The 41,835-nt window shown below is 63.1% G+C and carries 42 protein-coding genes, 1 tRNA gene and 1 pseudogene; 32 read left to right on the top strand and 12 right to left on the bottom strand.

All coding sequences use genetic code 11. The features are described 5' to 3' along the window. The 5 genes and pseudogenes from Q8O35_RS02055 to Q8O35_RS02075 all read right to left on the bottom strand — a co-directional run. Positions 1–353, bottom strand: a pseudogene (locus tag Q8O35_RS02055) (hypothetical protein); the annotation flags it as partial. Between the two features lie 42 nt (positions 354–395). Beyond that, complete coding sequence (locus Q8O35_RS02060) at positions 396–1,574, bottom strand: pyridoxal phosphate-dependent aminotransferase (protein WP_305570054.1); 1,179 nt, start codon at positions 1,572–1,574, stop codon at positions 396–398. 79 nt (positions 1,575–1,653) lie between these two features. Then, complete coding sequence (gene trpS / locus Q8O35_RS02065) at positions 1,654–2,664, bottom strand: tryptophan--tRNA ligase (RefSeq protein WP_305570056.1); 1,011 nt, start codon at positions 2,662–2,664, stop codon at positions 1,654–1,656. Between the two features lie 25 nt (positions 2,665–2,689). After that, positions 2,690–3,361: a site-2 protease family protein gene (locus Q8O35_RS02070; RefSeq protein ID WP_305570058.1), complete on the bottom strand. Its 672-nt coding sequence runs from the start codon at positions 3,359–3,361 to the stop codon at positions 2,690–2,692. 117 nt (positions 3,362–3,478) lie between these two features. Next, positions 3,479–3,554: transfer RNA gene (locus tag Q8O35_RS02075), tRNA-Asn, on the bottom strand. 313 nt (positions 3,555–3,867) lie between these two features. Between Q8O35_RS02075 and lysS the strand changes: the two genes are divergently transcribed. From lysS to Q8O35_RS02130, 11 genes are all read left to right on the top strand, one after another. Further along, a complete protein-coding gene (lysS, locus tag Q8O35_RS02080) occupies positions 3,868–5,496 on the top strand; it encodes a lysine--tRNA ligase (protein ID WP_371133081.1) in 1,629 nt (542 codons plus the stop codon). Beyond that, entirely contained in the window at positions 5,493–6,722 is a 1,230-nt protein-coding gene (locus Q8O35_RS02085) for a lipoprotein-releasing ABC transporter permease subunit (protein WP_305570060.1), read from the top strand. The genes lysS and Q8O35_RS02085 overlap by 4 nt, the downstream gene beginning before the upstream one ends. Continuing rightward, positions 6,715–7,401, top strand: a complete 687-nt coding sequence (locus Q8O35_RS02090) for an ABC transporter ATP-binding protein (RefSeq protein ID WP_305570062.1) — start codon at positions 6,715–6,717, stop codon at positions 7,399–7,401. Before Q8O35_RS02085 ends, Q8O35_RS02090 begins: the two co-directional genes overlap by 8 nt. Further along, a complete protein-coding gene (gene bamA / locus Q8O35_RS02095; RefSeq protein ID WP_305570065.1) occupies positions 7,388–10,126 on the top strand; it encodes an outer membrane protein assembly factor BamA in 2,739 nt (912 codons plus the stop codon). Before Q8O35_RS02090 ends, bamA begins: the two co-directional genes overlap by 14 nt. An 81-nt stretch (positions 10,127–10,207) precedes the next feature. Further along, positions 10,208–10,735: an OmpH family outer membrane protein gene (locus tag Q8O35_RS02100; protein ID WP_305570067.1), complete on the top strand. Its 528-nt coding sequence runs from the start codon at positions 10,208–10,210 to the stop codon at positions 10,733–10,735. A gap of 14 nt (positions 10,736–10,749) precedes the next feature. Beyond that, complete coding sequence (lpxD, locus tag Q8O35_RS02105) at positions 10,750–11,775, top strand: UDP-3-O-(3-hydroxymyristoyl)glucosamine N-acyltransferase (RefSeq protein WP_305570070.1); 1,026 nt, start codon at positions 10,750–10,752, stop codon at positions 11,773–11,775. After that, positions 11,768–12,226, top strand: coding sequence for a 3-hydroxyacyl-ACP dehydratase FabZ (gene fabZ, locus Q8O35_RS02110; RefSeq protein ID WP_305570072.1), 459 nt, complete (start codon positions 11,768–11,770; stop codon positions 12,224–12,226). The genes lpxD and fabZ overlap by 8 nt, the downstream gene beginning before the upstream one ends. Further along, on the top strand, positions 12,226–13,035 hold the full coding sequence (gene lpxA / locus Q8O35_RS02115) for an acyl-ACP--UDP-N-acetylglucosamine O-acyltransferase (RefSeq protein WP_305570074.1): 810 nt from the start codon (positions 12,226–12,228) through the stop codon (positions 13,033–13,035). The genes fabZ and lpxA overlap by 1 nt, the downstream gene beginning before the upstream one ends. A 26-nt stretch (positions 13,036–13,061) precedes the next feature. Then, positions 13,062–13,904, top strand: a complete 843-nt coding sequence (locus tag Q8O35_RS02120) for an LpxI family protein (protein WP_305570076.1) — start codon at positions 13,062–13,064, stop codon at positions 13,902–13,904. A gap of 309 nt (positions 13,905–14,213) precedes the next feature. Continuing rightward, on the top strand, positions 14,214–17,462 hold the full coding sequence (locus Q8O35_RS02125; RefSeq protein WP_305570078.1) for an AsmA family protein: 3,249 nt from the start codon (positions 14,214–14,216) through the stop codon (positions 17,460–17,462). Positions 17,463–17,495: 33 nt separating this feature from the next. Continuing rightward, positions 17,496–18,899, top strand: a complete 1,404-nt coding sequence (locus Q8O35_RS02130; RefSeq protein WP_305570080.1) for a YhjD/YihY/BrkB family envelope integrity protein — start codon at positions 17,496–17,498, stop codon at positions 18,897–18,899. Positions 18,900–18,905: 6 nt separating this feature from the next. Here Q8O35_RS02130 and Q8O35_RS02135 read toward each other — a convergent pair whose 3' ends face one another. Then, a complete protein-coding gene (locus tag Q8O35_RS02135) occupies positions 18,906–19,124 on the bottom strand; it encodes a hypothetical protein (protein ID WP_305570082.1) in 219 nt (72 codons plus the stop codon). Between the two features lie 98 nt (positions 19,125–19,222). On the opposite strand from Q8O35_RS02135, the gene Q8O35_RS02140 reads away from it, so the two are divergent. Then, positions 19,223–19,684, top strand: a complete 462-nt coding sequence (locus tag Q8O35_RS02140) for a Fur family transcriptional regulator (RefSeq protein WP_305570084.1) — start codon at positions 19,223–19,225, stop codon at positions 19,682–19,684. A 16-nt stretch (positions 19,685–19,700) separates the two neighbouring features. Here Q8O35_RS02140 and Q8O35_RS02145 read toward each other — a convergent pair whose 3' ends face one another. Genes Q8O35_RS02145 through nth form a run of 3 tightly spaced genes read right to left on the bottom strand, consistent with a single transcriptional unit; the run spans position 19,701 to position 22,146 of the window. Continuing rightward, positions 19,701–20,348 (bottom strand): YdcF family protein, encoded by a 648-nt coding sequence (locus Q8O35_RS02145; RefSeq protein WP_305570086.1) that lies wholly within the window; start codon positions 20,346–20,348, stop codon positions 19,701–19,703. Further along, positions 20,345–21,493: a tRNA guanosine(34) transglycosylase Tgt gene (gene tgt / locus Q8O35_RS02150; protein ID WP_305570088.1), complete on the bottom strand. Its 1,149-nt coding sequence runs from the start codon at positions 21,491–21,493 to the stop codon at positions 20,345–20,347. The genes Q8O35_RS02145 and tgt overlap by 4 nt, the downstream gene beginning before the upstream one ends. Beyond that, entirely contained in the window at positions 21,490–22,146 is a 657-nt protein-coding gene (gene nth, locus Q8O35_RS02155) for an endonuclease III (RefSeq protein ID WP_305570090.1), read from the bottom strand. Before nth ends, tgt begins: the two co-directional genes overlap by 4 nt. Positions 22,147–22,376: 230 nt before the next feature. Between nth and Q8O35_RS02160 the strand changes: the two genes are divergently transcribed. The 14 genes from Q8O35_RS02160 (at position 22,377) to pal (ending at position 33,436) form a co-directional block, all read left to right on the top strand. Then, positions 22,377–22,661 (top strand): hypothetical protein, encoded by a 285-nt coding sequence (locus tag Q8O35_RS02160; protein ID WP_305570092.1) that lies wholly within the window; start codon positions 22,377–22,379, stop codon positions 22,659–22,661. A gap of 7 nt (positions 22,662–22,668) precedes the next feature. Next, positions 22,669–22,989 carry a divalent-cation tolerance protein CutA gene (gene cutA, locus Q8O35_RS02165; RefSeq protein WP_305570094.1) on the top strand — a complete coding sequence of 107 codons (321 nt, stop codon included), beginning with the start codon at positions 22,669–22,671 and terminating at the stop codon, positions 22,987–22,989. 49 nt (positions 22,990–23,038) lie between these two features. Beyond that, positions 23,039–23,974, top strand: a complete 936-nt coding sequence (locus tag Q8O35_RS02170) for a carbohydrate kinase family protein (protein WP_305570096.1) — start codon at positions 23,039–23,041, stop codon at positions 23,972–23,974. Positions 23,975–24,030: 56 nt separating this feature from the next. Further along, positions 24,031–25,122 (top strand): phosphotransferase family protein, encoded by a 1,092-nt coding sequence (locus Q8O35_RS02175; RefSeq protein ID WP_305570098.1) that lies wholly within the window; start codon positions 24,031–24,033, stop codon positions 25,120–25,122. Between the two features lie 2 nt (positions 25,123–25,124). Next, positions 25,125–25,778, top strand: a complete 654-nt coding sequence (locus Q8O35_RS02180; RefSeq protein WP_305570100.1) for an adenylyl-sulfate kinase — start codon at positions 25,125–25,127, stop codon at positions 25,776–25,778. Further along, positions 25,775–26,416 (top strand): isoprenylcysteine carboxylmethyltransferase family protein, encoded by a 642-nt coding sequence (locus tag Q8O35_RS02185; protein ID WP_305570102.1) that lies wholly within the window; start codon positions 25,775–25,777, stop codon positions 26,414–26,416. The genes Q8O35_RS02180 and Q8O35_RS02185 overlap by 4 nt, the downstream gene beginning before the upstream one ends. A 151-nt stretch (positions 26,417–26,567) precedes the next feature. Continuing rightward, complete coding sequence (gene miaB, locus Q8O35_RS02190) at positions 26,568–28,001, top strand: tRNA (N6-isopentenyl adenosine(37)-C2)-methylthiotransferase MiaB (protein WP_305570104.1); 1,434 nt, start codon at positions 26,568–26,570, stop codon at positions 27,999–28,001. After that, positions 27,995–28,501 (top strand): bifunctional nuclease family protein, encoded by a 507-nt coding sequence (locus Q8O35_RS02195; RefSeq protein WP_305570106.1) that lies wholly within the window; start codon positions 27,995–27,997, stop codon positions 28,499–28,501. The genes miaB and Q8O35_RS02195 overlap by 7 nt, the downstream gene beginning before the upstream one ends. Positions 28,502–28,507: 6 nt before the next feature. Continuing rightward, positions 28,508–29,164: a histidinol phosphate phosphatase domain-containing protein gene (locus tag Q8O35_RS02200; protein ID WP_305570108.1), complete on the top strand. Its 657-nt coding sequence runs from the start codon at positions 28,508–28,510 to the stop codon at positions 29,162–29,164. A gap of 121 nt (positions 29,165–29,285) precedes the next feature. Further along, on the top strand, positions 29,286–29,990 hold the full coding sequence (locus Q8O35_RS02205) for a MotA/TolQ/ExbB proton channel family protein (RefSeq protein WP_305570110.1): 705 nt from the start codon (positions 29,286–29,288) through the stop codon (positions 29,988–29,990). A 12-nt stretch (positions 29,991–30,002) separates the two neighbouring features. After that, positions 30,003–30,473, top strand: a complete 471-nt coding sequence (gene tolR, locus Q8O35_RS02210; protein ID WP_305570112.1) for a protein TolR — start codon at positions 30,003–30,005, stop codon at positions 30,471–30,473. A 63-nt stretch (positions 30,474–30,536) separates the two neighbouring features. Further along, the gene (locus Q8O35_RS02215) at positions 30,537–31,421 is read left to right on the top strand and encodes a cell envelope integrity protein TolA (RefSeq protein ID WP_305570114.1); all 885 of its coding nucleotides are present in this window, start codon (positions 30,537–30,539) and stop codon (positions 31,419–31,421) included. 23 nt (positions 31,422–31,444) lie between these two features. After that, positions 31,445–32,749, top strand: coding sequence for a protein tolB (locus Q8O35_RS02220; protein ID WP_305570116.1), 1,305 nt, complete (start codon positions 31,445–31,447; stop codon positions 32,747–32,749). Between the two features lie 135 nt (positions 32,750–32,884). Next, the gene (gene pal / locus Q8O35_RS02225; RefSeq protein ID WP_305570118.1) at positions 32,885–33,436 is read left to right on the top strand and encodes a peptidoglycan-associated lipoprotein Pal; all 552 of its coding nucleotides are present in this window, start codon (positions 32,885–32,887) and stop codon (positions 33,434–33,436) included. A gap of 188 nt (positions 33,437–33,624) precedes the next feature. Here the strand turns inward: pal and Q8O35_RS02230 are convergent, their stop codons facing one another. Genes Q8O35_RS02230 through Q8O35_RS02240 form a run of 3 tightly spaced genes read right to left on the bottom strand, consistent with a single transcriptional unit; the run spans position 33,625 to position 35,161 of the window. Beyond that, positions 33,625–34,116 carry a phosphatidylglycerophosphatase A gene (locus Q8O35_RS02230; protein ID WP_305570120.1) on the bottom strand — a complete coding sequence of 164 codons (492 nt, stop codon included), beginning with the start codon at positions 34,114–34,116 and terminating at the stop codon, positions 33,625–33,627. After that, a complete protein-coding gene (locus Q8O35_RS02235) occupies positions 34,113–34,550 on the bottom strand; it encodes a response regulator transcription factor (RefSeq protein WP_305570122.1) in 438 nt (145 codons plus the stop codon). Before Q8O35_RS02235 ends, Q8O35_RS02230 begins: the two co-directional genes overlap by 4 nt. A gap of 5 nt (positions 34,551–34,555) precedes the next feature. Beyond that, positions 34,556–35,161 (bottom strand): D-sedoheptulose 7-phosphate isomerase, encoded by a 606-nt coding sequence (locus Q8O35_RS02240; RefSeq protein WP_305570124.1) that lies wholly within the window; start codon positions 35,159–35,161, stop codon positions 34,556–34,558. Between the two features lie 227 nt (positions 35,162–35,388). Between Q8O35_RS02240 and Q8O35_RS02245 the strand changes: the two genes are divergently transcribed. The 6 genes from Q8O35_RS02245 to Q8O35_RS02270 all read left to right on the top strand — a co-directional run bounded on the left by Q8O35_RS02245 (position 35,389) and on the right by Q8O35_RS02270 (position 41,558). After that, positions 35,389–36,573, top strand: coding sequence for an ABC transporter substrate-binding protein (locus Q8O35_RS02245; protein WP_305570126.1), 1,185 nt, complete (start codon positions 35,389–35,391; stop codon positions 36,571–36,573). A 150-nt stretch (positions 36,574–36,723) separates the two neighbouring features. Then, complete coding sequence (locus tag Q8O35_RS02250; protein ID WP_305570128.1) at positions 36,724–37,650, top strand: branched-chain amino acid ABC transporter permease; 927 nt, start codon at positions 36,724–36,726, stop codon at positions 37,648–37,650. A 13-nt stretch (positions 37,651–37,663) separates the two neighbouring features. Then, complete coding sequence (locus tag Q8O35_RS02255; protein WP_305570130.1) at positions 37,664–38,677, top strand: branched-chain amino acid ABC transporter permease; 1,014 nt, start codon at positions 37,664–37,666, stop codon at positions 38,675–38,677. A 15-nt stretch (positions 38,678–38,692) separates the two neighbouring features. Next, positions 38,693–39,460 (top strand): ABC transporter ATP-binding protein, encoded by a 768-nt coding sequence (locus Q8O35_RS02260; protein WP_305570133.1) that lies wholly within the window; start codon positions 38,693–38,695, stop codon positions 39,458–39,460. Continuing rightward, positions 39,457–40,191 carry an ABC transporter ATP-binding protein gene (locus Q8O35_RS02265; RefSeq protein WP_305570135.1) on the top strand — a complete coding sequence of 245 codons (735 nt, stop codon included), beginning with the start codon at positions 39,457–39,459 and terminating at the stop codon, positions 40,189–40,191. The genes Q8O35_RS02260 and Q8O35_RS02265 overlap by 4 nt, the downstream gene beginning before the upstream one ends. Before the next feature lie 179 nt (positions 40,192–40,370). After that, a complete protein-coding gene (locus Q8O35_RS02270) occupies positions 40,371–41,558 on the top strand; it encodes a histidine kinase (protein WP_305570137.1) in 1,188 nt (395 codons plus the stop codon). Positions 41,559–41,835: the final 277 nt, after the last annotated feature.

Genomic DNA, 41,835 nt, shown 5'->3' on the forward strand with positions numbered 1-41,835 from the left:
TTGGGCTTGGCAAAGGGTCTGGCCTTGGGCGCAGGGTCGTAGTCCCAGCGCGTGGCGTTGTCTTCTTCCGGCGGGGCCGGGGGCTTTGGCGGGCCAAAGGCCGAGCCCGCAGAATAGGGGCTGCTCAAATCCTCCCGCGTCAGTCGGGGCTGGTTCGATTTGCTCAAAATATCTTTAGCCCTGGCTGATCTGATCTTGCCGGTCTGCTTCTTTCCCGTCTTGGCTTTTTTGGCCTTTTGCGCAGGCCTTTCGGTGGGCCTTTGCGTAGCGCCAGCGTTTTGGGCGCACGCATCCCCAAGGCTGGCGAAAGCCAGCAGCAGGGCGCACAGAGTAAGCAAAATCAACCGTTTCATGGCAGCACAGCGGTCAGGAGCCGCTCCTCACATGTGGCTCTTTTACGCCTGGGCCGCGTACTTCTCAAGCCTGCGCATGGCCTCGGCGATATTTTCCAGTGAATTTGCGTAGGAGAAGCGCAGAAAACCCTCGGCCCCCTGGCCGAAGTCGATGCCCGGCGTGACGCCAACATGGCATTTTTCAAGGATATCATAGGCCAGTTTCAGGGAGCTGCCGCCGAATTTTTCAGCCCAGTGGCGGGCGTTGGCCAGTACGTAGAAGGCTCCGGTGGGGTCGTTGGCCACGCCCAGGCCCAGCGCCTTCAAGCGCGGCAGAAGGAAGCGGCGGCGCTCGTCGTAGATTGCCTTCATGCGCGCCACGTCCGGGGCGGACTCCTTCAGGGCTGCGATGCCCGCGTGCTGGGCCACGGAGTTGGCGCTGATGAAGAAGTTCTGACAGAGCTTCTGCATGGGCCGGATGAATTCTTTGGGTGCGATGAGGTAGCCCAGCCGCCAGCCGGTCATGGCGTAGAGCTTGGAAAAGCCGTTGAGCACAAAGGCGCGGTCGGTGAACTCAAGCGCGCTGTGGTCTTTGCCCTCGTAAACCAGACCATGGTAAATCTCGTCGGAAACGATGTACGCCCCACGCCTGTCGGCCAGGCTGGCGATGGTGTCCATGCGCTCCGGCGAAAGCAGGGTTCCGGTGGGGTTGGCCGGGGAGTTGAGCAGGATGGCCTTGGTGCCTTCGGTCATGGCCGCCTCGATGGCCTCTGGCCGGTACTGGAAGCTGTCGGCCTCGGTGACTGGCACGCGCACGGGGCAGGCGCCGGCGAAGCGGATGAAGTTGTCGTAGCAGGCATAGCAAGGGTCGGAGAGGATCACCTGGTCCCCGGCCTCCAAAATGGTGGAGAAGAGCAGCAGCATGGCGGGCGAGGTCCCCTGGGTCACGATGACCTGGCCGGGGTCCACCTTTGCTCCGTAGCGGTCAAAGAGGTCCTCGCAGATGGCCTCGCGCAGGGACAGCAGGCCCAGGCTGTGGGTATAGTGCGTCTCGCCGTCGGCCAGGGCCTTCCTCGCGGCCTCCTTGATGCACTCCGGGGTGTCGAAGTCCGGCTCGCCGATCTCCAGGTGGATGACGTTGTGTCCGGCGGCTTCAAGCTTGTGCGCGGCCTCCAGAATGTCCATGACCAGGAAGGGGGTGATCTCGCTGGCGCGTTTGGAAACGCAGACGTTCTCGCTCATGTTCCTCTTCTCCTGTTTCAGAACGGAAAAAGGGCCGGAACCAGACCTTTGCGTCCGGCTCCGGCCCTGCTTGGCCTGGCTAGAAATCGAAGTTCAGGGCCTTGCGCACGGCTTCCATGGTTTCCTGGGCGCGCACTCGGGCGCGGGCGTTGCCCTGCTCCAGAATGTGCCACAGGCGGTCCGGGTCGGCCTCCAACTTGCTTCTGCGCTCGTGGATGGGCGTCAGGAAGGCCGTCATGGATTCATGGAGCACCTTCTTGCAGTCCACGCATCCCCAGGAGGCGCTCACGCAGCCCTCGCGGATCTCCGCGCATTTTTCTGGGGCGGTGAGAAGCTTGTGGTAAGGGTAGAGGTTGCACACGTCCGGGTCGCCTGCATCGCTCTTGCGCAGGCGGTTTTTGTCCGTGAGCATGCCCTTGAGCTTGGGCGCGAGGTTCTCCAGGGGTTCGCCCAGGGCGATGGAGTTGCCGTAGCTCTTGCTCATCTTGCGGCCGTCCAGGCCGGGCAGCTTGGCGTCTTCGGTCAGCAGAGCCTTGGGCTCTGGAAAGAAAGGCGCGTTTTCCGGGCAGTGCAGAAAGTTGAAGCGCCGCGCGATCTCTCGCGTCAGCTCCAGGTGCGGCAGCTGGTCCTGGCCCACGGGGACTGCGGTGGAGCGGTACAGGACGATGTCGGCGGCCATGAGCACCGGGTAGCCGAGAAAGCCGTAAGTGGCCAAATCCTTTTGCCCGGCCAGCTCCGCCGCCACGTCCTTGAAGGTGGGGTTGCGCTCAAGCCAGCCAACCGGGGTGAGCATGGAGAGCAGCAGGTGCAGCTCCGCATGCTCCTTCACCTTGGATTGCTGGAAGATGATGCACTTGTCCGGGTCAAGGCCTGCGGCTATCCAGTCGATGACCAGCCCAGGCACGAAGCCTTTGACTTTTTTGGGGTCGGCGTACTCGGTGGTCAGGGCGTGCCAATCGGCCACGAAGAACAGGCAGTCGTGCTGCTCCTGCAGTTCCAGCCAGTTGGCGAGCACGCCGAAGTGGTGGCCCAGATGAAGCGGCCCGGTGGGGCGCATGCCGGAGACGATGCATTCTTTTTTGGCGGTCATGGCGTATCTTTGTTTAAAAGGTGGATCAGAAAGGCGAGTTCATGCCGAAAATATCGGCCCCGGCTCTGACGACGGGGAACAGCAGGGTGCCGATGAGGCTGAAGCCGACGACGTTGCCCAGGAGCATGAGGCCGATGATGACCAGGATGCCGTAGCGGCCCATCTCCAGGTAGCGCCAGGCCAGATCCTCGGGCAGGAAGCGCGCCAGAATGTTGCTGCCGTCGAGGGGCGGAATGGGCAGCAGGTTGAAGGCGCCGATGAGCAGGCTCACGTACACGCCCGCCTGGGCCATGGACAAGAGCGGCACCAGCACGCGCACGCCCAGGCCGTCGGGGTCTGTCACTGGGATGCTGCCCAGGGCGTGGAACAGCGCGGCGCAAAGCGCGGCCACCAGGAGGTTGGCCCCTGGACCTGCAATGGCCACCAGCAGCATTCCCGTACGCTGATCCTTGAAATAGCGCGAGTCCACGGGCACGGGCTTGGCCCAGCCGATGTGCGGCGGCACGATCATGATGAGGAACCCGAAGGGATCAATATGCCGCACGGGATTCAGGGTGATGCGCCCTGCCAGCTTGGCCGTCGGGTCGCCCAGCCAGCTGGCAACAAGGCCGTGGGCAGCCTCGTGGCAGGTGATGGTGAGCAGCAGCGGCACGATGAGCACCGTCATTTCGCGCAGGTATTGGGCAATGTCGATCATGGGTATGGCGGCTAGCACGAAGCGCCAGCGCGGGCAAGGGGAAAGCATCCGGCGGCGGCGTGGGCGCCGGGCGCGAAAAAGCCCGGAGGGCTTTCGCCTTCCGGGCCTAATCTTGTCTGGCTCCCCGGCACGGACTTGAACCGCGAACCTAGTGATTAACAGTCACCCGCTCTGCCGATTGAGCTACCGGGGAAAAGCCGCTCTGTGCGGCGGAGGACTCATTACGCCGAACTAAAGCGCGAGGTCAAGAAGATTCTCGCGAAAAGTTTGCCTGCACCCCGTATTTGTCGCCAGGATCATGCCATATGATTATGCTATGAGCTCGAACCGGGCTTGTCGGCAGGGGCCGCCCCAGCCATGGGCATCATAAGCTTTGACTTCGTGTGCGGGCCGGAGTATCTCCCGCCCTTGACTGCCGGGGGCGTATGGCTTAGGCGTACGACGTACCCAGGCGAATGGTTTAAGACATTTTTTAGAGCCCGCACACCCCTAGGGAGAGACCCGTTTTGGCCGAAAACGAACATGACGGAGGCGCGAAGAAAATCCGCGTCGAGTCGCCGCACGCCGGGCGCTTCAAGCCCCTGGCTGAGGCATTAGCCGCACGGGACGAGTACAATGACGTCCTGCGAACCCGCATCGACAAGGCTTGCGCCCTGCTCGACGCTGATCTGCACTTGTACCCCAACACTTTCCGCAAAGACATCCACGTTGCGGATATTCTTAAATCTTACAGCGATCTGGACGAGACCGCCCTGGCCGAGGTCGGCAAGGTGTTCCGCCTGGCCGGACGCATGACCTCGGTGCGGTCCTTCGGCAAGGTAACCTTCGTGAAGCTGCAGGACTCAGGCGAGGCCATGCAGATCTTCGTCGCGCGCGACGACCTGGGCGCCGAATCCTACCAGATATTCAAAAAGTTCGACCTGGGCGACATCGTCGGCATTGAGGGCGGCCTGTTCCGCACCAAGACCGGCGAACTCACCATTCGGGCCGTCTCCGTCACCCTGGTGACCAAGTCCATGCGCCCCCTGCCGGAGAAATACCACGGCCTGAAGGACATGGAGACGCGCTACCGCCAGCGCTACGTGGATCTTATCGTCACGCCCAAGACCAGCGAGATCTTCCGCAAGCGCACCATGATCGTGCGCGGCATCCGCAATTACCTCGACTCCAAGGGCTTCCTTGAGGTCGAGACGCCCATGATGCAGCCCATTCCTGGCGGCGCCACGGCGCGCCCGTTTGAAACGCACCACAATGCGCTGGATATGAAGCTCTACATGCGCATAGCGCCGGAGCTGTATCTGAAGCGCCTGCTGGTGGGCGGGTTCGAGAAGGTCTACGAGATCAACCGCAACTTCCGCAACGAAGGCATCAGCACCCGGCACAACCCGGAGTTTACGATGCTTGAGTTCTACTGGGCCTACGCCAACTTCTACGACCTCATGGACCTGACCGAGGACATGATCTCAAGCGTGGCCCAGGAGGTGTGCGGCACTACCATCGTGCCTTACCAGGGCAACGACATTGATCTGACTCCTGGCAAGTGGACGCGCATGAGCTTCCACGACTCCATCGAGAAGATCGGCGGCGTCGGCCCGGAGGACTACAACGACTATGACCGCTGCGCTGCGCTGGTGCGCAGGCACGGCGAGAAGGTCGTCAAGGGCGAGAAGCTCGGCAAGCTTCAGGCAAAGCTCTTCGACACCCTGGTGGAGCCCAAGCTCATCCAGCCGCACTTCATCTATCATTATCCCACAGACATCTCGCCCTTGTCGCGCCGCAACGACGACAACCCGGACATCACTGACCGTTTCGAGCTGTTCATGGTGGGCCGCGAGTTGGCCAACGCCTTTTCCGAGCTCAACGATCCCGTGGACCAGCGCGGCCGCTTCGACGACCAAGTGAAGGAAAAAGCCGCTGGCGACGACGAGGCGCACTTCATGGACGAGGACTACGTGCGCGCCCTGGAGTACGGCATGCCCCCGGCAGCCGGCCAGGGCATCGGCATCGACCGCCTTGTCATGCTTTTGACCGACTCGGCCTCCATCCGCGAAGTCATTCTGTTCCCGCTGCTGCGGCCTGAAATCAACCAGGGCGGCGGCTCATCCGGCACCGGCCCGGCAATCGAGCCCGCATGAACTTTGAATTTCTCATCGCCCTGCGCTACATCTTCGCGTTGCGCAAGCAGTCGTTCATCGCCGTGATTTCGCTTTTCGCGGTGTGCGGCGTGGCCATCGGCGTGGCCTCGCTCATCGTGGTCATCGGGGTCATGAACGGCTTCACCAAGGACCTTCGCGACAAGATCTTGGGCGTCAACGCCCACGTCATCATAAGCGCGTTCTCCGGCGGCATCCGCGAGCACCAGGCCATGGCCGAGATCTGTCGGCAGGTGCCCGGCGTCACGGGCGTCACGCCCTTTGTCTATTCCGAGGTGATGCTCTCCGCCAGCGGCGGAGTGAAGGGCGTGGTGCTGCGCGGCATCGAGACCAGCACGGCTGACCAGGTCCTGAGCCTCACCAAGGACATGGTGAGCGGAAGCGTCAAGGATTTGGAGGACAAGGACGGCCTGCCCGGAGTCGTCATCGGCGCGGAGATGGCCAAGCGCCTGGGGCTTGGCCTTGGGGCCACCGTGAATCTGCTTTCTCCAACGGGCACGCAGAGTTCCATCGGTTTTACGCCCAAGGTGCGGGTGTTCCGCGTGGCGGGTATTTTCCGCACCGGCATGTACGAATATGACGCCACTTTGGGCTATGTGACCGTTGACGCCGCGCGCAACCTGCTGGGGTTCAAGGATAACCTTGTCTCCGGCCTGGAAGTGCGCCTGGCCGACGTGTACAAGGCGGGCGAAGTGAGCGAGACCCTGCGCGCCAAGCTGCACGACTATCCGGTTTACGTGCGCAACTGGCAGGAGATGAACGCTAATCTTTTTGCCGCGCTGGAACTTGAAAAAACAGCGATGTTCATCATCCTGGCCATGATCGTCCTGGTGGGCTCCTTCAGCATCGTCACCATGCTTGTCATGTTGGTGATGCAGAAAACTAAGGATATCGCAGTTTTGATGAGCCTTGGTGCGGATGAAGGCATGATCCGGCGCATCTTCATGTACCAGGGCAGCTTCATCGGGGTTGTGGGTACGGCTCTGGGCTACGGCATCGGCATTCCGGTGGCGCTTTTGCTTAAGAAATACCAGTTCATCAAGCTGCCGAGCGATGTATATCCGGTCGATTATCTGCCTGTCCGCCTGGAATTGTTGGATATGACGTTTATTGGCGTAGCTGCGCTGGCCCTGTGCTTCCTGTCCACTCTGTACCCGGCCAGGCGCGCTGCGGCCCTTAAACCTTCGGATGCCTTGCGTTATGAATAAAGAGCCGCTATATTTCCTGAACAAGGTTGGCAAGGATTTTGCTGGGCCAGGTGAGCGCCTAACGGTGCTGGACGGGATCGACCTCTCGATCATGCCTGGTGAATCCATAGCGATCCTTGGCGCATCGGGTTCCGGCAAAACGACCCTCCTGCATCTGCTGGGCACCCTTGATTCGCCGACGAGCGGAGAGATTTTTTTCTTCGGGCAGAATCTTGGGAGTCTGGACAACAGGCGTCGGGCCGCGCTTCGCAACAGGGAAATCGGATTCGTCTTTCAGTTTCATCATCTGTTGTCGGAGTTTACGACCCTGGAGAACGTCGCCATGCCCGGTTTGATCGCGGGGAAGAGCAAGGAGGAATCCTTGGAGCTGGCCCGCGAAGCTTTGGGAATGGTGGGACTTGGAGCAAGGATGAGCTTTCCCGTGACCACCCTCTCCGGCGGCGAGCGCCAGAGGGCGGCCATAGCGCGGGCAATTTTGCTCCGGCCGAAGGCCCTGCTGGCCGACGAGCCCACCGGAAACCTTGATGAGAAGACGGGCAGGATGATCGGCGAACTCCTGGTGTCCCTGAACAGGGACTTGGGGATGACTTTCGTGGTCGTAACGCATAACATCGAACTGGCTAACGTCATGGGGCGGCGGCTGGAGTTGCGTTTGGGAGTGCTCTATGCCCAGGGGTAGAAAGACTAAATTTTTCGCACTGGCGGTTTTGACCATGGCGCTGGCGATGTTCGCCGCGCCACGGGAGTTTTTCGCCGCCGTCACCTCCCCACGGGAGGTCTCGGTGGTGGTGCTGCCGTTCGAGGTCAACGCCGGCGACGACATGAAGTACCTGCGCCAAGGCTTGCAGGACATGTTGTCCGACCGCCTGAGCGATGCGGGCTTCACCGTGGTTACCCGTGAGGCCCTGGAGAAGGCTCTGGCCTCCAAGGGGCTTCGGACCACAGACCCCCAGGCCGCCAGAGAGGGCGCGCTTCTGACCGGGGCATCATTCGCCATTGTTGGCAGCTTCAGCCAGTTGGGCGAGACCCTGTCCCTCGACGTGCGCGTCACCGACCCATTCGGCCTCAAGCAGGCTGTGCCCATCTCCGTCAGCAAGGACGGCCTCATCAACCTGCTGCCCGGCGTTGACGAGCTGGTGGCCAAAATGAAGGGCGACCTGCTGGGCCTCGACCGCATCGTTGACATTCAGGTTGAGGGCGCAGTGGCTCTGGACCGCGAAGTGGTCCTCATGCGCATGAGCGCCAAGAAGGGCGACACCATCGATTTCAAGACCATCAACGCCGACGTGAAGACCGTGTTCGAACTGGGCTACTTCGACGACGTGAAGGCGCTCCTGCGCGATGCCCCGGCGGGCAAGATCCTTGTGGTGAAGGTCGTGGAGAAGCCGCGCATTCTGGCCATCGGCGTCAAGGGCGCCAAGGAGCTCAAGAGCGAAGACATCATCAAGGTCGCCAGCTCCAAGAAAGGCGCGGTGCTGAACCCCAAGGTTCTGGCTGAAGACATCGGCGCCATCCGCGAAATGTACCGCAAGGACGGCTACTACAACGCCAAGGTCACTCACGAGATCGAGTCTGCCGGCCAAGGTCAGGCGCGTCTCAACTTCGTCATCGACGAGGGCAAAAAGCTTTACATCAAGAAGATCACTATCCTGGGCGCCAAGCAGCTGCCGGAAGACGAGCTCAAGGACGAACTGGCCGTGAAGGAACGCGGCATGTTCTCCTGGCTTACCCAGGGCGGCGTGCTGAAAGAGGAGCTCCTTGAACGCGACAGCGCGGCCCTTGCTGCGTATTACAACAACCGCGGCTTCATCGACGCCAAGGTCGGAGCGCCAGAAGTGGCCATCGGCGAGGACGGCATCACCATCACGTTCAAGGTGGAGGAAGGCCCGCGCTTCAAGGTCGAGTCCGTGCGCATCGAGGGTGACCTCATCGCCGACGCGCCCAAGTTGCTGGCGCTGACGAAGCTCTCCGATTCCGCCAAGAATAAGGACTACCTGGATCGCTCCCTGGTGCGCGACGACCTGAAGGCCCTGACCGACTACTACAACAACTTCGGCTACGCCTACGCGGAAGCCAATGTGCGCATGAACGACCACCCGGAAGAAAAGTCCGTGGATGTCATCTATGTTATGCGTAAACTCCAGAAGGTCCACATCCGCCGGGTGCTTCTTGAGGGCAACACCAAGACCCGCGACAACGTCATCCTGCGCGAAATGCGCCTGGCCGACGGCGACCAGTTCAGCGGTGAGAAGCTTAAGCGCTCCAGTGCGCGCCTTGACAAGCTCGGCTACTTCTCCAGCGTGGATATAGAGCCCGTGCCCACAGGCAATCCCGACGAGATGGACCTGAAAGTCAAGGTCAAGGACAAGGACACCGGCAAGGTCGGCGGCGGCGTGGGCTACTCCACCTACGACAGCGTGTATCTGGCCGCCTCCCTTGAGGAAGCCAACCTCTTCGGCAAGGGCTGGAGCTCCAGCCTGAACGGGCAATGGGGCGCCAAAAAGACCGCCTATACCTTCCAGGCCATGAACCCCCGCTGGGACGACAGCCTGCTTGGCGTCGGCTTCCAGCTCTTTGACCGGAAGGAAGACTACGTCAGCTACAATCGCGACTCCATGGGCGGCAAGGTGAACTTCGCCTATCCCATAGGCGAGTACACCAGCCTGTTGTGGGACTATCGCCTTGAGCGCTACAAAATCTACGATGTCGACTCCACCCAGGCTTCGCAGCTCGTGATCGACTCCCTTGGCACCCATACCGCGAGCGTGGCTTCGGCAACCGTGATGCGCGACACCACCAATGGCGGCGCCACCTCGTTGCCCACCAACGGTACTGTGAACAGCTTCACCCTCATGTACGGCGGCGGCATGCTTGCCGGCAGCGACAACTTCGTTAAGGGCATTGTGGATTCCAGCTGGTATCATCCTGTCATCGGCGACCTGGTGTTCCGCTGGCACGGTCAGGTCGGCTGGGTTGGCAAGAACCTGAGCGACGACTCCGTCCCCGTGAGCGAGCGGTTCTCTCTTGGCGGTTCGGGAACTGTGCGCGGCTATTCGCAGCGCAAGATCACACCGCTTGAGAACAACGGCTTCGGCGCTGTGTATGGCGATAAGGAAGCTTTCACAAACCTTGAGCTTACCTATCCCCTCAGCAAAAAGATGGGCATTTACGGCACCGGCTTTTTTGACGCAGGCAATACCTGGAAAGAAGGCGAGGGCTGGTTTAGCGCTCCCAAGCGCGGCGGTGTTGCAGCGCCGTCGTTTGGGTTGTATAAGAGTGTCGGTCTTGGCATACTCTGGTATTCTCCCATGGGGCCGCTCAAAATTGAGTACGGACACGGCCTTGACGAGCTTTACGACAGCAGCAACAACAAGGTGGAGTTCAACATGGGGCGCACCTTCTAGCCAAACAGGCAATGACGCCGCTGGCTGATGTGTCCCTTACTGATGCACTGGCTTCAACACACGTTGAAAGGAGTTATTCACATGCGCAAGTTTCTGGCAGCCGCTTTCTTTCTCCTGCTTCTGCAGTCCGTGGCTTTCGCCGCTGGCCCTTCCAAGGTCGGCATCTTTGATCCCGAAGAAGTTCTGAGAACCTCAGAGCCCGGCCAGGATGCCATCAAACAGTTTGAAGCCAAGATGAAGCCCGACAGCGAGCGCATCGAAAAGCAGCAGAAGGACTTCCTCAAGATGCAGGAAGATTTCCAGAAGCAGGCCTTCGCCCTTGCTCCCGAAGCGCGTCAGGACAAGGAACGTGAGCTGCGCCGTAAGGAGTTCGAGCTTTCCGAGGCCGTGCGGATGTTCCAGAACGCCGCCAACCGCGAGAAGAGCATCAAGCTCAATGAGATCTTCAAAGTCCTGAACGACGCCGTCACCGACTACTCCGGCAAGAACGGCTACAGCCTCGTCATGGCTAAGACCCAGGGCATCATCTACTACTTCGACCCTTCCACCGACATCACCAAGGCCGTGACCGTTGAGTTGAACAAGGCCTGGAAGTCTCGCAAGAAGTAGTGGAGTCGCCCCACATGCGCCTGTCTGAAGTGGCCGGGAAGGTCGGGTTGACCTTCTCCGGCCACGACATTGACGTCAGCGGGGTGAACACCTTGGCCAAAGCCGGGCCGGGGGACATCGCGCCGCTATTGACCCGCAAATACCTGCCCCAGCTTGCCGAGACGCAGGCCGGGGCGGTTTTGTGCGAGGAGCAGCACGCCCCAGAGGGCAGGAGCTGCCTCCTGACTGCAAACCCCAAACTCGACTGGGCGCGCGTTGTCGCGCTCTTCGCCAAGCCGCAAGGCTGCCTGACAGGCATAAGCTCGCAGGCCTTCGTGCACCCGGAAGCCGAGATCGGCGAAGGCGTCACCTTGTACCCCTTCGTCTTTGTCGGCGCGCGCGCGCAGATCGGCAACGGCTCCACGCTCTTCCCCGGCGTCTACGTTGGAGAAGACTGTGTTGTGGGCGCCGGCGCGACCCTCTACCCCAATGTGGCCCTCATGGCGGGCACGGTTCTGGGCGAGGGAGTCATCATCCATTCGGGGGCCGTGCTCGGCAGCGACGGCTATGGCTATGCGCAGAGCCCGGCCGGACACGTTAAAATCGCCCAGGTCGGCAACGTGGTCATCGGCCGCGATGTTGAGATCGGGGCCAACACGGCCATCGACCGCGCCGCGCTGGAATCCACCAAGGTGGGCGACGGCACGAAAATCGACAATCTTGTTCAGATCGCCCACAATGTGGAGACGGGCAAGCACTGCCTGATCATTTCCCAGGTGGGCATAGCTGGCAGCACCAGGCTCGGCAACGGCGTTGTGCTGGCCGGCCAAGTAGGCCTGCGCGACAATATCAGTTTGGGCGACGGGGTCCAGGTGGCCGCACAGGCCGGGGTGGGCCAAGACCTCCCTCCTGGCGCCATCGCCGGCGGTTCTCCCAGCATGGACGGGGCCACCTACCTCAAGGTGTCCTTAAGCCTGCCCAAGCTCCCGGAACTCATGCGCCGCGTTAAGCGGCTGGAAAAGGCCGCAGAGGCCCAAGACAAGGAGACAGGCCATGAGTAGCGACTGCATCTTCGACATCCGGCAGATTATGGAAATGCTGCCGCACCGGTATCCCTTTCTTCTGGTCGACCGCGTGCTGGAGTTCGAATCTGGCGTGCGCGCCAAGGCTTACAAGAACGTGACCTTCAACGAATCTTTCTTTCAGGGGCATTTTCCCGGCCAGCCCATTATGCCGGGCGTGCTGATCCTGGAAGCCCTGGCCCAAACCGGGGCTGTATTTGTGGCTAAAAGCCTGGAGATGAACACCGGGGAGAAGCTGTTTCTCTTTACTGGCATCGACGGCGCCAAGTTCCGCAGGCCAGTTGTTCCCGGCGATCAGCTCATGCTTGAGGCCGTTGTGGTGCGCCGCAAGATGAACATCTGGAAGATGCAGGGCATAGCCACAGTGGACGGCGAGCGGGTGGCCGAAGGCGTGTTCTCCGCTGCTGTTGTGGACAAGGGGAAAATGTAGTGACGACGATTCATCCCACCGCCGTGGTTCATCCCGGCGCGAAGCTCGGCCAGAATGTCCAGGTCGGGCCTTACTGCGTCATCGAGGATAATGTTGAAATCGGCGACGAATGCCGCCTCGACGCCTTCTCCCAGGTGAAGAACTACACCAGCATGGGCCCGGGCAACCACGTCCATTCTTATGCCTGCATCGGCGACGAGCCCCAGCACCTCGGCTACAAGGGCGAGGAGACCTGGGTGCGCATCGGCGAAAAGAACGATTTCCGCGAGTTCGTCACCGTGCACCGGGGCACCCCCCAGGGCAACCAGAAGACCACCATCGGCTCCCACTGCCTGTTCATGGCTTATGCCCACGTGGCCCACGACTGTACCGTCGGCGACCACGTCATCGTGGCCAACGCGGTTAGCATGGGCGGGCATGTGGAGATAGGCGACTACGCCATCGTCTCCGGCATGGCTGCGGTGCAGCAGTTCGCCCGCGTGGGTGAATACGCCTTCCTGGGTGGCCTTTCCGGCTACAGCAACGACGTGCCGCCTTACATGCTGGCCCAGGGCACTCGCGGCAGGCTCTATGGGCCGAACCTCATCGGCCTCAAGCGCAAGGGCTTCTCCGCCGCCGCCGTGGGGTCCATCAAGAAGGCCTACCGCATCATTTTCCGCTCCGGCCTCATGCGTGAGGAAGCCCTGCAAAAGGCCTTGGCCGAACTGCCCGACTCGCCCGAAGTGGCGCGTCTGGTCGAGTTCATCCGGGCCACCACGCGCGGCATCACCTCCGACGCCGGGCGCGCTTCGTCGGGCGGCGAGGACTAGCCGGGATTCCCGGCCAGGGCTGCACCATGAGCGCGCAGGCCGCCACCTCGAAAGTCATCGGGCTCATCGCCGGGGGCCGCCAGTTTCCTGTGCTGGTGGCCCAGGGCGTGAAGGCTCACGGGCACCGTCTGGTGGTGGCTGGCTTCGCGGGCCACACCAATTCAGAAGTCTATCCCATCGCCGACGTCCACCGCGAGCTGAAGCTCGGCCAACTGGCCAAGCTCCTTGATTTCCTGAAGGAGAACAAGGTCGAGCAGGTGGTCATGGCCGGCACCATCAACAAACCCGGCGTTATGGACATCCGCCACCTGGATTCGCGCGCCGTGAAGCTCTTGTTTTCCCTGCCCGGCAAAGGCGATGACGCCATCCTGCGCGCTGTGTCCGGCCTGCTGGAGTCTGAGGGCATGGAGCTTTTGCCGCCGCAAACCTTCGCCCTGGGGCTCACCACCCCGCCGGGGGTGCTTACCAGGCGTCCGCCGGATGAGCGTGAATGGGCGGATCTGCGTCGTGGAGCCTTCCTTGCCCGCCAGATGGGCGCTCTGGACATCGGCCAGTGCGTCGTGCTGCGCGAAGGCATCGTGGCCGCTGTGGAAGCCCTGGAGGGCACGGATGCGGCAATTCGCAGGGGCTGCGAGTTGGGCGGGCCCGGCTGCGTGGTGGTGAAGGTCATGAAGCCCGGCCAGGAAGAGCGCGTGGACCTGCCGAGCGTTGGCCCTGACACCGTTCGCATGCTGGCCAAGGGGCAGGGCACCTGCCTGGGCGTGGAGGCGGGCAAGAGCCTCTTCTTCGATCTCGAGGCCGCAGTCGCCGCAGCAGACCGCGCGGGCATTGCCATTGTGGGCCTCGCTGGCGGCGACCTGGACGGCTGACCTGACATTTGCCCTGCGGCGACATTTGCTGTTGAAGCCTGCCGGAGCAAATACGTTCTCGCGCCTCCATCCCTCCTCCTCCGTCGGCTCGGACCACAACGGTCTGTCGTGCCCATCAGCTTGACCCAACTGTGCTGTTGTGCGTGCGTTTTGCCTGCGCAATGGCCTTGAAAAGGCGCTGGAGCTTGCCGGACCACCCCAAAGCGGCTATGCCTTGTTTCGAGCCGGAGATTCCAGATTCCCGCGCCCTGGAACGAATATCCAGCAGCCGGGGGAAGCCTCTAATGGGGAGCCTGTAAAGCGAAGCTCATGCGCAAGAAACTGCTCATCATTCTTTTGTGCTGCCTGGGCGGACTGGGCATCGCCGTTGGGTCCGCCGTATGGTGGACCTCGCGCTATTTCCGCACGCCGGAGTTCCGGCTTGAGCTTGGGCAGTTGGTTCAGGAAGCTACAGGGCGCGAGGCCCGGCTGGACGGTGAGATTGTCTTGAGCTTCTTTCCCTGGTTCGGCCTCAAGGCTCAGGGATTCAGCCTGGGCAACGATCCCCGTTTCGGAAGCACGCCGCTGCTCACAGCCCACGAGATCGGCGCGCGTATCAAGGTGCTGCCGCTGCTTCAGCGCCGCCTGGTGTTCGACACGGTGGAGCTGGACAACGCCATCCTGGTGCTGACCATGGACGGCGAGGGCCGCGGCAATTGGGAGGGGCTCTTCGAGCACCTGCGCCAAGTTGAGAACGCAAAGGAGAAGACCGGCTCCTACTTCCGCCGCGTCACCGTTCGGGGGCTGCGTCTGCTGCAAAGTCAGGCCCGCCTGGACGACCATCAGAACAACTACAGCTACATTGCAACCGGCATAGACCTGCGCACCGGACGCATCGAGTCTGGCCGGTCGTTGCCGTTCAACGTGTCGTGCAGCTTCGCCTGGCCCAGGCCTGGGCTTACGGCCCATCTTGAGGGCGCTGGCAAGCTGCACTGGAGCGCGGATGATCCTGCGCCCCTGTTCACCGAGACCACGGTGCAGGCCGAGGTGGGCGGAACCTTCATGCCCAAGAGCGCGCCGCTGGCCGGGATCTCCACCACCATCAGCGTGGAGGGCGGCGGCAAGCATCTCAAGCTCTCGGACGTGCGTTTGCGCATCCTGGGCGCTGATGTCACCGGAGAGGTCACCTTTCTCGACGTCACAGAAATGTTTCGCCTGGAGGCAAAGCTCGATCTGGGCCGGTTCAGCCCGCGCAACGTGCTGAACTCCTACTGGCCCGGAACCGTCGCCCATGACCATGAGGCCGCGCTGCACACGGCCCATGGACTTCTGAACCTCAAGGCCGATGTGAACCAGCTGGTGTTCGAGACTCCTGGCTTCACCCTGGACAAGTCCCACCTCAAGGGCTGGGTGCGCATGGGGTTTGACAACGGCACCGGCCTTGATTTCGACCTTGCGGCCAATACTCTCGACGCAGACGCCCTCATCACCGCATTCACTTCCAATGCAACCAGCCCGCCGCTGATAGTGGCCGATCTGCCCATGGACTACCTGCGCGCCGTGCACGGCGCGGGCCACATCAAGGCCGACAGTCTGAAACTCGCAGGCGTAACCGGCCAGGGCGCGGAGGTCGAGTGGTGGGGCGTCGCTGGAGCGCACAAGGCGCAGCTCAAACCCGTGAAGGCGCAGGGAGGCAGCGTTGCGGGAGATCTTTCTGTCACCTTCGCCGAGGGGCCGAGGGATCCCAGGCTTTTGGCCGGGCCGGGCGCTCCGGTGCTTGGCTGGGGGGGGGCCTTGCGCATGGAGGGCGTGGATTCCCGCCAGGTGAGCTGGGTCAACAGGCCGGGGTTTTCCGTCGCCGGGCGCATGGATTTGCGCGCCAAGGCGGAGGCTCCAAAGGCATTGGCGCAGCCCGCCGCGAAGCTTTCGTTGGTGGTGCGACGGGCCGTGGCCGAGGTGCAGGCCAGCCTGGGCGCCTCCATCATCGAGGTGACGCCGGACAAAGGTCCGGTCAAGGGCCAGGCCGCAGCCCAGCCCAAGTGCTTGAATTTGTCTTCCCTTCAGGCTCAGGCGCGTTTCTCCCCCGCTGCGGCAGGTGACGCAGAATGGGCCTTGCAGATGGACAGCGGTCTCTCTGCCGTGGGCACAAAGCCGCTGCTCAACCTGGATGGCAGGTTGTCCGGTCTGTTGCGCGGCCAGCAGGGCAAGGTTCAGCTCACCGGGGCCGCAGCCAGCGGCAGGCTCCGGGGTTGGTTCTTGCCCAAGCGGGAGAACGAGGCCAGCTTCTCTGGCCGCGGCAGCCTTGATTTCGCCAGCCAGAGCCTGAATCTGACCTCGGCTACGCTGCAGGCGTGCGGCTTGAGCCTTGGCGGCGCCCTCACCGGGGCCAAGGTGCTTGGGGCTGATTGGGCATTGGCCGGGCACATCCGCTGCCAGGAGGGCGACCCCAAACGGGTCATGGCGGCCCTGGACATGGACGTGCCGAAAAGCTCGGACAAGCGCGCCCTGCAACGTATCACCGGAGAGGCGGACCTGACCCTTTCGGCCAAGGGCGGCAGTCTGAACAACTTGAACGCTCAGCTGGACGACATGCCGGTGCGGGGATCATACGCGGTGCAGAACTTCGCTGCCCCGCGCCAGAACCTGAGCCTGACGGGCGGCCACTTCGACCTGGACCGCTACCTGCCTGCGCCGGAGCCCACAAAGCGCGGAGCCCAGCCAGAGCGGCCCACGCCGGAGCCTTTGAATGTGGACGCCCTGCGCGACCTGAACCTGGAGGGCGGCGTGGCCCTGCGCAGCTTCAAGTACCAAGGGCTCATCCTGCGCGATTTTCGCGCCAGCGTTCGCGCCGGGAGCGGCTTGCTTTCGGTGAAGCCCTTTGGCGGAAATTTCTACGGCGGCTCCCTTACCGGGGAATTCTCGGCCCAGGTGAATGGGAACGCCATGCAGACCAGGCTGGCAGTCGCGGCAAAGGATTTCCAGGCCGGACCCTTCATGCAGGGCTGGGCGGGCAAGGAGTTCGTCACCGGGAAGACAGACCTGTTCCTTGATGTGACCGGCTCTGGCGCCACGGATCTGGATGTGATGCGCACCCTGGAGGGGCTGGGCAGTTTCAGGATTGTCGACGGGGCCTATGTGCTGTCCGGCTCGGCGGATGCCCAAAACGCCCAGAGCGGGGTCCAGCAGGCTCGGCGCTCCGGAGCCTCGGCCCAGCAGACCGCCGGGCAGCAGTCCGTGGGTCAGCCGCAGGGTGCGGCAAAGCGGCCGGGTTCGCCCTTCAACCAGGCATCGGCCAAGCTCAAAGTCAGCCAGGGCGTGTTCCGCTCCGACGATTTCCGCATGAGCACCCCGAACATGGTGGTGACAGGCAAGGGCCGCTTCTCCCCGGCGGATGACAGCATCAACGTGAACCTTTCCGCCAGCATGACCGGCATTCCAGACGTGCCCATCAAGGTTTTCGGGCGGCTTAAGGACCCGGAAATGGAGATCCCCGCGGGCACGCTCATCAGCAACACCATCAAGGGGATTCTGGGCATTCCTCTCAAGCCCATAAAGTTCTTCAAGGATCTGCTGTTCTAGCGGCGGATGACAGACGGAGCGCAGGGAGCACACATGGCAGGGCAGGGCAGCAAGGGCGTGAAGGGCGCGGTGGAGCGCCATTTTCGGCACGACATCTGGGCCAAGGATGCCGCAGAGGCCGGGGGCGCGCGCAAGGGCGTCTTTGCCCTGTCGCGGCTCATCTACATGGTGTCCACAGGTTTTTTGGCCGACCATTGCATCATCCGGGCGTCTGCGCTCACCTTCACCACCATTTTGGCCATCGTGCCGCTTCTGGCCGTGGCCTTCTCCATTTCCAAGGGCTTTGGCCTGCAGAACGCCGAGTTTTTCCGCGACTTCCTCATGGGCGTTTCCGCCGGGCGCGCCGAGGTGGTGGACAAAATCCTCCAGTACATCGCCAACACCAACGTCAAGACCTTGGGCTGGATCGGCGTGGCCACGCTGCTGCTCACGGTGTTCACCACGGTGGGCAACGTGGAGCGCGCCTTCAACTCCATCTGGGGCGTGAAGAAAGGTCGCACAAGCTGGCGTAAATTTACGGATTTCTTCTCCGTCATCGTCATCTGCCCGATAATCGTCCTGGTGGCCGCCAGCTTCACCGTGGCTGTGCAGAAGTTCGACCTGGTGCGCGACTTCGTCAGCAACCCCGGTTACGATGGGCTGGAGAAGTTCCTGCTCAAGTTCATCTCTTTGGCGCTTGTGTGGGTTGGCTTCACCTTTGTGTACGCCTTTGTGCCCAACACGCGGGTGCGGCTCAAGTCCGCCATCGTTGGCGGCATGGTGGCGGGCACCCTGTGGCAGACGGCGCAGTGGCTTTACATCCACTGGCAGATCGGCTTCACCAAGTACAACGCCATCTATGGCAGCTTCGCCCAACTGCCCTTGTTTCTGATCTGGCTGTATATCAGCTGGATCATCGTGCTTCTGGGAGCGGAGGTTTCGTATGCCGTGCAGCACCTGCACGCCTTTGTGCGCCGGGGGCTCTCGGCGCGCCTGAGCCCCCTGTCGCGTCAGAAGGTGGCTGTGGCCGCCCTGACCCACATTGCGGCGCGCTATGCCGCCGGCCTTTCCCCGCTGCCGGTGGACGCTTTGGCCCGGGCGCTGCACTTGCCGGAAGACGTGGTGATGGACACCCTGGCGGCCTTGGCCGACGCAGGCATGGCCGTGCCCCTGGGCGACGAGGAGTCGCGCGGGTACGCTCTGGCCATGGCTGCGGAGAACATCCGCATGGCCGAGGTGCTGGAGGTGCTTGCAGTGTGCGGGGATTCCGGGGATTGCGGGGGCATGGTGATCCATCCCGGCGTGGACCCGTTGTTTCAGACTTTCTCCGAGGCCCTGCGGCAGAGCCCGGCCAATGTGACCCTTGCGGAGTTTGCCCAGAGCGAGACGGCTGAAATGCGCACCCAGGCGGCTCGGGCGCGGGAACTGGCGGCCATTCGAGAGCGCACGGCGAACTAAAGCAAATCAGTACGAGAACGGGAACTTGCGTCCGTCCTTCTCGTAGGTCTTGCTTTTATCGAAGTCGAAGTCCAGGAGCTCCATGTCGTGCTGCTTTCTGGGCTTGCGCGCCAGGCGGCAGGCCACCAGGCCCAGCACGAACACGCCTCCTAAAACCCATAGGGAAAGTTCCAGCATGGCCAAACCTTTTGTTGCGTTGCGGCCATTGCGGCCGCGCCGCGTCAATAGACCCCAGGGGTGGGGGTCTGTCAAGACGCGAAACCTCCCGTCCAGGCGTATTCCCGCATTGACAGCAACGCCTGGCATTCCATAAGAAGCACTTTATGCGCCCAAAAAAAGACTCCACAGACCAGCAGACACCTCACCAGGCGTTCACCTCCTATTTGCAGGAGCACCGTCTGAAGATCACCCCGCAACGCAGGTTGATCCTGGATATCTTTCTGCTGGAGCCGGGGCACGTGTCCTCTGAAGAACTCTACGCCAAGGTCAAGCGCCGCGACGGCTCCATCGGTCAGGCCACTGTGTACCGCACGCTGAAGCTCCTGGCGGGGTGCGGGCTGGCAGAGGCCGTGAGCTTCGCCGACGGCATCACGCGCTATGAGCCGCATTTCGGAGTGGATCACCACGACCACCTCATCTGTGAGGCTTGCGGACACACCATCGAGATCATGGACCCGGTCATCGAGAGCAGGCAGGAGGAGCTGGCCGCCAAGTACGGCTTTAGTCTGGCGCGGCACAAGATGGACCTGTATGGCCTGTGCCCCAAGTGCAGACCCGCCAACTAGCTTTGCAGCCGCTCCTTCACTCCGTTTTGACCGCTCCGCTTGCGCGGAACGGTGTTCCCGCAAAGTAATACAGAAATTTCGCGCACTCGATGATGACGTGCCGGGCTGAGGTCTGGTGCGTCCACCACTTGCGCTCAAAGCGCTCGTAGGGCGGGGTGGAGAGAATGATCTCGCGTCCTGGCAGCAGGCGCTGCAGAATCAGCTTGGCCCTGCGGCTGTGGTGGGGCGAGGTGACCACCAGGACGGTCTTGACCTCCGGGCCGAAGAGCTGCGCCAGATGTTCCCCCTCGTCCACGGTGCTGAGCAGATCCTGGCCATACAGGCGCACGGCCTCCGGCGGCACGCCCTTGAGGCTCAGGGCCTGCATGGTGCGGACCTCCTCCGGCTCGCTGGGCATGCCCAGGCTGACCAGGGGCTCCTGGGACTCGTTCATGGGCCGGCAGGTGTAGATCACCGGGGCCAGGCCGCGCAGGTACAAATCCGCGGCATGCACGGCCCGGCGCGGATCGCCGCCCAAAAGCACCAGGGCGTCGGCTGGCTTCAGCTCGTCGTCCACGCGCAGCCACCACCCGGCGGTGAGCAGGGCCCCTGCGCCCAGCAGCAGCGCCAGCAGGCTGAGCGCCCCCCAAGCCTTGAGCAGGAACCCCAGCGTCTTGCGGATCATTTGATGCCGTCCGAGTTGCCCGGCGTGAACACGTCCACGTAGCGCGCTTTGAGCTGCGCGAAACGGCCTTCAGCGATGGCCTCCCGCGCCTGGCGCACCAGGGTGAGGAAAAAAGTGATGTTGTGCAGAGAATTCAGCCGGTAGCTCAGGATCTCCTGGGCCACGTAGAGGTGGCGCAGGTAGGCCTTGCTGAAGGTGCGGCAGGTGTAGCAGGGGCAGTCGGGGTCGAGGGGGCTGTCGTCCTCGCGGTACTCGGCCCTGCGGATGTTCACCTTGCCGCGTGAGGTGTACAGCGTGCCGTTCCTCGCGTTTCTGGTGGGCAGCACGCAGTCGAACATGTCCACCCCGGATTCTATGCCCTCCAGAATATCCAGCGGCGTGCCCACGCCCATGAGGTAGCGCGGGGTTGCGGCAGGCATGAGCGGCGTGATGTGGTGCAGCATGTCGTACATTTCCGTGGTGCTTTCGCCCACTGAGAGCCCGCCGATGGCGAACCCGTCGAAGTCGATCTCTGCCAGCTGCTCCAGGCTGCGCTCCCGAAGATCCTTGAAGAAGCCGCCCTGGATGATGCCGAACAGGAGCTGCCCGTTCTTGTGCCTGGGATGCGCCTCGCGGCAGCGCCTGGCCCAGCGCGTGGTGAGCTCCAGTGACTTGGCGGTGTAGTCGTAGTCCTGTCCGTAGGCCACGCATTCGTCCAGCACCATCATGATGTCCGAGCCGATGTTGTTCTGGATGCTCATGACTTTTTCCGGCGTGAAGAGGTGCTTGCTGCCGTCAAGGTGGGAGCGGAACTCCACGCCCTGCTCGGAGAGCTTGCGGATCTCCTTCAGGCTGAATACCTGGAAGCCGCCGCTGTCCGTCAGAATGGGCTTGTTCCAGTTGGCGAAGCGGTGCAGGCCGCCGCGCCGGGCCAGCAGCTCGTCGCCCGGGCGCAGGTACAGATGGTAGGTGTTGCCCAGAATGATCTGGGACCCGGCGTTCAGCAGGTCGTCCGGGGCCAGGGCCTTGACGCTGCCCTGGGTGCCCACGGGCATGAAGATGGGCGTCTCTATGACGCCGTGGGCCGTGGTCAGGCTGCCGCGGCGCGCCTGGCCATCGGTGGCCGTGATGCTGAACTGGCCGAGGGTCGAGGGATCGTACGTCATTTGAGTCCTTTGCGTGGGCAGAGTGCGTTGAGCGGGCATTCGTCGCACTTCGGCCTGCGAGCGTCGCAGATCTCGCGGCCGAAGAAAACCAGGTAGTGGTTGATGTCCGCCCACTGGGAGCGGTCGAAAAGCGGAATCAGGTCGCGCTCAATGATCTTGGGGTCTAAGCTTTCCGTCAGGCCCAGGCGAAAGGCAAGGCGAGTCACGTGGGTGTCCACGGCGATGCCTTCGTTGATGCCGAAAGCGCTGCCCAGCACGATGTTGGCCGTTTTCCTGGCCACGCCGCCGAGTGTGATGAGTTCGGCCATGGTGCGCGGCACCTCGCCGCCGTACACGGTCATGATGCGCTGCGCCGCAGCCTTCAGGTTCTTGGCCTTGTTGCGGTAGAAGCCCGTTGAGTGCACCACGGCCTCAATGTCCTGCACATCGGCCTGCGCCAGGTCGCCGATGGCGGGCCAACGCTGGAAAAGCACGGGCGTCACCTTGTTCACGCGGGCGTCGGTGCACTGGGCGGCCAGGGCCGTGGCCACCAGCAGTCCCCAAGGGTCCTTGAAGTCCAGCATGGGCGCGGGCGAGGGGTAGCGCGCCGCCAGCAGGGCGAATATGGCCTGGGCGCGTTCCCTCAACTGTGCCGGGGCGGGCTTGGCGGGCATGGCTGGGACTCCTTGCGAAAAGTTCGCGCGCGGGCGCGATTTCCGGCGTGGGTAGCATTCGAAGCGTGGCGAGGCAAGGGCGGGCAGGCGGGGTCTAGTGCGGGCCGTTGCCGGACGTGGGGAAACGCCTTGATTTCGTGTTGCCAGGAGCACTGAAGTGTGGTTCAAACCAGGGATGCGGGATGGTTTTAAACCAGCCCGGCCTACAGTACAACAATGAAGGCAGCGCCATGAAAAAGCTCGTTATTTTTGCCATCGGCTCCTATTCTCTGCTCATGGTTGTGTCCCTGGTGTTTGCCCAGGCCAGCGCGGGCAAGCTGACTGCCCAGGTCTGCTCCGCCTGCCATAGCACGGCGCGCATCTGCGAGAAGCTGGGCAACCGCAAGCCCGAGGTCTGGCTGCAGACGGTTGAGCGCATGAAGAGCAACGGGGCCAAGCTGTCCGCTGCGGATGTGACCACAGTGACCGAGTACCTCGCCACGGCCAAGCCCGGCTCCAAGCCCGTCTGCCAGTAGGCCCCACGTGGCCGCGCACCTGGTCTACGTCACCGCGCCCAGCCTGGCCGAGGCCGAGAGCCTGGCTCGGCTGGCTGTGGAGGGGCGTCTGGCCGCCTGCGCCAACATTCTGCCGGGCATGCGCTCACTCTATTGGTGGCAGGGCGCGCTGGAAAGCGCCGAGGAAGTCGTGCTGTTGCTCAAGACCTCTGAGGCCCTCGTTCCCGCCTTGACCAAGGCCCTGACCGAGGCCCACAGCTACGACTGCCCCTGCGTGGTGGCGCTGCCCATTGTCCAGGGCAACCCGGATTTCCTGCGCTGGATAGAGGCCGAGACAGCGCCCCGCTGAAGACGATCATACACCCGGCGGACTTTGTTTCGCCTCATCTGGAGGATTCATGCAGCTGTATATTTCCGGTTCCCTGGCCCTTGACCGCATCATGAACTTTCCCGGCAAGTTCGCCGACCACATCCTGCCGGACAAGATCCACATCCTGAACGTCTGCTTCCTGGTGGACGGGCTGAACGAATATTTCGGCGGCACGGCGGGCAACATCGCCTACAACCTGTCCATGCTGGGCGAGAAGCCGCTGATCCTGGGCTGCGCAGGCAAGGACTTCGCCCCCTACTCCGAGCGCCTGAAGGGCCTGGGCCTGTCCCTCGACGGCATTCGCGTCGTGGAGAGCCAGTTCACCGCCGGGGCGTACATCACCACCGACGAGACCGACAACCAGATCACCGGCTTCAACCCCGGAGCCATGCGCGAGCCCTGCGGCTACAAGTTTCCGGCCAAGCACGAGGGCAAGGTCATGGGCATCATCTCGCCGGGCAACGTGCAGGACATGGTGGAGCTGCCCGTGTACTTCAAGAAGGCGGGCATCCCCTACATATTTGATCCGGGCCAGCAGATCACGGCCCTGACGGGCGAGCAGATGGCCGGGGCCATAGACGGCTCCTTCGCCCTGTGCACCAACGACTACGAGCTGGAGATGGTCATGAAGGCCACCGGCCTTTCCCGCGCGGAGCTGCTCAAGCGCACCGGCGCGCTGGTCACCACCCTGGGCGACCAGGGCAGCCTCATCGCCCAGGGCGAAACGGAGACCCGCGTGGCCGCCGTGAAGGTCGACAAGGCCCTTGATCCCACGGGCGCAGGCGACGCCTATCGCGCAGGGCTTTTGAAGGGACTGAGCCTGGGCCAGAGCCTGCCCGAGGCCGCGGCCCTGGGCAGCGTGTGCGCGGCCTTCTGCGTGGCGCACAAGGGCACCCAGGAGCACAGCTTCACCATGCAGAGCTTCAACGCCAGCCTGACCGCCCACTTCGGCCGGAGCATCTAGCCCGGTCGACACCGCCCCGCGCCTGCTTCCGGGCGCGGCAACCGGAAGGAGGGTCCATGATCGACCTGAAGCCGGAGAGCGTTTCCGAGTACCTGCGCCGGGCCTTCGGGCCTGGCGCGGTCCTCGCGGACCTGGGGGCCATCGGCACCCTGGACAAGCAGGGCATCAAGCGTTTCGGCTACGGCAAGCCGCTGCTCGTCCGCTTCAGCGTGGACGGCGAACCCCGCGAAGGGGTGCTGTCCGTCATGCGCGGCGACAAATACGGCCACCAGTTCTACTGGGATCGCGCCGCCATCCTCATGTTCCAGTTCGAGACCTCGGCCCGCCTGCCGCGCCACGTGCGGCCCATGGGCTTGGGCTATGTGGACGATCAGAACCGCCTCATCCCCGTGGTCGAGCCCCGCGAATTCTTCATCATGAACGAGAAACTTGAGGGCTACGACTACTTCCTTGATCTGGAGCGCGTGCGCGAGGGCGACTACCGCCCTGGCGACCTTGAGCTGGCGCGCGGCCTTGCGCGCTGGCTGGCCGAAATCCACGCCGGGAAAAAGGCCGACCCGGACCTCTATTACCGCCACGTGCGCAACCTGCTGGGCGCCAGCGAGTGCATCATGGGCCTTGTGGACGAGGCCTTTCCTCACCCCTGCGAGTTCTTGGCCGACGAAGACTTCATCCGGCTGGAGAAGCGCCTTATCGATTGGCGCTGGAGGCTGCGCGGGTATGCCCACCGCTTGAGCGTGGTGCATGGCGACGTGCACCCCTGGAACATCCTGGTGGACGGCCAGGGCGGCTTCTCCGTGCTGGACCGCAGCCGGGGCGAGTGGGGCGAGCCCGCTGGCGACCTGGCCTCCCTGGCCGCCAACTATCTGCTCTTCGGCCTGCTTGCGAACCCGGATGAGGCGCGGCTTTCCGGCCCCTTTGCCGAGCTGTGGACCGCGCTCTTCGAGGAATATCTGGCGGGCACCGGCGATGCCGGAATTCTTGAGGCCATGGCCCCGTTCTTCGTATTCCGGGGTCTGGTCATCGTCTCGCCGGAGTGGTACCCTAACCATCCCGCCCCGGTGCGGCGCGCCCTGGTCCGCTTCCTCACCAGCGTGCTGGAGGACGACTCCTTCGACTGGCGCAACGTCAACAAATATCTGGAGTAGCCATGGCCCAAACACAGATGCCGCCGCCGTCCGCACACGCGGGCTGGGCCCTGTGGTTCACGGGCCTGCCCGGCTGCGGCAAGAGCACCATCGCCCGCGCCGTGCATGGGGAGCTTGCGCGCCGGGGGGTCGACGCCTCGCTCCTGCTCATGGATGAGCGGCGAAAGGCCTATTTCCCGCACCCGGCCTACAGCGCGGAAGAACGCGCCCAGGCCTACACGCTTTTCGCCCGCGAGGCTGCGGATCTCGTCGCCGCAGGGCGCGGGGTGATTTTGGACGCCACGGCGCACCGGCTGGTCATGCGCCAGGAGGCGCGGAGCGTCATTCCCCGCTTTGCCGAGGTGCTGGTGCGCTGCCCGCTGCCTGAGGCCATGCGCCGCGAGGCCGTGCGCTCCAGCCAGTCCGCCATGGGTGGGCACCACCGGGGTTACGTCATGCCCGGCATGTATCAGAAGGCCATCATGCGCAAGCGCACCGGCGTGGCCGTGCCCGGCCTGGGCCAGGTGGTTGGCGTGGATGTGCAGTATGAGGAGAACCCGGAGGCCGAGTGCGTGCTCGACGCCATGCGCCCTGTGGAGGAGAACGCCCGGGCAGTGTTGCAGTTTCTTGATGCCTGGCTGCCTGGCCTGCCTCCGGAGCCTAAGGACGCGGCATGATGAGCCTCCCGCCCGAGGCCGTGTCCGATGCCTCCTACGCCTTTGGGCTGTGGACCGGCTGGGGCATTCTGCACAGCATCTTGGCCTCGCGCCGGGTGAAGGCCGCCTGCGAGCTGGTGCTCGGCCCGCGCTACGCCTTGTATCCCTTCGGCTATGCGGTCATCAGCCTGTGGACCTTCTGGCTGGTGCTGGCCAAGGAGCCGAATTTGCCCCAGGTGCTTTGGGCCTTGGAAGGCCTGCCGAAGTATCTTCTGTACGCAGCGCAGGGGCTTGGCCTCGGGCTGCTGGCCTGGGCCGCAATCACCGTGGCGGGTCTGAAAATGCTGGGCCTGCCGCAACTGGCCGACATGCTGCGGGGCCGCGTGCCCGACGAGGCGGACATCCGGCGCGACTTTCGGGCCAACGGCCCCTACGCCCTGGTGCGCCATCCCATGCACGCGGGCGGCATCCTCTTTCTTGCCTGCGCGCCGGTGCAGACCCTTGGGGGCCTTGTGTTCGCCGCGTTCGGCTGCGCGTACATGGTCATCGGCTCGCTTCTGGAGGAGCGCAGGCTGGCGCATGATCTTGGTCCGGTGTGGGACGACTACGCCCGGCGCGTGCCAATGTTTGCGCCATTTTTGGGCCACCGCCCAAGGTGAAGCCAGCCCTCATGATGCCCGGCTCTTTGTCGCGCCGCCTGGAGCCATCCTGAGCGTCGGCCTCTGTTATTATCAGGACATTGACCTGGGCCGAGAAGGGGTCTATGCCCGCTTCCGCACGGCCTGCACGAAACGATTTTTGGAGCCCCTTTTGGACAAGACTTTTCACATCATCACCTTCGGCTGCCAGATGAACGTGGGCGACTCGGACTGGCTTGCCCGCGCCTTGACCGCCCGCGGTTGGCGGCAAGCGCCCGAAGAAGGCGCCTCGCTTTTTGTGGTCAACACCTGCAGCGTGCGCGACAAGCCCGAGCAGAAGGTCTACAGCGAGCTGGGGCGGCTGGCCGTCCACCTGCGCGCAAGACCCGGCATCATCGCTGCCGTGGGCGGTTGCGTGGCCCAGCAGATCGGCCGCGGCTTCTTTGACCGCTTTCCTTTTGTCCGCCTGGTGTTCGGGTCAGACGGCATCGCAGGCGCGCCTGACGCTCTGGACCGGCTGGCCGAAGATCCGACAGAGCGCATCGCCCTGCTGGATTTTCTTTCCGCCTACCCGGAGCGCGAGGACGTGCTCAAGCCCTTGGCCCATGCCCCGCTTCCCGCCTTCGACGCGGACGCGGGCGAACCGGACGCGGGACCGGCGCAAGCTTTCGTGAACATCATGCAGGGTTGTGACAATTTCTGCGCCTACTGCATCGTGCCTTACACCCGGGGCCGCCAGAAATCGCGCCAGCCCGATGCCGTGCTGTCCGAGTGCCGCCAGCGGGTGGAGCAGGGCGCGCGGGAAATCACCCTGCTGGGCCAGAACGTCAACAGCTACGGCCTTGACCCCTCGCAAAAAGGGGGTGGCGCGGGCGTCGGCTTCGCGGATTTGCTGCGGCAGGTGGCGGCCATTCCCGGCCTGTTGCGCCTGCGTTTCACCACCTCGCACCCCAAGGACATCGATCCACAGGTCATTCGCGCCTTCGGTGAGCTGCCGAACCTGTGCCCGGCCCTGCACCTGCCGCTCCAGGCGGGCAGCGATGCGGTCCTTAAGCGCATGGGCCGCAAGTACGACCGCGAGAAGTATCTCGGCATAGTGGCGGACCTGCGCGCCGCGCGGCCAGACCTGTCCCTGACCACGGACCTCATCGTGGGCTTTCCCGGCGAGACCGAGGCGGATTTTCTTGAGACCTTGGACATGATGGAGCGCGTGCGCTTCGAGTCCAGCTTCTCGTTCCGATACTCCGACCGGCCTGGTGTTGCGGCCACGCGCATGACGCCAAAAATAGACGAGGCCGAAGCCCAGGCGCGCCTGTTGCGCTTGCAGTCTTTACAAAATGGCATTACTAAAGAAACTCTAAAAAGCCTGGAAGGCCGGGAAGCCGTTGTGCTGCTTGAGGCGAGGAGCCGCAAGCAGGATGAGGGGCTGACCTTCTGGCGCGGCCGCGACGAGGCCGGCCGGGTGGTGAACCTGCGGCTTGATAAGCCGGGCAGCGGCGAAAGTGGCGTCGCCGGGCGTGAGTTGGCGGGCCTCATGGTGCGCGCGCGCATTTTGGAGGCCAAGAACCACTCCCTGGTGGGAGAAAAGGTGGGCCAGCCTTGGTAGAAATGAAGATTTTCGGTCTCGCAGTGGACGAGAAGGCCCAGTCGCCGGTGCTTATCCTCAAGGACGAGTCCCGCGATCTGGCCTTGCCCATTTGGGTTGGGCCTGTAGAGGCCATGGCCATTTCCCTGGCCATAAACGCCGTGGAGACGCCCCGGCCCATGACGCACGACCTCATCGGCAGCGTGGTGGCGGCTCTTTCCGGCAGCCTCACGGCTGTGGAGGTTGTGTCCCTGCGCGAGGGCACCTTCTACGCTGAGTTGGTCTTGCGCACGCAGGCGGATGGCAAGGAGGAGACCCTCCGGGTGGATTGCCGCCCCTCCGACGCCATCGCCCTGGCTGCGCGGCTTAATGTGCCGATCCTTGTGGCCGAGAGCGTTCTGGCCGAGGCTGGCACGCGCACCCTGGAGAGCGCCAAGGCTGAGTTTTCCGGGTCTGATCGCGACAAGTGGACGGACGAGCTGGAGAATTTTTCCCCAGACGAGCTCAAGTACAAAATGTGAGGGCTCATGATCGACCTGCACACCCATACGACCTTCAGTGACGGCGAACTGATCCCTGCGGAGCTCATCCGCCGCGCCAAGGTGGCAGGGTACCGCGCCATCGCCATCACCGACCACGCCGACGCCAGCAACATCTCCTTTATTGTAAGCAACGTGCGCCGCCTCACGGATTCCTACGCGCACTATTTCGACATGGAGGTGCTGGCCGGGGTGGAGTTGACCCACGTGCCGCCCGCCCTCATGGCCGACTTCGTCAAGATGGCGCGCGACGCCGGGGCGCAGATCGTGGTGTGCCACGGCGAAACCGTGGTGGAGCCGGTGGCCCAGGGAACCAACCTTGCGGCCATTGAGGCCCGCGTCGATGTGCTGGCCCATCCGGGGCTCATCACCGAGGTGGAGGTGAAGCTCGCCGCCGAATACGGCGTGGCCCTCGAAATCACCACCCGGCGCGGCCACAGCTATTGCAATGGCCATGTGGCGACTCTGGCGAAGCGTTGCGGCGCCAAGCTCGTCATCGACAACGACGCCCACGCCCCCGGCGACCTGATCTCCCGTGATCTGCGTCAGAAGGTGGGCCTTGGGGCGGGACTTACTTCCGAGGACATCGCCCAGGCCGCGAACAACGCCTGGGCCATTGTGGAGCGCTGCCGAGGCAGACGCTAGTCATCGCACCCAAGCCCTGGCCACCTGCGGCCAGGCGGCACTGCGCAGGCCAGCCCGAAGGGGCGGCGGCGCACAGTTGGCGGCTTTATTCTCGCCGCCTTGTTTTAGGAGGACAACGCGCATGATTCCTGACAGCGGGTTTTGGGGCTTGATGCTGGGGGCCACCCTGGGCGTGCAGGTCGTTCTGGTGTTCTTGGCCGGCATGTCCTTGTGGAGCTGGACCATCATTTTCCACAAGATTTTCTTGTACAACCGCATCAAGGGCCAGGTAGGTCGAGGCTATGCGTTGTTCAACGACGCCGCCGACCTCTCCGAGGGCCTTTCGGCCATCAGCCGGGAAGAGGGCTCGCCCCTGTCCAGGGTGGGACTGCTGGCCGTGGGCGAGTTTCGGAAGCTGGAAAAGGCCGACATTGAGCGCGACCGCAAGCGCATGCTTGTGAAGGACACCCTTCGGCGCGTGCTGCGCCAGGGCGTTAGCGAGGAGATGAAGCACCTGTCGAGTTCGCTCTCCTTCCTGGCCACCTGCGCCAACGCAGCCCCGTTCATCGGCCTGTTCGGCACGGTGTGGGGCATCATGCACGCCTTCCACTCCATCGGACAATCGCAGAGCGCGGCCTTGGCCGTCGTGGCCCCCGGCATATCCGAGGCGCTGGTCACCACAGCCATCGGCCTGGTGGTCGCCATCCCGGCCACCATCGCCTACAACTACCTGCTGTCCATGCTGGGCGATGTGGAGACCGAGATGGTCAACTTCGCCGGAGCGTTCCTGAACCGTGTTGAGCGCGAGGTCTCCTGGGCCTCCGGCGCCGGCTCCCGGAACCAGTAGGAGGGGCGAGGCATGGGCATGTCCTTGCAGAGAGGGGGCCGAGGCTACATGGCCGAGATCAACGTGACACCCTTTGTGGACGTCATGTTGGTGCTGCTCATTATTTTCATGGTCACCGCGCCAATGCTGACGCAGGGCGTGGATGTGGACCTGCCGAAGACCCGCAGCGTGCGCACCCTGCCGGCTGGCACCGACCATCTGGTGCTCTCGGTGCAGAAGGACGGCGGCATCTTCCTCGACGAGTACAGCGTGCCCTTCGACGACTTGCAGCAGCACCTTCAGAATCTGGTGGTGTCGCAGAAGAAGCAGCTGTACCTCCGCGCCGACAAGGAAGTGCCCTACGGCATTGTGGTCAAGGTCATGGGAGAGATCAAGAGCGTGGGCATTGAGAAGCTGGGAATCGTCGCCGAGTCGAGCGAATCCAAGGTTCCTGGCGGCCAGGCTGGCGAGTCTGATCCGGCAAAGACCAAGAAGCCCAACTAGGCTCCGGGGTTCAAGGGGTTTTTCGTGCAGGATTCACGGCGGACGACGGGATTTTTCCTCTCATTGGCATTGCACGCGCTGCTTGTGGGCATGGCGATGCTGAACCTGAGCGCTGCCCTCAAGGTGGACATGGACAAGCCCATGTACACAGTCGATCTCGTTTCGCTGAATCCTTCCGAAGATCCTGCGGCGGGCGAGACCGGCGAGGCAGCCGGAGCGCCCCCGGCGCAGGCCGAGGGCCAGACTGAGGAGCAGCAGGCCGCCGCTGCGCCCATTCCGCCCCCGCCAGCCAAGGCCGAGAAGGCCAAGCCCGAGCCCAAGGTGAAGGACGACGCCAAGGCCATCAGTGAGAAGAAGGTTGAGGAGAAGAAGAAGCCCGAGGAGAAGAAGGAAGAAAAGAAGGAAGAAAAGACCCCGCCCAAGCCCGAAGAGAAGAAGCTCACCCGCGAGGAACTGCTGAAGCAGGCCTTACAGGACGTGAAGCAGGATGTCTCCTCCAAGGCCAAGGACGCCAAGCACAAGACTCCGGAAGCAAAGCCGGACCCTGTGGCGGGTGAGCTTGCCGCGCTGCGCAAGTCGACTGGTGGAAATATTTTCACCGCAGGGGGCACCGGCCCCGGCGGAGCCGGAGGCGGCAAGGGCACCGGCGCCGGCGGCACCGGTTCCGGGCTCATGAGCGTGTACGGCGACATAGTGAAGCAGATCATCAAGAAGAACTGGCGCTACCCGGCCTTTGGCACGGAGAATAACGTGGCCGTCACCCTGGAGATACACATCGATCCCCAGGGCAAGATTTTGAGCTCCAAGGTGATCACGCCTTCCGGCAAGCCTGATTTCGACGATTCGACCATGCGCGCCGTGGCGGAGACGCAGACTCTGCCGCCGCCGCGTGTCAAAACCCTGGATACGCTGCGCATCACCTTCAACCTGCAGGAACTGCGGAAGTAATTCCTCAAGGGCCTGAACAAAAAATGAAACTCAAGACCTGGATTCTGACCTGCCTGCTGGTTCTTCTCTTCGCCCAGAGCTCCAAAGCCGGGGAAGTTCTGTCCGTGGATATCTTCGGCCCCGGGCAGAGCAAGGTGAACATCCTTGTGCTGCCAGCGCGTGGCCCCGGGGGGCCCGGCAGCAGCGCCCTGGCCAAAAGCTTCAGCGAGAACGTGCAGAGCGACATCAGCTACCTGCCGTTTCTGCGCTTGGCCTACATGAACGAGATTCTGGGCGGCGATCCGAGCAAGGGGCTGAAGGCCGACGACATCGACTTCAAGCCTTTGCAGCTTGGCCGCATCGACCTGGTGATGACCGTGGGCGGTCAGGGCCAGGAGATTGAGGCCCGCGTGTACGAGACCTACACGCGCAAGCTGTTGCTGGGCAAGTCGTACAGCCAGGTGGACGAGTCCGGCGTGCCTCTGGTGGCCGACCGTTTCGCGGCCCAGCTCATGCGCGTGCTCACCGGAAAGAGCGGCTTCTTCGACTCCACTCTGGCCTTCTCCAAGCGCGTTAATGGCGGCAAGGAGCTGTTCACGGGCTCTGCGCTGGGCAGGGGCATCACTCAGATCACCAACGACGGCGGTTTCAACGTCAGCCCCTCCTGGTCCAAGGATGGCCGCTATGTGGCCTACACCAACATTTCCGACAAGGGCCACCGCCTGGGCATCTGGGATCGCGGCAAGCGCATCTCGCGGCTGCGCAAGTTCGGCGGCAACGTGGCCATCAGCCCCACCTTCACCCCGGACGGCAGCATCGCCATCTCCCTGTCCATCAACGGCCACCCGGACATCTACCTGCTGGACGCCGACATGAACCCCGGCAAGCCCCTGGCCCCCAGCTGGGCCATCAGCGTCTCGCCCAGTTTCGACCTTTCGGGCCGCAAGATGGTGTTCTGCTCCGGCCGACTTGGCGGGCCGCAGATTTTTCTGCTGAACCGCGATTCCGGCGTGGTGGACCGCATCACCTACGAAGGCAATTACAACACGCGGCCTTCCCTGAGCCCGGACGGACGCTTCGTGGTTTTCGCCCGGCTGACCGGCGACGGCCACCGCATCTTCCTGCGGGACCTTGTGGCCAACCAGGAGCGGCAGATCTCCTTTGGGCCGGGCAACGACGAGGATCCGAGCTTCGATCCCGACGGTTACTTCGTGTCTTTCGCGTCGTCGAGAAACGGCGGCACCAAGATTTTCGTCACCACGCGCTACGGCGACCCGGCCAAGCAGATTCCCACCGGCGCGGGCGACGCCATGGCTCCGGCCTGGGGCGTGGCTCCGGCCTTGAATTAATGGTCAAAAGGCTCTTGCATTTCAATCCAAACAGGCGGAAGATACGCCCCTGGACAAACTGGACGTTTTCTGTTGAATTCTACTGGTAGCATCAAACAACTCGCGCACGCGCGCAATGGAATTGAAGGAGGAACGATGAACGCCAAACGTCTTTTCGGAAGCATTCTGTTGATGTGCATGCTGGTGGCCCTTGGCGCCGGCTGCGCCAAGAAGACCACGGACTCCATGCCTGCCTCGGCCACCAAGGTCGAGATCTCGGACAAGGACACTGACTGGCAGAGCAAGCCCGCCCCTGTCACGCGCAGCCTCTCCGAGGATGAAATGCGCGCCGCTCAGCGTGAGCAGGCCCAGCGTGACCTTGGCAACATGATTTTCTTCGCCTTTGACTCCTTCGAGCTGACCCCGGAAAGCCGCGACGTGCTGAGCGCCAAGGCCGACGCCATGAAGAAGTACTCCCTGTTCAACATCGTCATCGAAGGCCATTGCGACGAGCGTGGCACCAGCGAGTACAACCTCGCCCTGGGCGAGCGCCGCGCCAAGGCTTCCCAGCAGTTCTTGAACCAGCTGGGCATCCCGGACAGCCGCATGACCATCGTCAGCTATGGCAAGGAGCGCCCGCTTGATCCGGGCAAGAGCGAGGCCGCCTTCTCCAAGAACCGCCGCGACGAGTTCAAGCTCCAGAACTAGACCTCGCTGCTAAAGCGTTTGCAAACCGCCGTTGCCTTCGGGCAGCGGCGGTTTTTTGCGTCTGGTGCGCAAATGGTGTGGCGCAGGCGAGGGGCGAGGCTTTGATAGTCGTTTTGGCGGGTGGCATGCGCAATGGCCAGCCTGCGTCTGGCAGACGGCCAAGCGCAAGCAAAAGAGGTTGGGGAAACTCAGACGAACAGTCGGATGAGGGCGTAGCTGGCGGCGGCGAACACCCCTGCCAGCAGGTCGTCGAGCATGACGCCGAGGCCGCCGGGCACTCTGCGCTCAACGACGCGGATTGGCCAGGGCTTCAGGATGTCGAACAGGCGGAACAGGGCGAAGAGCGCCAGAAGCTCCAGGGGCATGGTTTGGGTCCAGCCCGCAAGATGAAAGGGCAGAAACGCCGTCCACTGGCCCAGCAGTTCGTCAACCACGATGCAGCCGGGGTCCTTGCGGTCAAGAACCTTCTCCGCGCGCGCGGCGGCCCAGGCTCCCGCTCCAAGCACGGCGCACAGCGCGGCGAGTCGCGCAGGCATGGGCAAGGGGATGAAGCACCAGGGCGCAGCGGCCAGCGCCGCTGCCGAGCCCCAGGTGCCGGGCGCCTTGGGCAGGCGGCCCACCGGGCCAAGGGTGGCGATGAACACGGCGATGCTGTCGGTTATGGTCGGATGGTGCTTCACGGCGTGGTCAGCCTCTGCTGCGCCCGCTCCTGGTGGGGTATGATGCCCAGTTTCGAGAGTTCGTCGATGAGCTGCCCTGCACGGAAGGGCTTGGTCAGATACGAGGCGGCCTGTCCGTGGATGAAGGCGCGCGCGGCTGTCTGGTCGTCATCGAGCACCGTGGTGATGATGACGTGGGCGCGCGCGGCCTGCGGCACGTCGAAGTCGTCCTCGGCGGCGCGCAGCATCTCCAGGGTCTTGAGCCCGTCGATGCCCGGCAGCATGATGTCCAGAAAGACGACGCCGAAGGGGTTTTCGGCGGTGAGGCCGCGCCTGTGTTCGTGCAGACCTGCCTCGCCGGTGCCCACGGCCGTGCAGTGGCCGTGCGGCTTCAGGGCCAGGAGAAGGAACTCCCGGTTCACCTGTTCGTCCTCGATGATGAGAACCCTGAGCACCGGCGCTACCCCTGGCCAAGCTCCATGACGGCCTCGAAGAGGAAGTGGTCCACCACGTGGCACAGCATGTGTCCGGCGGCGATGTGAACTTCCTGGATCACTGCGGTGTCCTTGCTGGGCACGCTGATCAAATGGTCGCACAGCGGCTCCATCTCGCCGGTAGTCGATCCGCACATGCCGATGGTGACCAGCCCGCGGTTCTTGGCCTCGCGCAGGCCGGCGATGACGTTGCGGCTGGTGCCGGAGGTGCTGATGCCGATGAGTATGTCGCCGGCAAGGCCCAGGGCCTGGATCTGTTTCACGAACACCAGATCAAAGCCGTAATCGTTGCCGATGGCGGTAAGGATCGAGCTGTCGGTGGTGAGGGCCATGGCTGGAAGGGGCGGCCGCTCAAGCCGGAAGCGGTTGACGAACTCGGCGGCCAGGTGCTGGCTGTCGGCGGCGCTTCCGCCATTGCCGCAGAACAATATCTTGCCCCCTTCGGTGAGGGTGAGGGCCATGACGCGTGCTATGTCCACGAGGTTCTGGGCGTTTTCCTCAAAGAAGGCTTCGCGGGTGCGCAAGCCCTCGCGGGCGTGTTCCAATACTTTTCTGACTGCTTTTTCTGACATGAATGCTCCGTGGTATCGCAAGATATTTCGCCAAGCAGAGGGTGAAATACACGAATTCTTTTTGGCAGGCAACGCGGTGCGTAGTGTGGGGCAGGAGAATAATCTTCTGCGTGTGGGTAGACGCCCCGCGTTTGGGAAAAAATCCTTTGAACTCCATTTCCGTTTGGGTTACATAGGCAAATACGAATTGGGTTGCACGGATTTTACAAATTTCGGAGGAGGAACGGATGAAAAAGATGACCATCAAGGTTATGATGGCTGTTTTGGCCCTCGCCCTGGGCTCTTTTGCGCTCATGGGGTGCGGCAAGGACAGCGACACTATCAAAGTTGGCTTCAACCTGGAACTGACCGGCGACATCCCGAAGGTGGGCGAAGCCTCCAAGTTCGCAGCCGAAATGCTGAAGGAAGAAATCAATTCCCAGGGCGGCCTGGAAGTGGGCGGCAAGAAGTACAAGCTTGAGTTCGTCTACCAGGACAACGAAGCCAAAGCTGAAAGCGCCGTCAACGCCGCGCTGAAGCTCATCAACCAGGACAAGGTCATCGCCATCGTCGGCCCCAACTCCTCCAAGCAGGCCATTCCGGCTGGCGCCACCTGCAACGACTCGCAGGTGCCCATGGTGACTCCGTGGTCCACCAACCCGGACACCACCAAGGACCGCCCCTGGGTGTTCCGCGCCTGCTTCCTGGATCCCTTCCAGGGTCCCGTGGCCGTCAACTTCGCCTCCAAGCAGTTCGGCGCCAAGACCGCAGCCGTCATTTTCGACATCGCCAACGACTACTCCAAGGGCCTTGCCGAGATCTTCAAGAAGGAATGGGAGAAGAAGAGCGGCCCCGGCACCGTGGTCGGCTTCGAGTCCCACGGCACCAAGGACCAGGACTTTTCCGCACAGCTGACCAAGATCATCGCCGCCAAGCCTGACTTCATCTTTATCCCCGACAACTACAATCAGGTGGCCCTCATCGTGAAGCAGGCCCACGACCTCGGCTACAAGGGCCCCTTCATGGGCTCCGACGCCTGGGGCTCTGCTGAGCTCATGACCCTGTGCGGCAAGGACTGCGTCGGTCAGTTCTTCAGCACCCACTACGCCGCCGCTGGTGCTCAGGGCGCCACCAAGGAATTCATCGACCGCTACACCACCAAGTACAAGTATGTGCCGGACGACGTTGCCGCCCTGACCTGGGACGCCACCCGCCTGGTGCTGCAGGCCATTCAGGCCGTCGGCAAGGTCGAGAAGGACATCAAGGCCGAGCGCAAGCTCGTCCGCGACGCCCTGGCTGGCATCAAGGAATTCGCTGGCATCACCGGCAACATGAAGTTCGCCGGCACCGGCGACCCCAACAAGTGCGCCGTGGTTGTCCAGATCAGCCCCGAGGGCAAGTTCGAGTTCAAGGAAACCGTCTGCCCCGAGTAGACGAAACGGCATTGTGCGCGGCGGGGGCCGGTTTGGTCCCCGCCCGCTTCGTTTTGCGCAACGGACCTTCCGCCTCACACCCACCGTCGGGACGGCGGACCAGATAGCAGCCTGCGCGCAACCTACACTCTCAAAGCCAAGGTGCCCCCGGTGGAAATTTTTCAGCATATCCTGAACGCGTTGCAGTTCGGCAGTTTTTATGCCCTTATCGCTCTGGGCTATACCCTGGTCTACGGTGTGCTCCGGCTCATCAATTTCGCTCACGGCGACATCTTCATGGTGGGCGCGTACATCGCCTACTTCGTCGCCGTGACGCTTCTGGGCATCGGCGGTCTGCACCTGGGCATGGACATGCATCCTGCGCTGGCGCTGGCCATCACCGTGCCCGCCACCATGATCCTCACTGCCCTGGTGGGCGTGGCTTTGGAGCGCACCATGTACCGGCCTCTGCGCCGCAAGGGCGCGAACCGGCTCTACGTGGTCATCACCGCCCTTATGGCCGGCCTGATGCTGGAGAACGGCAATCTGGCCCTGCTTGGCGCCAGCCGCAAGCGCTTTCCGGACCTGCTGGAAAAGGTGGTGTGGGACTTGGGCGGCGGCGTGTCGGTGACCAACTTGAAGGTCATCGTCATCGTGGCGGCCATCGCGGTGTTTCTCCTGCTGCAGTTCATCGTCACGCGCACCAAGATCGGCATGGCCATGCGCGGCATCTCTTATGACAAATTTGCCATTCCGCTCATGGGCATTCCGCTGGACACCATTATCGTGTTCACCTTCATCCTGGGCTCCAGCATGGCCGGGCTCGCTGGAATCCTCTTCGCCATGAGCTATCCCATCCTCGAGCCTTACATGGGCGCGCTCATTGGCTGGAAGGCCTTCATCGCCGCTGTTGTGGGCGGCATCGGCGACATCCGTGGCGCTATCGTGGGCGGCTTCCTGCTCGGCTTCATTGAAATCGGCGTTGTTGCCGTGTTCCCCAGCACTCTGCGCGACCTCTTCGCCTTCTCAGTGCTCCTGATCATCCTCTGGCTCAGACCCACGGGCATTTTCGGCGTGGCTCAGACCACGAAGATCTAGGCAGGGCGCGCGCATGCAGAAACATACCGTCACAATCGGCGTTTTCGCCCTCATCGCCCTCATCGCGGTGCTGGCCCAGTTCAATGTGCTCGACGCCTACTACGTGTCCGTGCTCATGTTCATGGGCGTGAACATCATCCTCGCCACCAGCCTGAACCTGGTCAACGGATACATGGGCGAGTTCTCCTGCGGACACGGCGGGTTCATGTGCGTGGGGGCTTACGTGTCTTCCCTGTGCACTGTGCTCATGTTCAGCAAAAACGCAATTCTGGGCGCGCCGCTCCTGCCGCCGTCCATGACCTTCATCGGCTTCCCCCTGGCCCTGCTCGTGGGGTCCTTCGCCGCCGCCATCGCGGGGCTGGTGGTGGCCATACCGTCCTTCAAGACGCGCGGCGACTACCTGGCCATCATCACCCTGGCGGCCAACTACATCGTCATCTCGGCCATCAACAACATGGAGATCATCGGCGGGCCCAGAGGCTTCATGGGTATGAGCGCGACGGAAGTGGGCATGAAGTCCGTGCTCGACATCCCCTGGGTGCTGATCTTCACCATGCTTGGCACCTTGGGCTCGGTTTGGCTGTTGCGGCGCTTCGTGTCCTCCACCCTGGGCAAGGGCGTTTCCGCCATCAGCCAGGACGAGATTGCGGCTGAGATCATGAGCGTGGACACCAACCGCATGAAGCTCATCGCCTTCATGCTGTCCTCGGGCCTTGCGGGATTGGCCGGCGGCCTTTACGCCCACATCCTGGGCTACGTGAACCCGCAGAGCTTCGACATCATGCGCTCAACCGAGATCATGGTCATGGTCTACCTGGGCGGCATGGGTTCGCTTTCGGGCGCGGCCTTGGCTGCGGTGCTGTTTACTGTGCTCATGGAGGCCTTGCGCTTCCTCGATGTGTGGAAATGGGTCGTCATCCCCTTGCTTCTGATTCTGCTGATGCAGTTCAGGCCCGAGGGGCTCATGGGCAACAAGGAGCTTGCCGACCTGTTCCCGAAACTGCGCAAGTTCTATTCGTTTAAATAGAGAGCCGGAGAGAGCATGTCGCTTCTTGAGATCAACGGACTCACCCGTCGCTTCGGCGGCCTCATCGCGGTGAACGACTTCAATATCGACCTGGGCGAGCACGAACTGGTGGCCCTCATCGGTCCCAACGGCGCTGGCAAAACAACCGTATTCAACCTCATCTCCGGTTTTTACCAGCCGAGCGAGGGCAGCATCAAGCTTAAGGGCAAGGACACCAAGGGGCTTAGGCCCCATCAGGTGACGGCCCTCGGCGTTGCGCGCACCTTTCAGGGCATCCGCCTTTGGGGCGAGATGCACGTGCTGGACAACATCCGCATCGCCCAGCACTACCGCCTGGGCTACAGCCTTTTGGACTGCTTCCTGCGCACCAAAAACTACGTGCACCGCGAGAAGGCCATCGACGCCATCGCCTGGGAGTTGCTTGAGGCCATGGACCTGAAGGATGTGGCCTATGAGCTGCCGCGCAACCTTCCGTACGGCGTGCAGCGGAGGGTGGAGATCGCCCGCGCAATGAGTGTGAAGCCTTCCCTGCTGCTGCTCGACGAGCCCGCCGCCGGTCTTAACTCCTCCGATGTGGAGGGGCTCATCAAACTGGTGCGCTGGATTTACGACAACTTCCCCGTGACCATTTGGATGATTGAGCACCAGATGAAGGTGGTCATGAGCCTCTGCACGCGCATCAAGGTCATCGACTTCGGAACAACCATCGCCGATGGCAGCCCGGACGAGATCCAGAAAAATCACGCGGTCATCAAAGCCTACCTCGGAGACGATACGATTTGAAAACGCTCCTGGAAGTCAAAAACCTCAAGGTTCGTTACGGCAACATCGAGGCCCTGCACGGCATCTCCTTCGACGTGAAAGAGGGCGAAATCGTGACGCTCATCGGCGCCAACGGTGCTGGCAAGTCCACGACGCTTCTGTCCATCTGCCGCCTGCCGCCCCCGGAAGCGCCACGCGTCGTTGAGGGAGACATCCTCTTTAACGGCCAGAGCCTCCTGAACGTTCCTCCGCACAAGATCGTGTCCGACCTGGACATGGCCCTTGTGCCGGAAGGTCGGCGCATCTTCGGCAACCTGACCGTTGAGGAGAATCTCAAGCTTGCCACCTACGCCCGCAAAGACGGCCACGAAGCCGCCGTGCGCGACTATGAGCGCGTGTACGCCCTGTTCCCCCGCCTGGCCGAGCGCCGCAAGCAGCGCAGCGAGTCCCTTTCCGGCGGCGAGCAGCAGATGCTGGCCCTGGGCCGCGCCATCATGAGCAAGTGCAGTTTCTTGATGCTGGACGAGCCCAGCATGGGCCTGGCCCCGCTGTTGATGTACGACATGTTCCGCACCCTGAAGGAGCTGAACCGCGAGGGCCTGACCATCCTCTTGATTGAGCAGAACGCCAACCTTGCCCTGCGCTTCGCCCACCGCGGCTACGTGCTCGACACCGGCGAGATCGTGGCCCATGGCACCAGCGAGCAGCTTCTGGCCGATCCTGAAGTCAAGAAGGCCTACCTGGGCGGGTAGGGCACACGCCAATCAGATAACGCAAAAGGGGCGGACCGCACGTGCGGTCCGTCCCTTTTGCGTTGAGAATGTTCCTTTGCGGACAAGGCTTGCCAAACCCACGGCGCGGGGTATAGTTGCTCCGGCTTGCGTGTCATGCCGCCAGCGCGCCCCCCGCAAAGTCTACCCAAGAGAGCTTCATGCCCAGCCGCCCACGTTCTCAGGTCTGCACCGTGCCGCCCCGGCCCATTCGCCAGGAGCTGCTGGCCGTAATGGCGGCGGCCCCGGCCCCTGTGCGGCGCGCCATGTGCGACCTCCTGCGCTCCATCCGGGCCGGAATGGAGGCCGCAGGCAAGACGCCGACCTTTGTGGACGGGCACGCCAAGGTGTATGATTGGCGTTCGCTTCTGCCCATGCTGAGCGATGTGCGCGTCAAGCTGGACCAGCCCGTGGCCGCGCGCCTGCGCCGACGCGGCAAGGCCAAACAGGCCCTGGCAGAAATGGAGCAGCAATTCGCCACCATGCGCCGTTCCCATGAGGACCTCTCCCTCACCGTGCAGATCATCTACGCGCTGATCAACGTAGGCGGGGAGTTTCAGACCTCCGAGGAAGTGCTGGAGCAGAGCGCCGAGGTGCTCATCGAATTTCTGGAAGCCGACCTGTTCGTGTGCCGCCTGCGCGACACCTGCGGCGAGTGGATCAACGTGGCCGCCAACACCGCCCATGGCACAAGCACGCCCATTCTCGTGCGCGCCATGGAGGAGAGCATCCCCGGCCACCCGGTGATGCAGGCCGTTGCGGAAAAGCAGTGGAGCTACGTGCTCTCGAACAACCTCATGAGCTCCGAGCGCGGCGGCGACTCCTATGACTGCGTGGCCTACCAGGAGGGCTACCGTTCCCGCCTGGCCTTCATCCTGCGAGGGCACGATACCCGGCCCTTCGGGCTCATCATGCTCTATTCGCGGTCCGTGGACTTCTTCAGCCACTATGACCACAGCTTCCTGTCCGACTGCTCGCGCATCGTGTCCCTCACCGTGGGCTCGCGCCTTGAAGTGGGTCGCGACGCCCTGTCCAAGGCCGCTGGCGGCATGGCGCACGTGGGCAACAATGCGCTGTCGGTCATCAAGAACTGCCTGGAGCTGGTGAAGGAGGACATGGAGGCCGTGGTTCACACCGGCGCCCGCCAGGCCCTGCGCGAACTGGGCACGGGCTTCGACCTAGCGCGCGAGATCGAACTCATCGGTTGCGCTTTGGGCGGAGCCGAGCGCCTGCGCGGGGCCATTGCCCTGCTGCTTTCCGCCGTGGATAACCCGCGCATCATGCATTACATCCGCGGCGAGGAGGTGCTGGATCTCGACCCCAACACCTGCTTCGGGCCTATCGAGTGAGGGAATAGCCTCCGGCAGGGGTTAAGGGGCGGCGCACCTTGATTTCCCTCAACACCTGTCAACCTGCCAATTTCATCCTTTCCCTGTCCAAATCCTTTCCCGTTTTGTCCGGCCTCGAAACCCCGTGCTATGCTTGCGCAATTTGCGCCGGGCAGCGTGCCGGGTGCGGGCGGGCTGGAATGCAGGGCTCTGCCCCTGCACCCCGCCAGGGGGTATGCACCCCCTGGACCCGCAAAGGGAAAACTATGCTGGCAGCGGCGATGGCCTACCCTCCGCC

Origin of the sequence: Humidesulfovibrio sp. (genome assembly GCF_030689645.1) — a bacterium.
Taxonomy (GTDB): domain Bacteria; phylum Desulfobacterota; class Desulfovibrionia; order Desulfovibrionales; family Desulfovibrionaceae; genus Humidesulfovibrio.

Coding starts and splice junctions, on each gene's coding strand:
- fabZ (WP_305570072.1), top strand. CDS start 11,768: ATGAGTAGCGACTGCATCTTCGACATCCGGCAGATTATGGAAATGCTG.
- Q8O35_RS02175 (WP_305570098.1), top strand. CDS start 24,031: ATGATCGACCTGAAGCCGGAGAGCGTTTCCGAGTACCTGCGCCGGGCC.
- Q8O35_RS02160 (WP_305570092.1), top strand. CDS start 22,377: ATGAAAAAGCTCGTTATTTTTGCCATCGGCTCCTATTCTCTGCTCATG.
- Q8O35_RS02260 (WP_305570133.1), top strand. CDS start 38,693: ATGTCGCTTCTTGAGATCAACGGACTCACCCGTCGCTTCGGCGGCCTC.
- Q8O35_RS02090 (WP_305570062.1), top strand. CDS start 6,715: ATGAATAAAGAGCCGCTATATTTCCTGAACAAGGTTGGCAAGGATTTT.
- Q8O35_RS02120 (WP_305570076.1), top strand. CDS start 13,062: ATGAGCGCGCAGGCCGCCACCTCGAAAGTCATCGGGCTCATCGCCGGG.
- bamA (WP_305570065.1), top strand. CDS start 7,388: ATGCCCAGGGGTAGAAAGACTAAATTTTTCGCACTGGCGGTTTTGACC.
- Q8O35_RS02200 (WP_305570108.1), top strand. CDS start 28,508: ATGATCGACCTGCACACCCATACGACCTTCAGTGACGGCGAACTGATC.
- tolR (WP_305570112.1), top strand. CDS start 30,003: ATGGGCATGTCCTTGCAGAGAGGGGGCCGAGGCTACATGGCCGAGATC.
- Q8O35_RS02205 (WP_305570110.1), top strand. CDS start 29,286: ATGATTCCTGACAGCGGGTTTTGGGGCTTGATGCTGGGGGCCACCCTG.
- Q8O35_RS02130 (WP_305570080.1), top strand. CDS start 17,496: ATGGCAGGGCAGGGCAGCAAGGGCGTGAAGGGCGCGGTGGAGCGCCAT.
- Q8O35_RS02170 (WP_305570096.1), top strand. CDS start 23,039: ATGCAGCTGTATATTTCCGGTTCCCTGGCCCTTGACCGCATCATGAAC.
- nth (WP_305570090.1), bottom strand. CDS start 22,146: ATGCCCGCCAAGCCCGCCCCGGCACAGTTGAGGGAACGCGCCCAGGCC.
- Q8O35_RS02220 (WP_305570116.1), top strand. CDS start 31,445: ATGAAACTCAAGACCTGGATTCTGACCTGCCTGCTGGTTCTTCTCTTC.
- Q8O35_RS02125 (WP_305570078.1), top strand. CDS start 14,214: ATGCGCAAGAAACTGCTCATCATTCTTTTGTGCTGCCTGGGCGGACTG.
- Q8O35_RS02100 (WP_305570067.1), top strand. CDS start 10,208: ATGCGCAAGTTTCTGGCAGCCGCTTTCTTTCTCCTGCTTCTGCAGTCC.
- Q8O35_RS02270 (WP_305570137.1), top strand. CDS start 40,371: ATGCCCAGCCGCCCACGTTCTCAGGTCTGCACCGTGCCGCCCCGGCCC.
- tgt (WP_305570088.1), bottom strand. CDS start 21,493: ATGACGTACGATCCCTCGACCCTCGGCCAGTTCAGCATCACGGCCACC.
- Q8O35_RS02070 (WP_305570058.1), bottom strand. CDS start 3,361: ATGATCGACATTGCCCAATACCTGCGCGAAATGACGGTGCTCATCGTG.
- Q8O35_RS02145 (WP_305570086.1), bottom strand. CDS start 20,348: ATGATCCGCAAGACGCTGGGGTTCCTGCTCAAGGCTTGGGGGGCGCTC.
- Q8O35_RS02085 (WP_305570060.1), top strand. CDS start 5,493: ATGAACTTTGAATTTCTCATCGCCCTGCGCTACATCTTCGCGTTGCGC.
- lpxD (WP_305570070.1), top strand. CDS start 10,750: ATGCGCCTGTCTGAAGTGGCCGGGAAGGTCGGGTTGACCTTCTCCGGC.
- Q8O35_RS02255 (WP_305570130.1), top strand. CDS start 37,664: ATGCAGAAACATACCGTCACAATCGGCGTTTTCGCCCTCATCGCCCTC.
- pal (WP_305570118.1), top strand. CDS start 32,885: ATGAACGCCAAACGTCTTTTCGGAAGCATTCTGTTGATGTGCATGCTG.
- Q8O35_RS02240 (WP_305570124.1), bottom strand. CDS start 35,161: ATGTCAGAAAAAGCAGTCAGAAAAGTATTGGAACACGCCCGCGAGGGC.
- trpS (WP_305570056.1), bottom strand. CDS start 2,664: ATGACCGCCAAAAAAGAATGCATCGTCTCCGGCATGCGCCCCACCGGG.
- Q8O35_RS02180 (WP_305570100.1), top strand. CDS start 25,125: ATGGCCCAAACACAGATGCCGCCGCCGTCCGCACACGCGGGCTGGGCC.
- Q8O35_RS02060 (WP_305570054.1), bottom strand. CDS start 1,574: ATGAGCGAGAACGTCTGCGTTTCCAAACGCGCCAGCGAGATCACCCCC.
- Q8O35_RS02245 (WP_305570126.1), top strand. CDS start 35,389: ATGAAAAAGATGACCATCAAGGTTATGATGGCTGTTTTGGCCCTCGCC.
- Q8O35_RS02185 (WP_305570102.1), top strand. CDS start 25,775: ATGATGAGCCTCCCGCCCGAGGCCGTGTCCGATGCCTCCTACGCCTTT.
- Q8O35_RS02140 (WP_305570084.1), top strand. CDS start 19,223: ATGCGCCCAAAAAAAGACTCCACAGACCAGCAGACACCTCACCAGGCG.